We start from the raw sequence: 57393 nt of genomic DNA, 5'->3' as shown, positions 1-57393 counted from the left end.
CGACCTGCGCCTCGGTCCATATTGTCAGGTTCTGACGCGACTTGGCGGGGCGCAGAAACGCCTTGGAGGTATTCCATCGCCACCCCGCGCGCTGGTTGACGTCGAAATAGCCCACCCCGGCATTGTCGCCTGCGTTGAAATCATCGGTCTTTGGAATGCCGTTTTCGACCGCAGCATCGGCAAAACTGTCCAGAACATCCCAGCGCAGACGCTGTTTTTCGACCCGCCATTCACCGCCATGTCCATGCAGGTCGGAAAACCGGCTGTTGTCGCCGGTGTGCGGGTCGGCGCCATCGTCCAGCTTGTAGTGGTTCTCATGAGCCTTAAAGTCGGCCAGCGAGTTTTCCCAACTCCAGGCCTCTTCACCGGTAAGCTTGGCCCAGTTGTCATAGTCGCGGGCTTGGCCCCGCATATAGATCATCCCGTTGATCGAGGAGCACCCGCCGAGCGTCTTCCCGCGCGGGTAAAGCAGGCTGCGTCCGTTCAAACCTTTGGCTGGCTGGGTCTTGTACATCCAGTCTGCGCGCGGGTTGCCAATGCAGTAGAGATAGCCAACCGGGATGTGTATCCACGGATAGGTATCGGGCTTGCCCGCCTCAAGCAGCAATACCCGGTTCTTCGGGTCAGCACTCAGCCTGTTGGCCATCAGGCATCCGGCTGATCCGCCACCAATCACGATATAGTCGAACCTGTTAGCGCCGTCAGACATGTTCGTCTTCCACCTGTTCTGTCGTTTCATTGCCAACTGTGCCGCAGGCGGAGCGATGAACCGTCTTGGTTCGTGGTGACCTAAGGCAAGCCGGTTTTGATGATTTCTGAAGCGCGCTTACAGAAAAAGCTAATGACAATTCGCACAATGCCATATTAGTAAATTTTATATGGACCGGTTTTCGAACATTAACACCATTCTGGCCTTTGTGACGGTGGCTCGTGAAGGCAGCGTTTCACGCGCAGCCGAGGTGTTGAACCTGACCCAACCGGCCATCAGCCATCAGATCAAGCGTCTTGGTGAAGAGACGGGGCTTACGCTGTTCAACCGAACGCCGACCGGGTTGCAGATTACCCATGACGGAGCGGCGGTCCTAGCGAAGGCGCAAAGAGTTCTCGATGCAGTCAGTGACTTCCACCGCAGCGCCCGCCAGCGCGTCGGTCGCCTGAGTGGAAAACTGACAATCGGCACGATCGTCGACCCGGAGTTCATTCGGTTGGGCCGTCTGTTGGCACATCTGCGCGCCGAGCATCCGGGCATCGAAACCGAACTGGTACATGGGGTCAGCGGAGACATCCTGACATGGCTCAGGCGGGGTCGGGTCGATGCGGGGTTCTACCTGTGTGGACCCGATGACCTTTCCAGCATCGAGTTGGACGGAGGCGATCCGGTGCACGCCATAAAGCTGGCCGATTTCACCTATCGCGTGATCGGGCCTGCTGGTTGGCAGAAGCAGGTGGAAAGCTCCGACTGGTCTTCGCTTGCAGCCCTGCCTTGGATTGGCACCCCCGAAGCCTCTGTCCACCATCGCCTTCTGGCCAAGGTTTTCGAAAGTCAGGACAGCCGCCCGAACGTGGTCGCCTTGGTGGATCAAGAAGCTTCGATGCTTGAAATGGTAAGATCCGGCATTGGCCTGAGCCTCTGCCGCGACTCCATCGCGCTCCATCAAAAACAATCCTTCGGACTTGCTGTCTGCAATTCCGTGTCAGTTCCTGCTTGCCTGTGTTTCGTGGCGTTGGAACGGCACAAGGATAGCCCGATGATAGCTGAGACATTCGACCTGCTGCACCGATCCTGGTGATCTGGTTTTCAGAAGCGGCACAATGACTGACGTTGAAGCTGTGGCGGTTATCGAACCGCCCTGATCAGATGAAAGACCTTTTAGTCGCAAAAAAGGTAACACCTCGCCATTTTCGCCTCACGTCTTTCATCCAGCACCTACGCTGACTTTCTGTTCAGACGGCGAAGCCGCCTGTTCTCGGTAGGCTACCGCGTAGCGAACGTGGGAATGGGGCGAGGCAACGCTATTCAACAATGGTGGTGCGGCAAGCAGGCGCAGCTTAGGACAAGGTGCAGTCTATTAGGGTCGCCCGTGGGGGAAGTCAGCGCCTTAAACACAAACGGAAGAACGTGGTACTGTTCCACGCTGGATCAATCCCCCAGCGGCTGCGGGCCTGTTCGTCCATGATAAGCGGTGAGGGATGCCCTGATCCTCCGCAGGTTCTCTTTGGTCTCGTCCGTCATCTCTTGCGCCACGGTCATTGCTAGTGCATCGACGATTGCAAGATGGGCGTATCGGGACGCGGTTGGTTTGTAGATGTCGCTGTCTTCCGGCAGGTCGGTCAGCAGGGCGATCTTTGAGGTATTGGCCAGTCGCGTATTTGGCCGGGTGATGCAGATCGTTGTTGCCCCATAACCGTTGGCGACTTCGGCCGCGGCTACGATTGCGTCCGCTTCGCCGCTGGCTGAGACTAGAAAAAGCACATCCTCGGCCCGCAGAGACGCGGCTCGCATTTGCAGGACATAGCTGTCATTGGTGAAAAAGGACGGGATGCCCAGCCGGAAAAACCGGTTGGACGCTTCCTGCGCAACAAAGGATGACCCGCCGCCGATGCCGGAAAACAGGATCTGGCGCTTGTCCAGACAGGCGTCTCGGGCCGCTTCCAATGCGTTTGTATCGACCTGACGGCGCATGGTCTCCATGGTTGTGAACATGGCACCAAGCACCTGATCTATGGCGGTATCCGCGTCCGATCCTGCGTTGCCGGGATTGCCAAACAGGTATTGCGCGCTGACCGCGATGTTCTGCGCCAGACGCAGTTTGAAGTCCCGAAACCCTTCGCAGCCAAGGCTGCGGCAGAACCGGACGACCGTTGGCTTGCTGACCGCGCATTGCTCGGCCAGATCGCCAATCGCCATGGCGCTGATGTCGTTCAGGTGCTCTTTGACATAGTCCGCGACCTTTTGTTCCTGAACGGCCAGCTTGATCTGACCGCTGTGCAGGGCCGAGATCAAATCCACAGCGCCCGAGCGCCCTTTGTGGGGCGGGAATTCGTTCTGGCCGGAGGGTTGGTCGTCGTTCGGCACGGTTTGGCCTTTCTGCATTTTCATGAAACTTAGTTACACAATTTCTTGTGAGCAAACAAGAAATGCCGGGAAATTGGGGAATGTATAGCAAAATGTCGTAACTCAGTAACATTTTTTCGTTGATTTGACGTCGATTCCCACGCAAACTGAAACTCAGTTACAGATTCGCGATCTTGGGAGGGATGCGAATGTCCAACTGGTTTGCCGACGCAAGCGCGCGGATAAACTCTGTCATCGAGGGGATCGTTGCCGCGCTGATGCTGGCCCTGGTTCTGGATGTCTGGCTGGGTGTCATCGACCGCTATTACTTTCACTGGCAATTGCCGTGGCCCGAGGTGTTGGCGCGGTACCTGATGATCTGGGCGTCGCTGCTGGCGGTGTCCTCGGGGATCGCGCGGCGCGATCACATCGGGCTTACGGCGTTTGTCATGGTGCTGCCGCGCCCGGTTCGACGCCTTTTGTTGATCGTGATGGACATTCTGGCGCTGGCCCTGTTCCTGTATGTCGCCTGGTTCGGCATCAGCTTTGCCCAAAGCGGAGCGCCGAGGCAGGCCATGATCTTCGGCGCAAGCCTTGCCCCGTTCTATGCAGCCATTCCCGTGGCGGCGGCCTTGTCGGCGGTGCAACTGGTGCTGGTCCTGTTTAGGGATCTGGGCGCTCAGATCGACGAACCACCTTTTCCCCATGAGGTGGAGGATATGTCGTGATTGTCGCCGTCACATTCGTCGCCCTCATCCTGTTTGGAATGCCCATCGGGTTCGCTATCGGTCTGGCCGGAGTCGTTGGCCTGATCGATATGGGCGGCACCCAGTTTCTGGCCATCGGGCCAAGCAAGGTCTTCAATGGGCTCAACATCTTTCCCTTTCTCGCCATGCCCTTTTTCATTCTGGCGGGCGAGATCATGAACGACATCGGGATCACCAGCCGCCTTGTAAAGCTGGCGCAGGTTCTGGTGGGTCGGTTTCGCGGCGGGCTGGCGCACACGAACATGCTGGCATCGGTGTTCTTCGCGGGTCTGACAGGCTCGGCCACGGCGGACGCGGCAGCCTTTGGCCGGACGCTGGTGCCTGCCATGGTGAAAGAGGGTTACAGGCGCGACTATGCCTGTGCCGTCACGGCGGCGGGGTCGATCATTGGCCCGACCATTCCGCCCTCGGGGCTGATGGTGGTCTATGGCTCGCTGATGGGTGTGTCGATTGCCGGTCTGTTCGCTGCCGGGGTCTTGCCGGGTCTGGTCATCTGCCTTGTGTGCATGGCCGTCATCGCCATCGGCGGCAAGCGCGAAAACCTGCCCAAAGCCCTGCGCGGTGCCACCCCGCGCGAGGTCTGGGAGACTTTCGTATCTTCGCTGACCGCTCTGGCGATGCCGGTGATCATTCTGGGCGGCATATTGGGCGGTATCGTTACACCAACCGAAGCGGCCTCGATCGCTGTCGCCTATGCGCTGTTCATCGGTATCTTTGTTTACCGGACGCTGACGTTCAAAGGCTTCTACCGGATGCTGGTGCGCACGGCGCGTATCACCGGTGTGATCTTTGTCATTATCGCCTTCGCGGGCATTCTGGGCTGGTGGATGAGCTTTGAGCGCATCCCGCAACTGATCGCCGAAACCGTTCTGGGCCTGTCCGACAACCGGTATGCCGTCATCGCCATCATCATCGGGCTGTTGCTGATCGTCGGCATGGTGATGGATATCACCGCGATCCTGATCATCCTTGCCCCGGTTCTGGTGCCGCTGACACAGCAGGTCGGGCTCGAGCCGATCCATGCCGGGATCATTTTCGTGCTGGCCCTGAATATCTCGCTGATGACGCCACCTGTGGGGGCCTGCCTGTTCGTGTTGTCCTCGGTGACGGGTGAACGGCTGGAACGGATATCGCTGAAACTCTTCCCGTTTCTGATCGCGGAAATTGGCATCCTCTTTGTCTTTGCCTTCTGGGAAGACGCGGCCCTGTGGCTGCCCCGGATGTTGGGCTTTGCCCAGTGACGAACTCATCAAAACCAAACCAACAGGAGAAATAACATGAAAAAACTGCTCACAACCGTCGCGATGACAGCGACCATGATGGCCAGCACGGCGCTGGCCGAAGGTGGTGTCATCAAGTTCGGCCATGACAACAAGACCGACCCGTTTGAAAACCCGGCACATGCCTGTACGGCGGTGTTTTCAAACCTTGTGACCTCGGGCACCAATGGCAGCGTGTCGGTTGAGGTCTTCGGCTCGAACCAGCTGGGATCGGCAGCCGAGCATGTGCAGCAGGTGCGCGACGGGATCATTCAGGCGACGCTGACCTCGACCGGTGCGTTGGCCAGTTACTACCCGCGCATCGATGTGCTGAACCTGCCGTTTGCCTTCAACGGCAATGCCGCGACCTATGAGGTGTTCGATGGCGAATTCGGCGAAGCTCTGGCCGCCGATATAGAGGCCGAACTGGGCGATGTTGTCGTGCTGGGTTTCCCGGATACCGGAGGTTTCTTTGCCGTCACCAACTCGCAACGGCCGATCGCGGACCTGAAGGATTTCGACGGCATCCGTATCCGCACCATGACCCTGCCGTCACACCAGAAGATCGTGCAGGCGCTGGGGGCCGAGGCTTATCCGCTGTCCTGGGGCGAGGTCTATTCCGGGCTTCAGACCGGCGTGATCGACGGACAAATGAACCCGGTTCCGATCATCTCTTTCGCCAACTTCGCCGAGGTGCAGCAATACCTGACACTGACCAACCACCTGTTCTCGCCCTATACTTTCATGATCAACCGCGCGTTCTTTGAAAGCCTGTCCGAGGCTGAACAGGCCACGATCCGCACCGCCGCCGAAAACTGCGTCACCGCCAGCCGTGGCCTGTCGCGCATCATCGAAGCGTCGGACCGCGGGCTTGCGGGGCTGATGGACCAGATTCAGGTGACCGCGCTGAATGACGAACAGCGCGCCGCGATGGCCGCAGCAACGCAGCCCGCGTTCGAGGCGCATGTTCAGGAAAATCTCGACGACAAGGCCAATGAACTGCTGACCAGCTTCAAGGCTGCGGTCGATGGCGCCAACAGCGCCTCGTATCTCGACTGATCCTCCCAGACTGCCGGAGACAACCGGCAGCACCTTATGTCGGGGGCCGCGATACGGCCTCCGACCTCACCAGCGAATTGGAATGAACATGCGCGTCTTTTGTGCGTCCGTTGCGACCGAAACAAATACGTTTTCTCCCCTGCGCACGGATTTCTCGGATTTTGAGCAGAGCTTTTACGCACCACCCGGCCAACACCCCGAGACGCCAACCCTGTGCAGTGCCGTGTTCCCGGCGTTGCGGAAACGGGCGCAATCCGGTGGGCTGGAGCTGATCGAAGGCACCGCCACCTGGGCCGAGCCCGGCGGTTTGCTGAACAAGGAAACATGGCAGCGGCTAAAGCAGGAAGTGCTGGATCAGGTCAAAGCCGCGCTGCCCTTGGACGGGGTCGTTCTGGGGCTGCATGGCGCGATGATCGCCGAAGGGTGTCTGGATTGCGAAGGTGTGCTGATCGAAGCCATTCGGGATATTGTCGGGCCGGATACGGTCATCGGAGCCAGTTTCGACCCGCACAGCCATCTCAGCCGGAAACGGGTCGACAATGCGGATGTCATCACCGTGTTCAAGGAATTTCCCCACACCGATTTTGTCGAAGCGGGCGAAACCTGCGTCGACCTGACCCTGCGCGCGATCAAGAGCGATATCCGGCCCGTCATTTCGGTTTACGATGTCCGGATGCTGGATGTCCTGCCGACCAGTCAGGAACCCATGCGCAGTTTCGTGGACCGGATCAAGCAGATGGAGACCGAAGGCGAGGTTCTGTCGGCCTCGGTCATTCATGGCTTCATGGCCGGGGACTCGCCGGATTTGGGGGCCAAGATCATCGTGCTGACCGACAATGACCCGTCCAAGGCAGATCGCATCGCCCGCAATCTGGGGGCAGAGCTGTTTTCCTTTCGGGGCCAGACCAAGCCAGACTACCTAACCCCTGCCGAGGCCTTGTCCAAAGCGGCACAGGCCCCACGCGGGCCCGTTGTTGTGGCCGATGTCTGGGACAACCCCGGCGGCGGCGTGGCAGGCGATTCAACCCTGATCCTCGAACAGGCCATCGCGCGCAATATGACCTCGATTGCATTTGGCACGATCTGGGACCCGATGGCCGTACGCCTGTGTCACGCTGCCGGGGAAGGCGCGGAATTTGACCTGCGCTTTGGCGGCAAAACCTCCGCTCTAGCGGGCAACCCAATCGACGCCACGGTCAAGGTCCTGCGCAACCAGCGTAACGCAGTGCAAAGCTTTGGCGCATCCGTTGTTCCGATGGGCGATTGTTCAGTCATTCAACTGGGCGGGATTCAGGTGGTTCTGAATTCGAACCGCAGTCAGGCATTTTCGCCCGATCTGTTCACCAATCTGGGTATCGACATCTCGCAAAAGAAGGTGCTGGTGGTGAAATCGACAAACCATTTCCACGGCGCGTTTTCCGACGTCGCAAGTGAAATCATCTATGCCGCCGTCGAAGGCCCCTATCCGAACGATCCGACCAAGACGCCCTACAAAAATCTGACACGCGCGATCTGGCCGATTGTCGAAGACCCCCACAAGGAGGCCGCAGAATGATCTTTCCCGAAATCGACACTCCGGCGGTTCTGATCGATCTGGACATCGCCGAGGCCAATATCGACCGCTTTCAGGCCCATTGCGCGAAATACGGGCTGGCCGTGCGGCCCCATATCAAAACGCATAAGCTTCCCTTGCTGGCCAATCGGCAAATGCAGGCCGGGGCCATTGGCATCACCTGCCAGAAGGTCACCGAGGCCGAAGCGATGATTAGTGAGGGTGGCATTGACGACGTGCTGATCACCTACAACATCCTCGGTGACACGAAACTGTCCCGCCTGCGCGCGCTGGCTGAGAAGACGCGCCTAACCGTTGTGGCCGACAACACGGAAACGGTAGACGGGCTGTCGCGGTTTTTCGCGGATACCTCCAAGCCATTGGGCGTGCTGGTGGAATGCGACACGGGTGCCGCACGCTGCGGCGTGACCTCGCCCGCGCAGGCGTGTGAACTGGCCCGTTACATCGAGAACAAGCCCGGCCTGACGTTCCGAGGTCTCATGACCTATCCGCCGGTTGGGCAGGAAGGCGCGGTTCAGGACTGGCTCAGCACCGCAAAAACCCGGATCGAACAGGCGGGGCTGACGGTCAGCGTGATCTCGAACGGCGGCTCTCCGGGAATGTGGCGGGCGCAGGACGTACCGGTTGCGACCGAATACCGGATCGGCACCTATGTCTACAACGACCGCTCGTTGCAGGCGCGGGGTATTTGTACTTGGGATGAGTGCGCCCTGAGCGTTCTGACCACTGTGATCTCGGTTCCTGCGCCTGACCGCGCCGTGATCGATGCCGGGTCCAAAGTGCTGACATCCGATCTGCTGGGGTTGGAGGGGCACGGATATGTTTTGGGCCGACCAGACATTCTGGTTCAGGGCCTGTCCGAAGAGCACGGCGTTTTGAAAGCCGACAAGATCAACCTCAAGGTTGGCGACCGCCTTTGGATCATCCCGAACCACGCCTGCGTGGTGACCAATATGGTGGATCAGGTCGAATCCGTTCGCGGCAACAGCCACCTTGGTCCTTTGCCGGTCGTCGCACGGGGGAAAGTGCAGTGATGCGTTGGGGACGGCGCGATGAGTGACCTGATCTGTCTGGGCGAGCCCCTGTTTGAACTGAACGCCCAACCGGACGGCACGTTCCAAAGCGGCTTTGGTGGCGATGTCTCGAACGTGGCGGTGGCGGCGGCCCGGCAGGGTACTAAAAGCGCACTGATCTCAAGCGTTGGGGCTGATCACTTTGGCGAGCAACTAAAGGATTTATGGTCACGCGAAGGGGTGGATCATACCCATGTGGCGCAGGTCCCTGATGGTGAGACCGGTATGTACTTTGTCTTCCACGACGAAGGCGGACACTGGTTCGTCTATCGCCGAAAGGGTTCTGCCGCGAGCCGGATGACCCCGCGCGACGTGCCCGAGGAAGCCATCGCAAATGCCGGGATGTTCTATACCTCCGGCATCAGTCTCGGGGTGAGCAACGAGCTGCGCGCGGCAACGCAGCACGCCATCCGCACCGCGCGCGCCGCTGGCGTCCCGGTTGCCATCGATCCCAATCTGCGCACAGCCCTGTGGCCGCTGGAACAGGCGCGCGCGGTCACGCATGACGCAATGCGAAACTGCCGGATCGCGTTACCCGGACTGGACGACGCACGGCAATTGACGGGTCTTCACAGCCCCGCAGACATCATCGGTTTCTACCATGATCTAGGGGCTGAAATCGTGGCCCTCACGCTGGGGTCGGACGGCGTCGCGCTGTCGCAAGGTGACGGCATCCACAGCTTGCCCGGGTTCAAGGTCGATGCCGTAGACGCCACCGGAGCCGGTGACTGTTTCAACGGCATTTTCCTGTCCACCTACCTGCGCACCCAGAACGCGCTGACATCCGCCGAGCTTGCCAACCGCGGCGCCGCACTGTCGACCACGGGCTTTGGCGCCGTCGCCCCCATCCCCTACCCAGATGAGTTAACAGAAGGAATAACCTGAATGTCTGAGAAAACAATCCAACGCCTGGGCGATGACAGAACCGGAGCAGGCGGCCAGCCACTACCCTTTGCGCCCGCAGTCCGGGCCGGGGACTTCGTGTTCATCTCGGGCCAGGTCGCGATGCAGGAAAACGGCGAAATCGAACCCGGCGGCATCGAGGCGCAAACCCGAAGAACCATGGAAAACCTGATCGCCGCTCTGGCACTTGCCGATTGTACGCTGGAGGACATCGCCAAGGTCGGCGTCTGGCTGGACGATCCACGTGACTTCTGGACCTTCAACAAGGTCTACGCGAGCTATTTCCCCAATGGCGGCCCCGCCCGATCCACTGTCCGCTCGCAAATCATGGTCGACGCCAAAGTCGAGATCGACGCGGTTGTTTATAAGCCGGTTGGGTGATCCGTAGACGGGCCAGATTGCAGGAAGCCGACGTTCACAATACCTTCGCTACTTTGGCGTCAAACTTGAAGATGCACTTGCAATCGCAAAAGCGATTAAAATTTCGCCAAACATGGATGAGCATTGGCACAAGAGACTGGGCGCGTCTGAGCGCGCCCAGTTTCGTCAAGTCGCGACGTGCGACACGTCTTTGTCAGGCGAGTATATGTCCAAGATGTTCCAGTGCCCGGTCGTTGGCGTCGGGTTGTTGATCATTGGCACGTCGAGCACGGTTGGCTTGCCGCTGGCGATTGCTGCTTCCAACGCGGGCAACAACTCATCAGCGGCGCTCAGCCTATGCCCTTCCGCACCATAGGCCCTCGCAATCTCGGCATAGCCCGGTCCGTTGGCGGGTGCGGCAGCTGATCCGGGGAAGGTTGTGCCATAGGTCAGACCGTAATGCGCCTTTTGCAGACCTGCGATGGTGCCGAAGGCGTTGTTGTTCATCACCAGCCAGATGATGCCCAGATCAAGCTCAACAGCCGTCGCCAGCATCGAAGGGTTCTGACCAAATCCACCATCGCCAACCAGGCTGATCACCACGCGATCGGGTGCTGCCAGTTTCGCGCCGATCGCGCCCGGGGGGCCAAAGCCCATCGTCGCGAACCCGCCCGGCGTCAGGATCGAACCGGGGCTCAGAATATCGAATTGTTGCCCTACCCCGTTTTTATTCCACCCAACATCCGTGGTGATAATGGCATCCTCGGGCAGGGCCTTGCGCGTATCCGCCAGAATACGTTCGGGCATCATCGGAAAGGCTGTTGAGGTCACCATGTCCAAGTTGCACGCTTTGAACTCCGTTCGGAAGTCAGCGATCTTCTGTTCCAGCGCGGGACGGTTGAAGCCGTCGGGATACATCTCGCGGGCAACGCGGGTCAGAACGCGCAGCGCGGCTTTGGCATCTGCGACGACGCCGATCTCGGTGGGATAGTTGCGGCCGATTTCCTGCGGTTCGATGTCGATATGAATGACCTTTGAGCCGGGAATGTTGAACGTATAACCGGGGTACCAACTGGAACAATCAGCCTCTTTGAACCTTGTTCCTACGGCAAAGATGTAATCCGCATTCAGGCAGGACTGGTTCACCAACTCGGTGCCCCAAAACCCGGTCATACCCAGCACCAGCGGATGGTCGTCCCGCAATGCGCCCTTGCCCATCAGGGAATGCGCGACGGGCAGGCCCATATGTTCAACAAACTCGCGCAACTCCTCGCTAGCCTGTGCCAACAGGATACCGCCGCCGACATAAGCGACCGGGTTTTCGGCCTTCGCCAGTGCTTCGACAGTCTCTCGCGCTGTTTCATCGTCAATCGACGGTTTCTTGAGCGCGCGCGTGTTGTCGCGGATACGGTCGAAACTGTCCGAGGGGATCACCTCGGAGAAGATGTCCATCGGCACATTGACCAGCACCGGCCCGGGCTGGCCGCTTTCAGCCAGATGGAACGCCTTTTCCAAGATTTCGGCCATCAGGTCCGCGCGATCCACCCGCCAGGCACGTTTGACGAAGGGGCGATAGATCTCCCACTGGGCGGCGTCTGCGTGCAGGTTCACCTCCTGATGCGGATGCTTGCCGTAGTAATGCGTGGGAATGTCGCCTGCGATCACAACCATCGGGATACAGTCCAGCGCGGCATTGGCGACCCCGGTGGCACAGTTTGTCAAACCTGGGGAGAGGTGTGACAAAACCACCGAGGCCTTGCCCGTCACGCGGGCATATGCATCCGCCGCGTGGCTGGCGATTTGTTCATGGCGCACCGTGACGAAATCAATCGGGCTTTCGGCCAACGCGGCCAAAACCGCGATGTTCGTGTGGCCACAAAGCCCGAACACATGCTTGACGTCACGGCGTTCGAGGAAATCAACGATATGTTCGGCGACGGTTTTGCCGTCCAGTTTCGCTCCGTCCATCATGCGACCTCCTGCCCGTAGAACTCACCGAACAGGTCCGGCTCCGAGGGGCGATCCTCGGGGATCGGACGGCTGACCCAGGTGTAATTCATCATATGTTTCATGGTGACGTTTTCATTGGTGATGTTGCCGCCCCAGATGCCGCAACCAAGGCTGCTGGTCATGGGCATACCGTTGGTCCATGCACCGGCGTTGGCCTTGGACTGAGGCTGCCGCACCATCATGCGGCTGACCGGAGCCAGACGCGCGAGCCGGTCGATGTGATCGTCATTGTGGCTGTAGATGCCGCAGGAATGGCCCTTGCCCCCGGTGTTGTAGATCTGGCGGACTGTATCCAGCGCATCATCGAACGTGTCGAAATGGTAAAGCGCCATCAGAGTTGTCAGTTTCTCCTTAGAGAACTTGTGCTGCGGCCCGATTTGCCCCTGATTTTCGACCATCAGAAACTTGCGATCTTCGGGGATCGAGAACCCGGCAACTTTGGCCGTTTGCTGCGGCGGACAGGCGATGGTCGGGAACGTGCGGTTGCCCTTTTCGTCCCACATGGCTGCTTCGAGCATGGCCTTCTCTTCGTCCGAACACAGATACCCGCCTTCGGCTTCAAGCGCTTTGACCATATCGTCGTAGACCGAGCGCTGGATGATGATGTTACCGTCGGCTGAACATCCCGAGCCAAAGTCGGACGTCTTTGAAATACGCGTATTCTGCGCGGCGATATCCAGATCGGCTGTCTCATCGATGACGATGGACGAATTGCCCGCGCCAACGCCATAGGCCGGACGTCCGGAACTATACGCCGCTTTGACCATGGGCTTGCCACCTGTCGCCAGCGTCAGGTCGCAAATCTCCATCAGATGTTGCGTCAATGGGATCGACGGTTTGCGAATGGATTGAAACAAATCCTCGGGGGCACCGGCGGCACGGCAAGCAGCACGCATGACTTCGACCATTTCATAGGTGGTGTGGGCGGTTCGCGGGTGCGGGCTGAAGATAACCGCATTCCGGGCGTTGGCGGCGGACACGCCAGTTACCGGCGGTGTCATCGCCGGGTTGGTCATCGGGATCAGGGATGCGATCACACCGGCGGGTTTGGCGTATTTCACCAGCCCTTTTTCTTCGTCGACTTCGACGATCCCGGTCGACGGCGTGCGCAGGACATCGCGCAAAACCATGTGAATCTTGAACCGCTTTGCAGGACGCCCTTCGCGATCTCCGATACCGCTTTCGTCCACGCCTTGCTGGGCCAGACGGGTAAAGGTCTTCTCATTCCCCGCATACCACGCAATGGCCTGAGACAGGCGGTCCAGCCGGTCTTGATCCCAATCCTTGATCTCGGCCATGGCAGCGTGGGCGCGTGCCAGCATATCACCCGCCATGTTGCGGTCGTTTTCAGTGAGCTCTTTGCCCATGGTGATCCTCTTGGTGTTTTAGAATGGCTGCAACGGGCATACGGCGCTGTGACCGCGCCGCACCGAATGTTCGCTTGGCGTGGCTGAGACAGCGACGCGCGTGTTCTTCATATCCCAACTCGGCAACGCGGCTTTGGTTGGGCAGTTCGATGGAATAGTCTACGGGTGGCATCCGTTCGATGATGCCGGTGAAATCGATCCATCCCTCTCCGGGATAAAGCCGCGCATCACGGGCCAGCTGGATCATGCCCTCGCGCGTATCGGCGATGCCGGGCAGGCAGTCTGAGATATGCAGGAAGTGAAACAGGTCTGAGGGGACGTGCAAGAGCTCTCCCAAATCCACACGGCTGAGGTGCAGATAGAGCGTATCGACCAGAATACCGCCGTTCGGTTGGTCCGAAGCGCGGACAATATCCAGCGCCTCATCCAAGGTGCGCAGGCGGGAGAAGCTTGGAAACTCAAGGTCCACTGTTAGCCCGTACGGAGCCGCCAGTTCGCAGGTCTCGGAATAGACGTCGATCAGAAAGTCACGATCATCGCGGGTGTTGGTCCACGCGCTCATGATCATGCGCTTGGCGCCCAGTTCCCCGCCGATCTCCAGAGAAGGCTCAAAACTGCGTGGGTCAACATCTTCGGTGATACGCGCAATCTCGATATCCAGAACCTTTAAGCCAGTGGTCGCAAGCGCTGTTTTGGTGGCCTGCACCTGCGCCTTGTCGATCGGGGATTGAGTGAATTCACCGGGCACATGCATCGGAATGAACCGGGGGCTGACGGCATCGTACCCGGCCCGCGCGGCGATATAGACCAGCTCGGGCGGCGTACAGCCAATCAGCGTCAGATGCGCCAAGGAATAGAGAGAGGGGCTTGCGCCAGCCTCTTCGGGTTTCACCATGAATGACAGCTCCACGTGTCTGCGAATCTAAAATTCATCACACGTAGTAAAAAATATCTGATATTTTTAAAAATATCAACTTTTAATGCTGAGTAGAAAATGAAAACGCCCGGACAACGGCCCGGGCGTGTTTGACCTTAGTGCTGGCAGGGCTTTAGATGGTGACCCAATCGCCTCCGGACTGGTGAGAGCGCACAGAGGCATCAATGAATCGGACACCATCCGCGCCTTGTTCAACACTGGGGTAAGTAAGCCAATTGGCCGGAATCGCGACACCATCCCGGCGCGCGGCCACGGCTATGGCAAATTCCGTATAAAGGTTGGCCCAGGCTTCGATAATCCCTTCGGGGAAGCCACGCGCGGTCCGGACCAGACGTTCCGCACCGGGGCCGATGCCGTGCCCGTGACCTCGACTGAGGATACGGTCCGGCTCACCAAACCGATTGAACTTCAGCCGTTCCGAGTTCTCAAGGTCCCACTCCAAGCCCCCTTCGCTGCCGAAGACCCGCAACCGCAACCCGCCCCGGTTTCCGGGGGCAAGGCGCGTTGCCATCAAGGTTCCCGGAACCTCGTTTTGATAGCGGGTGAACATGAATACCGTGTCTTCCAAAGGCTTGGGCGCGCCGCAGACATGGAACTCGGCCCGCAGATCGGTCATGGGCAGGCCCGAGACAAAACTGGCAAGATGCGCGGCGTGGGTGCCGATATCGCCGACACAGCTGGTCGGACCTGAAATCTTGGGGTCCAGCCGCCATTTGACATGAGGCGCATCGGCCACATCTTCGGGTGTCATCCAGTCTTGCATGAACTCAACATGGATCTGGTTGATCTTGCCGATGCCGCCTTCGGCCACGATTTGTTTGGCCTGCCGGATGACCGGAAAACATGACATCGCATAGCCGACGGCAAAAACCTGCCCCGTGCGCGCGGTGATCTCCTCAAGCCCCTCTGCCTCGGCGACTTCATTGGTCAGGGGCTTGTCGCACAGCACGTCAATACCCACCTCCAGAAAGGCTTTGGCCGCGTCGAAATGAACGTGGTTCGGGGTGGTGATCATCACCGCGTCCACACCATCAGGCCGTGCCGCCTCGGCCTGCGCCATCTCGTCGAACGACGCATAGCACCTGTCTGCTGGCAGGAACCACTCAGCCCCGCGCGCCTTGCTGCGCGCAGCGTCAGAACTGAGCGCACCTGCGGCGACCTCCCACCGGTCAGTCATCCGGGCCGCCGTTGCCTGCGTGACCGAGATACGCCCACCGCCAACAACGCCCAGCCGCAAACGGCGAGACAAGCGGGGGAAAGGACCGTCAAAATTCAGGGTTTCGGGTAGCAGTCGCTCAGCCATTCTGAACCTCCATGTCCGGGGCCCGTGCGCCTTCGGGCAGGATTTCAACCGCCATGAAGATGCTGGGGGTGATCGTCTCGTACTGATGCCAGGGATAGTTGCCTTCGGCGTCATACATCGGCTTGTGCGTCGTGCCGGGGGCCATGAATTCTTCGAGATAAAGGGTTTCAACGTCCCGTTCGCGGCATTGCTGCATTTTGCCAAAGCCTACGATTTGCGTATGCACTTCGCGAAACCCCGGAACCGGGCAGAACGGATGATCCTTATGCAATCCGACATTCAGTGGAACTGAGCCCGAGTGGTACATGGTCAGTCCAACGTTACCCACGAAGACCTTTGGCGACATGTAGTGGCTGACACCGCGCAGACGCTCTTCCTGGCGAACATCAAAGGCTGAAGGCCATGTATCCTTCACCCATGCGAACAGCGCATTGTCATCGGCCTGGTCGTCGAAACCATGAACAATGACCGCACGTTCCACGTTTTGGACGGTGCTGTTCTGCACGATCACCGACGAAAGCGGCGCAACGGTCTGATCCTCGACCGCGAGGTCCCTTCCCCCGAGGTTCAGAACAATGGCACGACCCTCGACAGATACTCTGTCTTCATCAGTGATGTGCTGGACGCGAAAGAATGGCTGTGCAAAGTCGAGTGTCTCAATCGGCATGGACCAGCTCCTTCCTCTCATCGTTCAGGAAATCGAACGGCAGAGGTGCAGGCGCTTCGCATCGGCTTTCTATTGTCTGGTAGGCACCGAATTTCGGTGCCCGTTCAATCGCGTCCATGACCTCGAACACGTGGTAGGCCAGCGCACCACTTGCACGGGGTTGGCGTCCTTCTTGTGCCGCCAGGGCAAGATCCAACAGGCCGAGGCCACGGCTGTCTTCGTTAAACCCGTGTTTGTTGTCGACCACCTGCCAGTCTTCGCGACCGGTTGGACGAGGCTGATGAGACCAGCGCGAGGTCTCCCGCGTTTTCAGCCAGACATCCCCTTGAAAGATATTGGCACCATGAACCGGGTCAGGGTCGGGGATGCTGATGGTCCCGTCTTCACCATAAATCTCGAACCGGGGCGCTTCGCTGTCCCAGATGTCGAAGCTCATGGTCATCGACCCGATTGCGCCGGATGAGAACTGCAGCAGGCTCAGGGAGTGTGTGTCGACCTCGACATCCATCCATTCGCCGTTGCGCGGGCCATTTTCGATCATCCTTTTGTCGAACGTGCGTCGCGCCATTCCTGCGACGCGGTCAACGGGACCAAGGCAACAGATCATGGCAGTCAGGTAGTATGGCCCAAGGTCCAGCAAGGGCCCGCCACCCGCCTTGTAGTAGAAATCCGGGTTGGGATGGTGGCGTTCTGTCCCGTGGGTACCGACATGGGCGAAAACCCCTGTTGGATTCCCAATCGCGCCTTCATCGATCAACCGACGAACGGTCTGCCAACGACCGCCCAGAAACGTGTCGGGCGCGCAGCCGACCAGCAGCCCCTTTTCCGAGGCCATGTGCAGGATCGCCCTTCCATCCGTTCGGTTCATGACCAGTGGCTTCTCGGAATAGACGTGCTTGCCCGCCTCCAGCGCGCGCAGGCTGATTTCGGCATGGGCGGCTGGTATTGTCAGGTTCAGAACGCAGTCAATCGTTGGATCTTCGAACACGTCATCTGGCGTGCAGGCCCTGGAGATGCCGTATTGATCCGCCTTGGCGCGGCTTTCCAAAGGATCGAGGCTGGCGCAGGCCACGACCTCGACGTTCGAAAATTTTGATAGTGTTTTTAGATAGATATCGCTGATACGACCACAGCCGATAAGGCCGACCCGGAAGGATTTCGATGTCTCAATTGTCATCATTCCTGTCTTCGTAGAAGGGTAAGTAATTCGGGGGCATGGGCCCTTTGTTGCGCCCGCCCTGCCCCATCTGTTCCCAGGCGTGGGCGAGTATTCCAACCGAGCGGGACAGGCAGAACAGCCCTCGCGACAGGGGCGCGGGAAAGCCAAGTTCGCAAAAGATCACCGCCGTTGCACCGTCGATATTCATGGCGATGGGCCGACCGCCGCGTTGGCGACCAAGCTCGGCCTGAACCTCTTCTCCGATATCGGCAAAGCGGCCGGATACTGTGCCTTCTGCCGCCGCGTCACGAACAAGCTGCATCAGCCGGGGGGCGCGTGGATCGACGGGTTTGTGAAATCTGTGGCCAAAGCCCGATACGATCTTGCCGTAGGTCTCGCGCCAGCTGTCCAGACCGTCCCGAACCGCGTCATTCAATGCAGCCCCCGCATCCATGCGGGCGGCGATATCATAATACAGCTCGGCGCATTGCTCCCCTGCCCCGCCATGTACATCGCCCAGCATGTTCACCGCAGTCGCCATCGCGTTGTTGAGACCAACCCCGCAGGTCGCAGCCATACGCGCCGCCGCGATCGACGGGGCCTGTGGGCCGTGATCCACGCCTGCGACCAATGCAGCCTCGAACAAACGCGCCTGCGCGTCGCTGGGCAGATCGCCCCGCACCATCAGCCAGATCATCTGCGGGAACGAGACGTTCCCGATCAGGTCCTCGATAGGATAGCCACGAAAAGCGATCTGGCCGGGTTTCATGTCGATGATCGAGGTTCGCCACCAATCGCGGACCGCGCGCTCATCATTTGTCATCTGTGTGGTCATTGCGTCTGCACCTCTTTCACCGCTTGGCTTTTGCTCTGTGCAGCAAGGCGAATGGGCGCGTTGCGCGCGCCATACCCGGCATAGCCCGCGCGGCGTTCAACAATTTCAAAGAAGAAGCCGTTAAAGATGGGGCGGCTGTAGATCTGAAAATATTCGGCACCCGCTGCCCGGTCGTAAAGGATGTTGCCCTGACGCATCTGGGCGATCAGATCGTCATCCAACCCGAAAGTCGCTTGCAGATCGGCGTAGTAGTTTTCCGGAATCGTCAGGCTGGGAAAGCCGGACTTGCGCAATTGCGCCGAGGTTTCAAATATGTCGTCCGACTGAAAGGCGATGTGCTGAACGCCCGCTCCGAAACCGTCTTCCAGGAATGACGCCGCCAAAGTCCGACGACCAACGGCCCCGTTCAGGTTCAGGCGCACTTCGCCCTCGGGGCTTTCGATAGCCTGGCTTTGCACAACACCCGACGGGTCGGCGACGTTCACGATGGGCGACTTTGCCATCTCAAAGGTCGAAATGTAGTAGAGCAGCCAGCTTTGCATCTCATCGTGGCGCATGGTCTGGGCCAGATGGTCGATGCGACGCAGACCGGCGGGTTGGGTCGCCTTTGTTTTCGCAACCGGCTCGAATTCGATATCCCACACCCGATGCAGATCGGATTTCTCATCGATAAAATGAACGACGTTACCACCGACACCCCGAATGGCCGGGATATCCAGCTCTCCGGTTCCTACCGGCTGCGAAAAATCCGGGGCCCCCAGCGCGGTAGCCCGCTGAACCGTCTGATCCGCATCCTTGACGCGCAATCCCATGTCACAGACCGATGGGCCGTGGCCCAGCAAGGCTGAATGGGCGAAACCTTCCTTTTCGGTATTCACCACGATGTTGATCGCGCCTTGCCGCCACAGCTCGACGGATTTGCTGACGTGCTTTCGCTCCATTCGAAAACACATGGCTGACAGCATGTCTGCCAGCTGCGCACCGCTTACCTCGTCGGCTGTGAATTCGACGAACTCAAAGCCTGACGCATAGACACGTTCGGGCAGTTTCGGGATGCCATAATCTGCGCTTGGTTCGGTCCGCGACACCTCATCCAGAAGGTTTACCAGCGACCTGTAGCTGTCTCGGGCCAGTGTGCGACCTCCGGGTTGGGGGGCCGCCTCGTTGACGCGGGCGATGGACCAGGGCCCCTTGTACCCGGCGCGGGACAACACCCGCACAAAGCCCGCAAGGTTCAGCGCCCCAAGCCCCGGCAAAAGCCCAAAGTGCCGTTTGAGCCTGCGAATATCCATCTCAAGCCGGGGCGCGTCGGACAGTTGTACATGGAACAACCGCTCTCCGGGGGTGTCCCTAAGACGGGCTGGTTTGGACCCGTCGGCAAGCGAGAAAAATGAGTTCAGGGCCAACCCGAAATGAGGGCTGTCAATTGCCTCGACAATGCGTAACGCCTGCTCATCCGAGTGAACAAGATCGGACCATGGCAAGCCCATATAGGCCAGACGCAGCCCTATCTGTTTGGCAATTTCGGTCGCCTCGCCAAGGTCCGCGATCACCTGTTCTTCGGTGGCATCAGTGCCCACTTCGAACGCGGACCCCACAAGCAAAAGATCTGTGCCCAACGCATCCATCAGATCGAATTTACGCCTTAGCCGGTCAAAGGCGCGTTCCCGCCCCGGGCCGGTCTGACCTTCGAGGTTATGGAACGGCTGCAGCAGGCAAATCTTCAGACCGAGGTCCGACGCAATATCGCGGATGTGCGAAGGCGGCCCGTCAAACGCGGTCAGGTCAGGTTCGTGCAACTCGACGCCGTCAAACCCAGCCCCGGCGATGGCATGCAGTTTCTCTGCCAGATCGCCGGGTATGGAGGTTGTCGAAACCGACAGGCACATTACCCCTGATACCCGAACAGACGCGGCAACCACAGGACCAGATCAGGCATCAACATCATGATCATCAGCGCGAAGATGAGCACCGCCAGAAAGGCCCAGATTTCCGAGATGATTTCGCGCAGCGGAATGTCCGTCACGGCGTTGATCACGAAAAGCAGAATGCCATAGGGCGGCGTGATCAGACCGATCATCGAGTTCACGACGACCAGCACTCCGAAATGCACCAGATCGATCCCAAGCGCCTCGCAGGTGGGAATAAACAGGGGCACGATCACCAGAATGATCGTTGTTGCGTCCAGCACGCAACCCAGCGCAAGGATCAGCAGGTTAACCAGGATCAGGAACACAATCGGGCTAACATCCGAACCCTCCAGCAGGGCCGAAATCGACTGTGGAATCTGTTCCTGAATGACGATGAAGTTCAGGATGAACGCACCGCCAATGACCACGCCCACAGCGGCGGAAGACCGCGCGCTGTCGACGAACACCTGATAAAGGCCACGGAAGGTCAGTGCGCGGTAGAACAATGCGGCCAGCAGCAGGGCGTAGAAGGCAGCCACGGCGGCGGCCTCGGTCGGCGTGGTGACGCCGCCATAGATACCATAGAGCAGGATCGCGGGCATAAGCAGTGCGGGGAACGCATTGGCAGTTTTTGCGGGCAACTCGCGCAGCGGAACAGGTTCTTCCAGTGCAAAGTTCCGCTTTCCAGCCAGATAGTAGTTCATCGCCATCAGGACGACGCCCATAATCAGGCCTGGCAGAATACCGGCCAAAAACAGCGAGCCAATAGAGGCTTTCGACACCAGCGCGTAAAGGACCATTGGAATCGAGGGCGGAATGATCGGGCCGATCGTCGCCGACGCCGCGGTAATAGCAGCGGCATAACCTCTGCTGTAGCGGCCATCCTTGGTCATCATCTCAATGATGATCTTGCCGATCCCTGCCGCATCCGCAACTGCCGAGCCGGACATGCCCGAAAAGATCAATGACGCCACCACGTTGACATGCCCAAGACCGCCCTTGAACCGCCCGACCGCAGCGACGCAGAAGTTCAGCAGACGGTCCGTGATCGACCCCGCATTCATGATATTGGCGGCGACGATGAACAACGGCACGGCAAGCAGGATCGTGCTTTTGTAGAAGCCTTGCAGGATCTTCTCACCCGCAAGCGCGACGTCCAGACCAGCGACACCCAGATACATCAGTGACGCCAACAGGATGGAATAGCCGATAGGTGTCCCGATGCCTGCCAGAACAAAAAGGGTCAGCAGGCAGGAAAGAAGTTCAAAGCTCATTTGCTTGCGTCCTCGTCGTCTTCCACGTCAACGCGGGGATGATCGTCGACCACGTTAAATCCCACGACCATTTCAAGTTCAGTTTTTGGTGGGCCGTTGCGCATGATGTCGAAGAACAGCCATGCATAGCGTGCGGCTACGACCAGCATGAACACGGCATAGATCGAAAACACCGTGCGCAGCGGTACCTTCTCGCCCGAGAACGGGTTGCGAACCGTCGCGGTCTTGCGGATTTTCATCCAGTCGATGTAGTCCCAGGTCGGCGGAAAGCTGTAGAGCATCCCAATGACGATGGCGGCGGCTGCGAGCATCGCAAAGACCTGACGGACACGTCGGGGCACCGACAGGTAGATGATGTCGAACTTCACATGATCCCGTTCACGTACGATGAAGGCGCAGCTGAAAAAGATCACCCAGACCCAGAGGATGCCGATCAGTTCAAGCGTCCATCCGGCGGGGGTAAAGAAGTACCGCAACAGAATTTGCAGAAGGAAGATCAGGAAGATTGCCGCCAGCATCCCGCCGGCAATCGCTTCGGTCAGTCGGGAGAACCCCTTTATGAAGCCTTTCATGGTGGTTCTCCCTTCCGTGATTGGTCTTAGTTGCCCAGCGCGTTGATCTGTTCCAGAACGCCGTCCGGCCACGACCCCGCAAACTCGCTTTCAAGATACATGGACTGAACCTGATCGCGGAACGCGGCCAGATCGGGCTCATAGACTTCCATGCCCTGCTCTTTCAGGAAGCTGACCAGATCCTCTTCCTTCTGAAGCTGCTTCTGGCGACCCGATTCAGCCGCTGCATCCGCAGCTTCCTGAACCTTGGCCTGTTGTTCCGGCGTCAACCCGTCCCAGACCTCTTTGCCGATGGCGATGTAGTTCAGGTCGACCAAGTGGGACGTCAGGATTATCTGATTGGTCACTTCGTAGAACTTGGCATCCACCACGGTCGGCAGCGGGTTGTCCTGGCCGTCAACAGCGCCGGTGGACAGCGCAGTATAGACCTCGGAGAACGCCATCGGAGTTGGCGCAGCACCCAGCGCCTTGCCAAGGAACTGCCACGCATCAGTACCCGGCATCCGCAAGTTCACGCCTTCCAGATCGGCCGGGGTTGTGACCGTCAACTCATCCTTGGGCTGGCGCAGGTTCACCTGACGACGACCCAGATACATGACCGACAGTAGTTTGACGCCCAACTCGTCTTCAGCCTTTTGCTTGAAGGCATCCATAAGGGGATCGTTGAAGACGGCCACCTGATGCGCCGCGTCCTGATGGACATAGCCGGCGGTAAAGATCGAAAACTCGGGGAAGAACTGTGCCAGTTCCTGCGCCGAGGTGATCGACATCTCCAGATTGCCACGGCTGATGGCGTCCAGCTCGGTGCCTTGCGCGAAGATGGTGCCGTTATAGCTGGGCTCGTAACTTGCGAAATCGGCGACCATGGGCGCAAAAACCTCGACCATGGCGACCGAGCGCTGGTCGGTCTCCGATCCCGACGTTGCCATTCGAAGTTGCACTTTGTCTTCTGCCAGCGCACCACTTGTTGCGCTGAACAGAACACCGGTTGCGACCAGGGCTGATACAGCAGCCCGGCGGGTAAGTTTGGTAATCACTTTGCTCCTCCCTGAGACATCATGATGTTTTTTTGACGATTCCGAGTTTTGACCTATTTTGGACATTTTGCAAGATTTTTTACAAAATATCTGATATTTTAAACTATCGTGACCTGAGCCTTCGGTGACTGCTGATAGCTTTCTATCCTAACGGTTTCCCCCGTCCGGCAGGAATTTTGTATTGCTTCAATGACTTGAAGCGTTCTCAGCCCCTCCCACCCAGAGACAATCGGCTCTGCCTTGTGGCGCGCCACGTCAACAAAATGCCTGAGCTGATTGACCAAAGGGTCCGAAGCCCCCTTTTTCAGAGCCGTTGACGAGATCGGAGTCCACCAATCCCGTTGCCCGCCCGGATAATTCCAAAGCCGAAGGTCAGGGACGGACAAGGATCCATGAGAGCCTCCGATCATATAACTGCTTTCCGTGGTTGATGGGTAAATCGGATATTCCTGGGACGTCATCTCCCAACTCCACGGGGCAACGATGCTGTCGGACACGGTTATTGTCCCGATCGCGCCACCCTCGAATGTCAGCAACGCCCCGGCCACATCTTCGTTGTCATACCCGCGTTGCGACGCGATGGACTGCGCCTGTACGGTCACGACCTCTCCGGCCAGATAGCGCAGAAGATCGACGTCATGGACCAGATTGACCGAGATGGGCCCCGCCCCGGGTTTCTTGCGCCAGGGCGCGGACTCAAAATACGCGTCTGGCTTGTAAAACCAGCAATTCGCATGAACCGCGCGAACATCGCCGATCTTCCCGTCTGCAATCGCTTCCTTGGCGGACTTGATCAAAGGGTTGTACCGTCGATGATGCCCGACCATGAGCGGCACATCTGCCTTCGCGGCCTCTTGTACCAGCTCAAGCGCTGCATTGGCTTCGACAGCAATCGGTTTTTCGACCAGAACAGGGCACCCGTGTCGGACGCATGTCAGCCCCTGCTCAACATGCAACGTCGTCGGGGTCGCAAGCACAGCGCCGTCCGGTGATTGGTGGGCAAACATATCCTCAAAGGTCTTGTAACACGCGACACCATGCTCGGCGGCATAGGCACGGCCCTCGTCGCTGGGATCGACGACCGCCACAAGATCGACATGACGCAACGCCCGGATCGCGTCCGCGTGGCGGCGTCCAACAAGGCCAATGCCAATAATGGCAATGCGAAAGTTCTGAGACACTGTGTTTCCTTCCGGAGGGTTCGGACATCTCCGAAACCTGAATGTTCAACCGAGCAGCGTTGCCCAACTTGACCGCGACCGTATTGGGGTTTTTGCGATTCCGCAATAATGTATGATATTTTTATTTTTACCATACATCAGTTTGGATTGCTGATACCCCTGAAAAATGCTAATTGAGCGAAGAAACCAAGAATATCGGGTGAAACGCATGGCGAAGCAGCCGTCTACGATAGGTGCAAGCACCTATCAGCGCATCAAGCGGGATATCATCTTCGGAGAGCTGCAGCCCGGCTCCAAACTGAAGCTGGACGCCTTGAAGGAACGCTATTCGGCAAGCCTGTCGACTCTTCGGGAAACCCTGAACAGGCTTGCCAGCGACGGATTTGTCGAAGCCCCCGAACAACGGGGTTTCCTGGTCACGCCGGTCTCTCGCGAAGACCTGACCGAGATTTCAGAGCTTCGGGTCCTGTTGGAATGCCACGCTTTGGAGTTGTCCATTGCGAACGGTGATACGGATTGGGAAGGCAACCTTGTTGCCGCTCATCACAAACTGCACCTGATGGAACAGCAGCTACTCAAGGGCGACGAGTCCGAGAAAGAAACCTGGAAACGATATGACTGGGAGTTTCACCAGGCGATGATCGCGGCCTGCAACTCCAGGAACCTACTTTCTCTGCACTCGATCATCTACGACAAGTATTTGCGGTATCAGATGCTTGTGCTGACCTATCGCGGCGAAGAGGCCGTCAAAGAGCACAAGGGCATGTTCGATGCGGCATTGGCCCGAGACGCTGGCACCGCCAAGAAGCTGTTGGAAGATCACATCCGCAACGGTCTCGCACACACGCTGGAGGCTATGTAGGGCGGCATGCGGATAGCGTGCTTCGACCTCTTCAGGTCGATTTGGCGGAGACAGTCTTGAAACTCTACAGCGATATCGAGAAGTTTGTGGACGGCCCAAAGCGGCCGTTCGATCTTGCTCGCTAACGTTGCCCGCGCAATCCGCAACAAGGGCATTCGCTCCGCTTGATCGATTTAGGTTGCGGAAGAGGTCAGGACGGCGAGACGGAACGACCGTTCGTTTGGTGAAAGCGAACGGTCAGGCTGAAGCGAGATGAACACTGCATCGCTAGAGCCCCGTGTCGTAGCTGGTCAGTCGAAAGCTGTTTGGTTTGACCAGTTCGCCCATGGCCGCGAACTCGTCCGCCCAGCTTTGTGCTTGCGCGTTCAGGGTCTCCATATCAGGGCGATTGGTCCAATAGTTTACGCAAAGCCAAATACCGTTTTCACCTTGGCCCACGGTACGGTAGAGGAGCGTGTCGTTCTGGTTCATTTTTTGCGTGATGGTCTCAAAAAACGATCGAACATCCGTGGGATCTGCGCCGTCGGCTTGTTCAAACAACACGATCTCAACATGTTTCGGCACACGCAGATCATCCGCACCTACTTTCTGGGTCTTTCCTCCCTTCAATCGCCTGAGTGGCATCTGCAAAGCTGTCGGACGGTCGTCGGGTTGGGCCAGCGGCATGCCGTCAACAGGCCGCGCGCCAAAGTAGAGATGGCCGGCTGAGACATAGAGCACCTCATATTCTGTGGTAGGCGCATTCGCCGCTATCCCCATGACTGAGCATCCGGTTTCAAACACGTCCTGCTCATTGCCGACGGACCACTCTTCAGGTCCACAAGCGCCCGTCTCGGCTGAGTTCAGAAACCCCGCGAAGCCTTCCAACTGCGGCGTGATGGTCAGATAGTCGTTGACGATCAGATCAACATTAAGTGCGCCCTGCGCCACTTCGGATGCCCCTAGGATGTTGACGTCACCGCCAAACTTCAACTCCAGAAGCGGTGCGGAACAATTGGCATCGGAATAAGTGGTGAAATGCGCATCGATGCGGCCGGGTGCAAACGTGATCGAACGCTTAAGGTACCAAGGTGCGACGCCATCCTGCCCGACCTGTGGGCGCAGTTCGCAAGCAATGCTTTCCCAAGTCCCGTTAAGATCAAACGCTCTATCCTGTGCCAGGGCAGGTGTGGCCAGTACACTGGCAGCAAGGAGGCAAAGTGTTTTCGAGGCCAGTTTCACAGTCTTATCCCCTCTCGGCTCATGATACTGCAACGCTGACAGAGCAGATGGCATGAATCAAATCGATGAATACAATGCTTGCATGAGCAAGATTAATGGAAGCCTCGCAGCCCTCGACTTGAACCTGATCACCGCATTGGATGCGCTTCTGGACCGACGATCCGTTTCGGACGCAGCTTACGCCGTAGGTCGCACACAGTCTGCAATGTCGCACAGCCTTGCGAGATTGCGCGACCATTTTCGCGATCCGATTCTTGTTCGTGACGGATGGGCGATGCGGCTCACTCCATTTGCAGAAAAGTTGCGTCCCCGTGTAACAGCCGCAGCCGAAGCCGCAAAACTGATGTTCACAACCGATTTCGAGTTTGACCCTGTTACGACCACACGCCGCATTCGTGTTGCGACGCCGGACCTTTGCACGTCGCTGTTCACGGATTTCATCGGCGACCTCGCGAACGCGGCTCCGCTCGCTTCCGTTGAATTCATTGAAGGGAACATGGCGCGGCAGGCCGTTTTGAGCTCCAAGGCAGACATTGGTTTGGGCTTTGGCCGCCAAAAATCGGACACGAACCTGGTTCTGCACAGAATTGCGCCACTCAACTGGTGCACGTTCACGCCCGAAACGCATGAGTACAGCCGGAATCCGACAACAGAGGTTTGGAGCGCATCTCGACATGTCCTTGTTGGATTAGGTGGTGCGCAAGAAGGGCCGGTCGAAAAGATGCTTCGAAAACACGGCATCGATCGCCATGTCGTTTGCTACGCATCAAACTTTTCTGCTGCGCTTAACCTCGCTTCGGAGACAGATGCACTCATAACGACATTGCGCGCGCCGTTCGAGAAAACAGCACGGCTTTTGGGGATGTCGGCCCAACCAACTCCGTTTGCGATGCCTCAAGCGACGGCCACGCTGATGTTCCGTGCAGATCACGGGAATCCGTTTTCAATCTGGTTGAAGAAGCTCTGCCTGGGCGCTGTTTAGACGGTGTTCATACACGGCCTACATTTGGTGAATTGGAGTGGGCGCGTCAACGAAGTTAAAGCAACCGTTCTCCAACTGCGAAATGGTGGGTAGGCCTGCTCCAATCGTGCGAATTTCCATTGAGGTCGCTTCGCACAAGGCATTTTAAACTCTCTTTGGATTTTACCTGGGGGCAGTTGATGATCCTCGAACGACGACAGAACCTTCAATCATAAGATCTTCATCAAAAACGTTCTTTCCATCCAGCAGGCGGGTTACCGCTGCGTGGCAAAGTTCCATTGCAGGTTGTGAAACGGTCGTCAGGCGGGGGATTACATGCAGTGCAAGGTCAATGTCGTCAAACCCGACCACTGACAGGTCATCTGGCACTCGTAATCCAAGATCGTTTGCTGTCCGCAGTGCACCAATTGCCATCTGATCATTTCCGGTTGCTATCGCACTTGGTCTGGGCGTTTCAGATTGGGTGAGAACCTGCCGCGCAAGTGCCTCGCCGCTGTCATAGTCAAACGTGCCTTCCAGTACATTAAGTGCCACATCGTCAGCACTCGATGCGAACCGTTCGACGGCTTCGACAAAACCCTGTTTTCTAAGCCTGCCAACTTCGGTGTCTTGTGGACCGGCCAGGTAGGCTATCCGTCTATGGCCAAGATCAAGCAGATACTCGGCCGCTTTTGCGGCCGATGCGGAATGATCGATACTCACAAGTCCCGCGGTGCCGAAGCGACGGTCCAGAGACACGATCGGGATGTCAGAGTTCCCCAGTGTGGCGTTGCTGGAATCGTTTGTTGCGACAATGACAAGCCCGTGCAGCGACTGTTCGAGCAATGCCGAGATCTGACGTGCTTCTGTTTCCGGATCGTCCATGGTTGTTGTCAGCATCACGGTGTAGCCGCGCGCTGACGCCTCTTTTTCGATCCTCATCGCCAGCTTTGCAAAGAACGGATTGGTGATATCCGGAACAACAAGTCCAATCACATTCACCTTCTTCGTGCGCAATGCGCGCGCGGCCTGATTTGGCTTGTAGCCAAGATCCTCGACCGCCTTAAGAACCTTTTCCCGTCGCGCTGGTTTTACCGTGCTGTCATGCGACAGAACTTTCGACACCGTCCCGACCGAGACCCCCGCAAGCCTGGCCACATCTTTTACTGTTGCCATATCCGAACCCGATTTAGCCTGGCCGAGTAGTTTACGGCCACAGTTGGTATTCTCAACCATTTGCCAAACAGTGGGAATATGACCTTTTCCTGAAACTTTCCAGTTGGTGTTTGAAGGGCGCGGATGTTGACGCCCCGCGCTGCGTGGTTGCAAACGCCGCTGCATCCATTGCGGTTACAATGGCCTGATCGATGGTTTCTTGGGCGGCCAATCCGTGTGCAAGGGCACCGTTAAAGCAATCACCCGCTGCAACAGTGTCGATTGCGGGGACATTCGGCGCGGTCATCTGACCGTCCTCGCCATCAATGCACCAGGCAACACCCAGCCTGCCCATTGTAACTATCGCGCCCCGCCGCACCGAAGAACACAGCGCGCGCGCGGCGATGCGTGCCTCATCCAGTGTGGTTGGCAACGTTCCGAGAATGAGGTGCGTTTCATGCGTGTTGGGTGTGATGATGTCGAAGGCATTCAGGATCGATTCACTCCAGAACGGAACGGGCGCGGGCGCGGGATCCATGATGACCAATCCTCCGGCTTCATGCGCAATGCGCGCGGCGGCCAGAGATGCAGAGATCGGAACCTCGTTTTGAAGCAGCACAACAGTACTTTGCCGCAGGGCATCCGCGTGGCGTTCAACCATCTTCGCGTCCATGACAGCATTCGCCCCTTGCGAAAGACGAATGATATTCCCTCCATCGGGTCCAACATCGATAAATGCCATGCCCGAGGATCGATCCGGCAACTCGGCAACCCGCAATTCGACGCCCGCTGCCCGAATGTCGGCAACGGCGTCGTGGCCAAAACTGTCTTTGCCGACGGCGCCGATCATCGTCACCTGACTGCCCAGCCTTGCAGCGGCCACTGCCTGATTGGCACCCTTGCCGCCAAGTGTGATCTGGGTGCTGCCCGCCGCGACCGTCTCGCCCACTCCGGGCCAGCGCTCGAGATACGATGTCAGATCGACATTGATGCTTCCTACAACAGAAATACGGGTCAAAACGCCACCCCGCACACCAGAATGACATTTGCGAAAGGTGTCGTTTCACCTGTGCGAATGATTGCCTTTGCCTGTGATGTTCGCGCCTTGAACTCTGCATGGGGCAGGACGGATTGTCCTACCGCCGCCCCATGATTGGCGGGCCAGACGGTCAGCAGGTCAGTGATCTTGCCGGTGACTATCGTGCTGGCTTCGGTCGTAAGTATCGCGTGTTCCACAATCAACTCACTTCCCAGTGCTGTCAGGACCTGCTGCAGATCGGGCACGCCGGCCGTCACAGCAAGGTCGATTATGGGTACGGCCCTAGGGTGTGGCAGCCCTGCATCTGCCACCACAACTTCATCGAGGTGGCCAAGCTCGGCGACGAGGGCACTCAGGTGCCGGTTCAGGAGGACGCCGCGTTTCACGCCGCCGAATACTTTGCGCGATAATGATCAAGAATGACCGCTACCACGATGACAACACCGGTGATCATCTGCCGCATGAAGTCACTCAGGCCGATCAGGATCAGACCATTGGCCAAAACGCCGATGATGATGGCCCCCAAAAGCGTTCCGATGACTGATCCACGACCACCGCTTAGGCTGGTGCCACCAATGATGACGGCCGCAATTGCGTTCAGTTCGAACCCAATTCCTGCAATCGGAGAGGAGATGTTCAGACGTGCCATATATATGATCGCTGCTATCCCGGCGGTCATGCCACAAATCGAAAAGGCTGCGACCTTATACCAGAACACGGGATGACCGGCCAGGCGCACGGCCTCTTCATTGTTGCCGATCCCATAGATCAGACGCCCGAAAACGGTGCGGTTCAGCACGAACCATGCAACTGCGACCAACCCAAGCGCAACCAGGAAGACCACCGGCACGCCATAGATCAGTTTTGAGCCAAACTCTTCGAAGGCAAACGGAAAAGAGTAGATCGTTTGCGCGTCTGAGATCTGAAGCGCTGCGCCCCGGGCAATGTTCAGCATACCCAAAGTGATGATGAAAGAGGGCAAAGCCCAATAGGCACTGATGGCCCCATTCAAAACCCCACACAAGGTTCCCGCCAGAACACCGGCCAATACGGCCAGAATGATCAGCTCTGTTTCGCCAATTCCGGGCAGTGTGATGGCTTTGCCTGCCACAATGGCGGCGAAGGCCATGACGGACCCGACGGACAGATCGATGCCGCCGATCAGGATCACAAAGGTCATTCCAACGGCCAGGATCAGATTGATCGTAATCTGCGTCAGGATGTTGGTGATGTTATTGGCGGACAGAAAATGTTCGCTGGCAATCGAAAAGAAAACCACGATCACAAGCAGGGCCAATCCGATACCTGCATTGTTGACGATAGATCGTAAAGACACAGCGTTCTCCCTTGATGCAGGCGGAATTGATTCAATCGTGCTCATGCCGTTTTCCTTTCAGTGTCGCTCTGCTGCCCGTAGGCGAGATGCAGAATTCGTTCCTGTGAAAATTCCGTCCGTTCCAGGCTGCCCTGAATGCGGTGATTGGCCATGACGAGAATACGGTCCGCCAGCGTAATCAGTTCGGGCAGTTCCGAAGAGACAACGATCATGGACATACCTTCGGACACCAGATCGCGCAGGATCGAGTAGATTTCTGCCTTGGCACCAACATCGACGCCGCGTGTCGGCTCATCCAGCAATAGAATGTCGGGATTCCGTGCAAGCCATTTTGCCAAAACGACTTTCTGTTGGTTGCCGCCGGACAGGCTGGAGGCCGCATCCGACAGTTTCCCGTATTTTAAATGCAGTCTGGCACCGCTTTGGGTCGCCAGTCGTCTTTCTTCGGCAAAATCCAGAAGCCCGCGCTTTGTTACCGAGGCCAGATCAACCAGCGTCGTGTTTGCCGCTATCGGCATATCGAGGATCAGACCTTCTTCTTTACGGTCTTCCGTCACGAAACAGATCCCGGCCGAGATTCCATCCCTTGGGCCTTTGATGTTCAACGGCGCACCGTCGCGGAACACTTGTCCCGACACAGTTGGATCGGCCCCGAATATGGCCCGCAGAACTTCGGTGCGTCCGGCACCCACCAATCCGGCAATCCCAAGAATCTCGCCCTTGTGCAGATCAAAAGAAACGCCGTCGGGCCCGGGATTGGCCATGGTGCGCAGGTTTCGAACCGAAAGGGCGATGTCACTGCTTTGTTTGACCTCGCGCCCATGCGCGGCATCGACCTCCAACTCGCGCCCGACCATATACCGGACAACGTCTGCTGATGTTACGTCAGTTATGTCTTTGGTCACGACCGTCTGACCATTGCGGAAAACGGTGACACGCTCGCAAATGGCAAAGACCTCTTCCAGATGATGCGATACGAACACGACGGTTACGCCCTTCGCCCTGATCCCGGCCACGATCTCGAACAACCGCTCGGTTTCGCGCTCGGTGAGCGTGGCTGTCGGCTCGTCCAGAATAAGGATGCGGCTTTCGCTTTGCAGGGCGCGGGCGATTTCAACCAACTGCCGATGCGCAATCCCAAGTGTTCTTACGGGGGTCGAAACGTCGATGTCACTTAGCCCGATTGCATCCAGTGCCAGCCGAGCCCGGCGCTTCATTTCGCCCCGGTCCAGAATGCCAAACCGTTTGCGCGGCAGATGTTCGATCGAGATGTTTTCTGCGACGCTGAGATCGTTGAGCAGATTGAACTCCTGATGAACCACCTGAATTCCGGCTGCTTTTGCGTCATGCGGGTTTGACGGCTTATACGGTTGCCCGTCCAGTTCCACCGTGCCTTCGTCAAAGGGGTGGACGCCGGAAAGCACCTTGATGAGGGTCGATTTTCCGGCGCCATTCTCGCCGACAAGTGCGTGGACCTCGCCCGCGATCAGGTCAAAACTTACCCCGTCAAGAGCATGCACGCCGCCAAAGGATTTTCTCAGGTTTTTGACAGTCAGAAGTGAGGTATCAGCGCGCATTGGATCGACCTTGTTCAGCCAGAGTGATGGATGCCCGATTGGAGGGGTAACGGGCATCCGCGAGAGTTCCACCTTATTTGGTAACCAGCTCGATAGGTGTCTTGACCCACCCTTCCAGTTGCGGCCCACCGGCGATGACTTCGAGGGCCAGATCGATCGAGTTCGCGGCCATATCGGCACCAAACTGATCCACCGACGCAAGCAAGCGACCATCCTCGATCATCGGAAGAACCGCCGGGATCGCGTCAAATCCGACCACCAGAATGTCGTCACGCCCCGCAGATTCCAGCGCCTTGACCACACCGATGGCCATCGAGTCATTGGCTGCCATCACGCCCTGAATATCGGGGTTTGCCGTCAGCATGGTCGAAAAAACCTGGTTGGCTTCTTCGGTTTCCCAATGCGCAGTGCGGCTGTCGAGCAGGTCAAGCTTGTATTCCGCAACCGAGTCTTCGAAGCCCATGCGCCGCTGATTGGCATTGTCTGCACCGGGATTGCCTTCGATGATAACGACCTTGCCGCCCTCGCCCAGAGCTTTGCCCAAGGCATCACCCGCCAGTTTCGCCCCGCCGCGATTGTCCGGGCCGACAAAAGCCAGTTCCACGCCCTGCTGTTCTTTCGCGCCTTCGTCCAGTGCGACGTCAAAATTGACCACAATGATCCCCGCTTCCATCGCGCGTTTCAGCGGGCGGACCATCGCCTTGGAATCTGCCGGGGCAACGACGATTGCATCGACGCCCTGCGTGATAAAGTTCTCGACCGCATTGATCTGGGATTCAAAATCCGTCTCGTTCTGCATCCCGACGGCAATCAGTTCATAGTCGCCACGCTCGACAGCGTGCGCCTCTGCCCCAACCAGCATGTTTTGAAAAAACTCATTGGCCAGCGACTTCATGATTAGGCCAACGACCGGTTTATCGTCAGCCGCCGCCATACCTGCGGACAATAGAATTCCGGTCGCTGCCGCAGCAGCGAATTTCATGAGCTTCATAAGAGCCTCCCTAGGTTTTCAGCTTGTTCGGAAAGGCAATCTTTCACGCCGATCCACCGTCTTTATACGAAGCCATCGAATCGCTTTTCTGTCAATATGAAACGTTTCATAATTGAATATTCAGGACCCGCCGAAAACACTTACCGCGCGTTTTGGAAAATTTACCTTATTATTTTCAAATGCTTATCGACTTTTCGCCACGCAGCGGATTTATGGCGACTAAAAACGATGGAACCAGGGACCCACGCTGAAGCGCAACGATGATTTTCGCAGCCGAAAGGCAACGGAAGCGTTTTCCGAACATTTCGTGAAAGCAATGATTCGCCATCGAAACCGTCGCTAAACAAGTGCTGAAACAACTTTGTTTTCTGGCACCCGGAATCGCAGGTTTTGATACCGTTGCCCCGCGGTTGTGAACCGCCAAGCCGATCCAAGCAACGTTGATGATGCCTCGCTTTACAGTACGGGTGTGCACACTGTTTCAGCGCGACGCCCGGCAATTGTTTGAGAACGGAGGATCTCAAATTTCGAGGCCTGCATTTCGCCGGCCTACAGTATTGAAAAAATGTATTCGTTTACATTTTTATGTAATCGTATACATTTTGAACAAAGAATCATCGAAACTGGGAGGAAAAACATGAAAAGGTTTGTCACAGCCAGTGCGATCGCAACTGCGATTTCTTTAGTGCCAATAATGACATACGCACAGTCGGAAGTGGTTGTTTGGGTTGCCGGGGAACCCGGTCAAACAAATGTCTACGATGATCTCGCCGAAGCCTATAATGCGCAGAATTCGGATGTTACGGTGACAATCGTCAAGAACTCTTCCGACCTGTTTAACCCCGCTTTGATCCCCGCCCTTTCGGCTGGCGAAGGGCCTGATCTTTTCTCGTTTGGAACCGGCCCGGGTCAACCGGCGGCCCTTATTGCGGGCGGCCTCGTCGCCGATCTGACAGATGCCTATTTCGCAAATGACTGGAGCAGCACAATCCCCGAAGGCATCGTGGTGCAGACATCAAGCGACGGCAAGCTTTGGGCCTTTGGCAATGAGGTCGAGACGACCGGTATGTTCTACAACAGGGCAATCTTTGACGAACACGGAATTTCCGTGCCCACCACATGGGCTGACATGGAAGCCGCCGTGGCGAAACTGCAAGAGGCGGGCTTTGATACACCCATTGGTCTCGGCGCTGCCGACAAATGGCCCGTGTCGCATTGGCAGTCCATGATGTTTGGTCGCTACGCGGGTCCCGAAGGTATCGAGGACGTTCTATTTGGCGATGGCGCATGGACTGACGAGCCCTTTGTGGCTGCCTCGGCAAAACTGCAAGAGATGGGCAAAGCGGGCTGGTTCGGACCGACACCGGTTGCAATCGGATATGGTGAACTGATGGACCGGTTTTGGGCCGGTGAAGTGCCGATGACCTTCACCGGACCTTGGGTGATCGGGGGCGGAACCGAGGCCGCAGGTGATCGCATCGACGACTTTAGCGTCTTCGCCGTGCCGCCACTTGAAGATGGCCAGAAAATCCACCCCACCAACTCTATCGGCAGTGGCTGGTACATTCGCGAAAGCTCTGACAACAAAGACGCCGCGATTGACTTCATGAACTATATGTTCGCGTCGCAAGAAGGTCGCGTCGCACTGTTGAACGCCGGCACAGTTCCTGTCGGCCCACTTGATCAAGCGCTGAGCGAGGCCCAGATGCCCGCGTTGGCCGTAGACATCTGGAAAGCATCGGACGATCACGCAGCAAACGGATCCGTTCCGGCGTTTCTGGACACCATCACACCGGGAAGCCTGACCACGGTTTCTTATGATGGGCTGCAGGCCCTGCTTCTGGATGTCATGACGCCCGAGGAATTCACTGCGGAAATGCAATCCGCATGGGCCGCCGCGAAGGAAGCCGGTGAAATCATGCTGCCGGGTGGCATCGCCGAACGGTAAGGCCCCAAAGAAATATGCCGGTCCATTGGCGCCGTGCCTGTGGACCAGCGCACTCCCTAAGAACCACTCGCATTAGTCTAAGGTGGAGCCATGTTTCTCGACCCGGATTCCAAATTAGCGCAGCGCCTGAACCCTGTTCTGTTTCTGCTGCCCGCGCTGACGATCTACATCGTCTTTGCGATCTACCCGACCTATTCGGTGCTGGAATATTCCTTTACCGATTGGGACGGAATCAGCCCCGAGCGGAATTTTGTCGGGTTGGAGAACTATCAAAAACTGTTCTCTGACAAGATCTTCTGGGAGGCTTTTCGGAATACATTTGTCTGGTCCGGCGTGATCATCGTTATCAATGTCGGTCTTGGCCTGGTGATTGCCGCTATGCTCGCGCGGGTTTGGAAAGCGCGATTGCTGATCCAAACATGCATCGTCCTTCCGGTCGTGATCTCTCCGATGGCCGTCGCCACGATCTGGCGGTGGATGTATCAGCCGACAGGTGTCATCAATCAGGTGCTTGAGAATATCGGGTTGGGGGCTCTCGCCACCCCCTGGCTGGGCAGCCCCGATGTGGTGTTATACGCGCTGGCCTTGGCACATAGTTGGTCGACAATCGGGTTGAGCGTCATCATCTTCCTTGCCGGGCTTCAGGCCGTTGACGAGGACCTGTACGAGGCCGCGCGGGTCGATGGTGCAAATCCGTTGCAATCCTTCCGCTATGTCACTTTGCCCGCCCTGAGGCCTGTGACGGCTGTGGTCTTCATTCTGACACTTACGCAATCGTTCAAGGTCTTCGACATCGTCTGGGCCACAACTCAGGGCGGCCCGATCCGGTTCAGTGAAATTCTATCGACCTACATGTACAAACGTGGGGCGCTGGAAAACCAGTATGGCTATGGGTCGGCTATTGGCGTCGCGCTGCTGGTGATCGTCAGTATTGCAACGATCATCTACATGCAGATTCAGAACAGAGAGGATCGGTGATGGGACGCTGGATTCTGCTGTTCATTCTCGGCGTCATCGCTGTTGTGATGGTCTCTCCGCTCATTCTGACGGTCTTCACATCGCTCAAGCCCACGACCGAATTGGTGAACCCGCCGTGGTATCCGCCGATCAGCCTGACCTTCGAGCACTACGCGCGCGTTTGGACCGATGGCGGCTTTAGCGTGTATTTCTTCAACACCCTGATCATCTCGGTCGTTGATGCTGTCGTCATGATCTTTATCGCCTCGCTTGCGGCCTATGCCATGGTTTTCATGGAGTTTCGCGGCAAGGTGGTGCTGCAAATCCTGTTCCTGATTGGATTGATGATCCCTGTGACGGCCATTGTTCTGCCGCTGTTTCAAATCGTCCGGTCGTTTGGCCTTCTCAACACCCATCTGGGTGTCATCTTCGCGGACCTTGCCCTGGCCGTGTCGGTTTTCGTCTTCATGTTCTCATCGTTTTTTCAGGGCGTCCCCAAGGCGCTGCACGAAGCGGCCCGGATCGACGGTGCGACCGAGTTTCAGATTTACCGCCGCGTTGTCATGCCGATTGCCACACCCGCTGTGGTCACAACCGCACTGCTTGAGTTTCTCTGGAGCTGGAACGATCTGTTGCTGCGACTGCTTCTGTTGACCCAGGACGAAATGCGCACGCTGTCGGTGGGTCTGTTGAACTTTCAGGGGACCATGACCCGCGACGTGACCGGATTGTCCAGCGGTACCGTGATCATGGCGATCCCGGTCGTTCTTTTGTTCCTGTTCTTCCAACGCCACTTCGTGCGCGGCATGACCGCGGGCGCGGTGAAGTGAGGCGAAACATGTCGAAACCCCTGCTCATCCTGGATCAACACTTTCGCCAGTTGGAAGAATTATTCCGACCGTCTTCCTACACCGCCTTGGGCGAGCTTTGCGACATTCATGGTGGCGTAAACTGGCCGATGCCGCGTAAGGATTTTCTGGCCCATCTGCCAGAGGCAGAATTTGTGGTGGCAGCGAAACCGGAACTGACCCGACCAGAGCTGGATGGCGCCAAAAACCTCCGGGCTGTGATCGAGGTTTCGGGCACCTTTCAAACCGGTCTCGACTATGATGCGTGTTTCGAGCGCGGTATCGAAGTGTTGTCTTGCGCGCCGGGATTTCGACGCTCGGTCGCGGAAATGGCGCTTGGTCTGATGATCGCAGGCAGTCGCGGCATCGTTGATGAGCACGAACGCTTCCGCGCCGGATCCGAAAGGTGGTTCAACGACAATATCGGCACGGATTTCTCGCTTTACGGTCAACGCATTGGGTTTGTCGGATTCGGGTCCATCGCGCAGGAATGCGTACGTCTTCTTGCGCCATTTTCCCCAAAGATCGAAGCCTATGATCCGTGGCTGAAAGCAAGCGGAACAGTGTTTGACGGTGTCGAATTCTGCGATTTGGAGCAAGTGACCACCAACAACCGCCTTGTCGTCATCGCGGCAACGCCCACCGACGAGAATTATCAGCTTGTGTCCCGAACCCTTATCGAAAAGATGAAACCCGGGACGCTGGTTGTTGTGATCAGCCGGTCTCATCTCGTCGACTTCGACGCCCTTGTTGAGGTCGCCAGCGCTGGCCGCATTCGCGTCGCCAGCGACGTGTTCCCACAAGAACCGGTGTCCAAGCGCGCCGCGTTGCGACAGGTCGACAATGTCATCTGGTCGCCGCACCGTGCAGCTGCCGTGGAAGGTGGCCGCCACCCGATTGGAGACATGATCCTGCATGACGTCGAAGCGATTTTGTCAGGGTCCCCTGAACGGCGGCTGCAAGCTGCGTCTTTGGACACCGTAAGAAACATCATCCGTGCGCCACTGGCGGCCGGGTAAGGGAGGAAGAGATGGCTGGAGTTGAACTCAGGAACCTGTCCAAGGCTTATGGTAATGTCGAAGTGCTTCATGACATCAACCTGTCAATTGCAGACGGGGAATTCATCGTCTTTGTCGGCCCTTCAGGATGCGGAAAATCTACGCTGCTCAGGATGATTGCAGGCCTTGAAGAAGTGACCGGAGGCGATCTGATGATTGGCGGCAAACGCGCCAACGATCTGTCGCCGCGCCAACGCGACATTGCCATGGTGTTCCAGTCCTATGCGCTTTACCCCCAAATGACAGTGGCCGAGAATATGGGGTTCTCGCTCAATCTTGAGCGCCGTTCGAAAGATGAAATCCAAAAGAAGGTGCAAGAGGCCGCCGATGCGCTGAAACTTGACCCATTCCTTGACCGTAAACCGGGCCAGCTGTCCGGTGGTCAAAGGCAGCGCGTGGCCATCGGTCGCGCCATTGTCCGCAACCCGCAGGTTTTTCTGCTGGACGAACCGCTTTCGAATCTTGACGCGGCGCTTCGTTCGGAAACTCGGGTGGAAATCAGTGAACTGCATCAACGTATGGCAACAACGATGATCTACGTCACCCATGATCAGGTCGAGGCAATGACCATGGCGGATCGTATCGTGGTCCTGAACGGCGGCTATATCGAACAAGTCGGCAGCCCAATGGACCTGTACAACCACCCCGCCACCGAGTTTGTCGCGGGGTTCATCGGTTCACCCAAGATGAACTTCGTCAAGGGCCGTTATGCTCAGGCCGTAGGTGCCTCGACCTTGGGCATTCGGCCCGAGCATTTTGCCGTCGGTCAGGCTGACGACGCATGGGAAGGCAAAGTGACTCTGGTGGAACGGCTGGGCCACGACACAATTCTATATGTGCGGGTTCCGGATGCAGGTGTTCTGACCGTAAGCCTTGATGGTCAGCAGAACCAAGATGTAGGAGACACCATCCACTTGCGACCCCAACCGGGATTCATCCATAAATTCAATGACCAAGGGCGGCCGATCGCCGCCTGAATCAAGTTGGAAGAAGATATGGGTTCAAAGCGTCCAACCGTCAAAGATGTGGCTCGCGAGGCTGGTGTCTCGATCGCAACCGTCAGTCGAGCCATGTCGCGCCCGGACGATGTGAAAGCCGCAACGCGCGAGCACGTGTTCGAGATCATGAAACGGCTGGGCTATCGGGCCAATCAGGCGGCAGGCGACCTGCGGCGTGGGCGCAGTAAAACCCTGCTCGTTCTGGTCTCTGAGATCACGAATGCCTTTTTCGCCGAATTCTTCAAGGGCATCGAAGAAGAAGCGCGCGCGCATGGTTACGTCCTTCTCATAGGCGACACCTCGGAAGACGCCGAAAGCGAGCGTGCGTTCTCGGACATGCTGTTGATGAACAAGGCTGGCGGGCTGATCCTGAACACAAACGGCTTTCTCGAGGATTTGTTGCCCAGCGACGCCAACGGCGTTTATTCAGGCCCGCCGGTCGTTTCTTGCGGCGGGCACAAGGAAATTGATCTGCCGACAGTGCGAACGGATGACGTCTTGGGCGGGCGTCTGGCCGCCGGGCACCTCATAGAACTAGGGCACCGCGATATCGCTCAGGTGTGTGGACCGCTACACACCAATGGGTTCGAGCGGCGCTATCACGGCTTTAACCAGACGTTGAAAAACGCGGGCATCCCACTGCAAAAGGACCGTGAATTGATGGGTCAGCTCTCGGTCGATTATGGTCTGGAGGCAGCCGAACAACTGCTGGCATCGGGCAATCTGCCGACTGCGGTATTCGTTCACAACGATGAAACAGCCACCGGATTGCTGCACGGGCTGGTGCGCGCCGGAGTGCGGGTGCCGGAAGATATTTCTGTCATCGGCTATGACGACATGCCCTATGCCGCCATTTTCAACCCGGGCCTGTCCAGCATACGCCTACCACGCCGCGACTGGGGACGTCTGGCTTGCCGAAAGCTTGTGTCGATCCTGAACGAAGAAGAAGGGGCCAACCAACCGATCATCATCGCCCCCCAACTAATCCCACGTGCAAGCACCGCCGCGCCGCGAAACAACCGCTAATCGGAGCCTTTCATCATGATCCGCGCCGTCGTATGGGGCGAAAACGTCCACGAACAGACCAATCAGGTAGTCGCCTCGATTTACCCCCGTGGTATGCATGACTGTATCGCCGGCGCGCTCAACCAAGACCCGGAAATCGAAGCGACAACTGCAACCTTGCAGGAACCGGAACATGGTTTGCCCCAAAGCCGACTGGACGGAACTGACGTGCTGCTTTGGTGGGGGCACGCCGCACATGGCGACGTCTCGGACGAGGTTGTGGATCGCATTTCAGATGCCGTTTGGGGAGGGATGGGATTGATCCTGTTACACTCGGCGCATTTTTCCAAAATCTTCAAAAAACTCATGGGCACGCCATGCTCATTAACCTGGCGCGAGGCTGGTGAGCGCGAACGCCTTTGGGTGACAGCCCCCGGACACCCGATCACGACAGGGCTGCCGAACTATTTCGAGCTCGAGCATGAAGAAATGTACGGCGAGCCTTTCAGCGTACCGGACCCGCTTGAAACGGTTTTTGTCAGTTGGTTTAAGGGCGGCGAGGTCTTCCGGTCAGGCCTGACCTACCGCCGCGGGGCCGGTAACATCTTCTATTTCCGGCCAGGGCACGAAACCTATCCCACGTATCATGACGAGACTGTTCGACTGGTTCTCCGCAACGCGGTGAAATGGGCAAAACCATCCACAACACGCATCACCGATGTCCACGCCGCGCCCAATCGAACGGTCGAAAACGCAATTGAACCTATCGCAGAGCGCGGTCCAAAACTGCACTCGGACGGGGAAGATGGGTTTCGCTAAGTGCGTCTTGTCGAGAACTTGACTAAAGCCAAGGTTGATCGCCTTTGCCCAACTACTCCGGATATCACTGTTGATGGCAACCGTACCCGCAAATGCTGAGGATGTGTGGCCGAATAGATCCTTGAGCCAAAGCCTGAACCTCTTTGGTTTGGCGAAAACAAGCCAGAAACACCGTTTCGGCCATTCTGGAACGGACTTCGTAACAGACTCTATCGGGTAACAGGTCAATGTCCGGTAGCGCTTTCATTGCTGCCGAGTCAGAAAAACCTCGGCGACGATCAGGTGCTTTTTCTTGGTCTCCGAATCCATCCGTATTGCCGTTTTACACATCATCGACCAGCGCGGATTTTGTGCAAGCCTGTCCAGATGTTTGAAAATGAAACGCCAATACAGGCCGTCCCAAACCTCTGCCCAAGGGCCTTTGCCCCAATGGCTCATCTTCCGGATATAGTTTGAACCCGAAAAATAGGGTTTGGTGGTCATCAACCCACCATCGGCGTGCTGGCTCATGGCATAGGTGTTTGGAACCATGACCCAGTCATAGCTGTCCACGAACATCTCCATGAACCAGCGATAAACTTCATCAGGGTCGATCTCGCACAGGAACATAAAACCACCCAGAACCATCAGCCGTTCGATGTGATGACAATAGCCAGTCTGCAGAATGCGCCCGATTGTGTCGTCAATCGGGTCGATGCCGGTGGTGCCATTGTAGAAAGAGGCGGGCATCTTGCGGCTGTGGCCCCAATGATTGGTGGTCCGCATCTCGACGCCAAGATGTTCATAGGTGGCGCGCATGAACTCTCGCCAGCCAATGATCTGTCGGATAAACCCCTCGACCGAATTGAGGGGGATATCCCGTGTCTGCGCGTGTTCAAGCGTCGCGTCCAGCACTTGTTTGGGCGTCAGCAGCCCGATGTTCAGCGCGGGTGTCAGAACAGCGTGCCAAAGCCAGCCTTCCCCTTCAACGATGGCATCTTCAAAATCGCCGAACTGACGAAACCGGCGTTCGAGGAATTGTTGCAACCAATCCGCTGCGGCCCCATGCGATGTCGTATAGTAAAGCCTGTCCAGCGACCCAGGCGCGTCCGGAAACTCAGAGATCACGCTATCCTTTGCAGCCTGGTCAACGGCGCCATGCGTGGGCCAATCAATCCACGGCAAACTGCCAAGCAGCGCTTTTGGAACCTTTTTGCGATTATCCCCGTCAAAGCTCCACCGGCCCCCCATTGGTTGATCGCCGTCCATCAAGACATCCAGACGACGACGCTGACTTTTGTAGAACTCGGCCATGAACCAACGTTTTCGGCCTGTGATCCACGCCGCGTTATCTGCACCTGTGTTCAGAAAGCCGGGCGATGGACGTATCTCCAGAGCGATACTCACAATCTCTGCGGCCTTTTCGACTCGATTTCGCGCAATGAAATCCACCAGATCCGCCATCACGACGCGATCAATCCCTGTCCTTGCCAGCCGCTGAAACAGACGTGTGCAAGCATCTGTCCGCATTTCATAAGGGTAAATTTCGGCATTCAAACCTTTGGCGATCAAATCCTGCTGGTAACGCGCCATGCTGGCCCGATGGAGCCAGAGCTTTTGCTTATGCATCCGCGCGGGATATCTCGCGTCGCCAAAGAACAATGGATCCTCGAACAGAACCACCAGCTCCGGGGGCTCTGCAAAACCCGGATGATCGGTAAATAGCTGGTTGGGCAGAAGGATTGTGGCAATGGGCATGGTCGTTCCGGCACGTTCTGTTTAGAAGCGAAATATGACGCGCCGTACCTTTGGCAAATAATTGTTCTTCTTTTGCCCCGGTCGCCGCCGTTTGCGCGCGCCGGAACGATTCATCGCAACAAGTTCAGATTTGCCAGAATGGTTGGGATTTTCTTTTTCAAAGTGAAAAAGCCGGATTTTGCGTGGGGCCAGGCGACACTATCGTACTTGCGCCTCACCCGGTGCAGCGAAACACCAGCCTCGGCCAATTTGGGTTCGGCTCTGTCCAGATGCGTCCTACGGGACCGATGGGTGGATAGGCAGTAGCGACGGTTCACACCCCGATCTGTTGGGCGGCTGCAAGGATCGGTACACTCCAGTCATCGACGGGCTGAGGCCGCATGTCAAAGCTTGCCAGCATGCTGTTCAATGCAGCCCCAGCAAATCCGAGCGTCGCCTTACCCATTGGCTGAGGAGACCTGCCAACATCCCCAATACACCTGCCGGTTCGTGCGACATAAGATGTGCGCCGCATAAACGCACGACCTCGTCAACGCGTGTGTAGAGCTGGTCCAAATTAGTTTCGCAGAGCCACGTTTAAAACTGCAAAACGACGGCCAGTGCAGATCCTTCCTTTCAACCACTCGCCCAACTACCTCTCGGAAAAGGACGTCAAAATGAATATGTTTGCCAAGACACCCTGTTTCTCCTCGGCTTTGCTGACCGGCGCTGCGCTGGCCGATCCGTACATGGAAATGAGTATTCCCCTAGAATGGGCACAAACTGCGGCCACAGTCGCATCTCAAAGCTGCGCAGGTATGGGATTTGCCACCACGGTTACGGTCGCAAACCAACGCGCGTAGCCCCGCGTCCAACTGATACGCGAAGGCGCGTTTCCCCACACCGTTCACACCAACAGCCGCAAAGCAAACACGGCCGCATCACGCCGCGAAGCGTCCTCGGTGATTGAGGCCCAAAATGAGCATGAACCTACGTTAGGTGCTGTCTTCAATTAAATCGGCCTGGTTACCCTCTCAGAGGACATCCCGATCGTTTACGAAGGCGCCGTCATCGGTTGCATCGGAATTGTCGGTTCTCTTGGTGAGGATGCAGATGGCAAGGAATTCGAAGACATCTGCGCCGAAGCAGGTATTGCGGCTATCAGTAAATATCTGAAGCCATAGTCCAGGCCAATTTGAACTGAGGGGCGTCCCTTGTTGCCCCTTCTCCCTACAACTTCTACAAGGTCTACTTTTGAATTAACCAGAGACTTTAGCGTAGTGTGGGAACAGAGCCGAGACGCCAGCTACATTTGACGATACGCTTTTCTCATAGATCAATCGTCACTTCACAAGCCAAGCCGCCTAAACGTTTCGATGCTCCGAGTTCTAGCTTCGCACCATATGCAGCCAACAAATCCACGGAAATAGACAGGCCCAACCCTGTCCCCCTTATAGAAGTGTCCAACCGACTGCCGGAACGCAAGACCTCATCTCGGGCACTTTTCGGAATACCGGGCCCATCGTCCTCGACGCAAAGCTCGATACCGCTGTCCGTGCGTTTCGCGGTGACTTGAAATGTTGACCGGCTCCACTTAAGGGCGTTGTCGAGAAGGTTTCCGATCACTTCCTCGATATCCTGAGGGTCCATTCGGACGCGAAGACCAGCCTCGCAATCCGAAACGAGCGTCTTCCCCTCGCGCTCTGCCATGACCGAGAACAGCCGGGACAGTCGTTCGACCGAATTCGACAGGTCTGTCCTGGAATGCGTCAGCTCTCCGGTGTTTGATGCACGCATGCGCGCGAGTGAACGGCTAAGCTGCGCGTCTATTCGGGTCAGGGCCTCTTCCGCGGGCTCGGTATGTGCTCCGGCGTCTGCTAGTTCGGCCAATTCGTTTCGCAATATGGCCGTTGGTGTTTTAAGCGCATGCGCCAGATCCGCCGCCTGCCTTCGCGAACCGGCGACAATTTCGCGATTTCGATGCAGCAATTTATTGAGATCTTCCACCAAGGGGGAAACCTCATCCGGGTAGTCTTTGGGAACCAGATCATCGCCCTGATCCCAGCGATGGGCCACATCGGCGCGCAATTTCCTGAGCGGGCCGACAATGGCGGACATCAACAAAAGAGAACTGGCCACGCCGATCAAACCGACCAAGCCGAAGACCGGTAACAAGTTTCTTTGTGCGGCGCTGCGTTCGTTGATCAGTTCGCTTCTGCTTTCGGCGACTGTTACGCCCCACTCCGTCCCGTCTTCGAACGTAATCTTCTGGTAGACGCTGCGAATGGCCTCACCATCCGGGCCCATGGTGTTCCAAACGGTTGTTTCGCCACTTGCGCTTGGAGGTTCGGCAATCGTTTCATCGAAGAGCGAGGCAGACGTATAGATGGCCCCGGCACTGTCCGTTACTTGCCAATAGCGTCCCGAGTAAGGCGTGCCATAGGCCGGGTCGAACACCAATTGTCGCAAGGTTTCAGGGTCATCCGTGGTGGCGCTGAGACCAACGACAAGCTGGGTGTGCCGGTCCTGCAACGCTCCGTCGAACTGATCCAAGACGCGCGTATTGATGTAGGAAAACACCACCAAAGTACCAACGCCTACCGACAAAGCGCCCGAGGCGATACCACCGAGCAAGGCCCGTTGACGCAACGAGAGCATCAGGTTGGATCGATCATGTAGCCGCGCCCCCTGACGGTGGTGATCAAATCAGAGCCCAGTTTTTTGCGCAGGCGTGTAACGAATACGGCAATCGTGTTGGAATCTCTGTCGCCGTCATATTCGTAGATATGTTCGGACAACTCAGTGCGTGACACCATACGACCAATGTTATGCGCCAGATAGGTCAGAACTGCGATCTCCTGCGCGGTCAAATCGACAGGAATACCTCTTACACTGACCCGACCGTTTCGTGTATCCAGTGAGACATCCCCCATTTCTATCACGGGGTTCAACTGGCCGCTTTGGCGTCGCAAGATTGCGCGAACCCGCGCGGCCAGCTCGGGCATGTGAAACGGCTTGGTCATATAGTCATCCGCGCCGGCATCCAGGCCGTCGACACGTTCGCTCCAGCCGTCTCGGGCAGTCAGGATCAAAACCGGGGTTTTGACGCCCGCGTTGCGCCATTCACGCAGGACCGAGATACCGTCACGCTCGGGCAGGCCAATATCGAGGATGATCATGTCGTACGGTTCAGTCGACCCCAGATGCAGGGCATCCGTACCATTATTTGCCACGTCGACTACGCGGCCTTCCGCACCCAACAGCTTTTTCACTTGGTCGCAAAGCTGGGGTTCGTCTTCAGCAAGGAGTATTCGCATATCGAGAGACTATAGGTAAAGGGCCGTCAGCTTCACGCTATTTTTTACCGCCGCCTTTTCCACCACCATTGCCGCCGCCATTACCGTTGCCATTTCCGCCGCCGTTGCCGCCCCCGTTTCCGCCGCCATTGCCGCCCCCGTTACCGTTCCCACCGCCGTTGCCGCCACCGTTACCATTGCCACCGCCGTTACCGTTGCCACCACCGTTGCTGTTGCCGCCGGCATTGCTGCGACCTGCGCTGTTTCCACGGGTGGCAGAGGTGCTCTGACCATTATTGCTTTTGGATTTGGTTGAATTGCGTGCGGCCTCGGAAATCTCGCGCCCGATACTTGAACGGTTCGAGACGACTGTGCCGGTTTGGGCATTTACGATCACACTGACGATCTTTCCGCCCGGCTTTTTGACCAGAATACGATAGTAAATCTTGTCCGTTTTGAATGCGCGCGCGTCGACTGGCGTTCCACCGAAGGCTTTTTCCACGCCCTTGATGACACGGTTCAGCCGTATTGCGCTGCCGGACAACGTCGCCATGCGCAGTTCAGACTGTTTGAGTTCACGTGCGTCCGCCGCCGCTTGCCCTCCGGACAAGACGGTCAGCAAAGCCACAACCAGAAATAACACTTTGGCTTGCATTACACCCTCAAACACAGTCGACGAAGACTATAAGGCCGGACATGAACCGATGATGAACAAGCAGTTAGCCCTGCGTTCAAGCGACCTCAAGTTTAATGCAGCCCAACTTTGTTGATTCGACCAGGGATCATGCTGCCCGGATACAACGGCTAAGCTGTGAATGCTGACAGCCGTTGCTGTGAGTTGTGAGGAGATTGAGATGAAAACCACCAATTGCGGACTGCTGAAAGCCTCGACAATCGCAATCGCCTTGTTGGGCTCAACGGCCATTGTCGCCACTGTCGCAACTCCCGATTTTGCCTATGCCAAGTCAGGCAACGGCAATGGCGGCGGCAATGGCAATGGCGGCGGCAACGGTAATGGTGGTGGCAACGGCAACGGCAACGGGGGCGGAAACGGCAACGGCGCGAAGGGCGAAAGCGGAGATCGCAGCTCTGCTGGCAATAGCGGTCGCGGGAAAGGGGCCGACAAAAGCCGCGGCGGCAGCAAGGCCGGGAAATCCGGACAGAGTAAGACAAAGTCTCAGTCTGCTCGGTCCGGTCAGAAGAAAGGCGGAGGGTTCTCTCTGAAGGACTTGTTCAAAGGGAAAAGCAAAGCCCGCAAAACAGAATCCACTCGCAAGGGCGCCACGACAACACGTGGAGCGCAAAAGGCCAAGGCGCAAAAAACGGTTCGCGAGACTGTAATTGTGGAAGAGTCGAAACGCCCCGTTTCCCGAACCAAAGGCAACCGTCTTGCAGCGCTTCTTGGCGCTCATCCCTCGGAATTGGGCGCGCTTAACGCGGCCAATGCAAGCCCAACTGCACTGGCCAATGCCGCACCCAATTCACGGGTTGGCAGAATAGCCAAGTACCGAGACACGGTGCTGGCAGGTGAACCATTGCGTGAGGAACTGGAAGAACAGTTGGAGGTTCTTGCAGGACTGGAACAACCAGACCGGTCAGTTCAAGAAATCGAGGATGATTTGGAAACCGCGCTGGGCGACGTTCAAGCCAACCGAGACAAGGTTGAAGAGCTTGAGCAGGCTTTGGAAGACGCGGGTGGTACAGATCCTGACATCGAAGCACAGCTGGCCGAAGCCCAGGCCGCTTTGGACGACTCGATCGAGGAAGCCCAGGACCTAAATGACGAAAGACAGGCCGCCATTGACTACAACGAAGCTGTCGAAGAGGCAGAGGAACTGGCAGAGCTTGTTGAAGAGCAGGACCTGGCTGAACGTGAAGCCTTGGAAGCAGCCGCCAACAAACCGGTCACCGACGCGGTTGAAGCGCAGGTTAAATCGCTTCTTGGGCTATGAACCGAAGCTGATTGCCCATTGTTGACCTCCACTCTTGGACGTCCCGAAAGCCGGGACGGTCAAGGGCCTTTCGGCACTTTAAGTGTTGGCTTTCGGCAATCGCGACGCGCACAAAGAAAACCCCGCCCCAAGATGGGACGGGATTTAGGTACAATTCCGATATTTAGGACGAAATCGAGAATTGTTCGGGGGTCAGCTGACTCGCCTTCAGACGTTTTGGTGAGCCTCGGATAGCCGCTTGTTTTTGATAATCTCTGTCAGTGCATATTCGACAGGAGGGAAGCGACCATTGCTCGAATTCATCGTGGTTTGCAGACGCTCTTCAACAGATTTACCGGCGGTTCGCATCGCAGCAGCTCTGCTGTCGTCTTCAGTCACAAAGGCAGGCTTGACCATCTTATTCCCCTTGTTTCCACCAAACGAACTAGGTGTCGTTCGATCCAACTCGATTACTATGCCCAAGCTTGGTTGAACGCATTGAGAATACATTGTTCACCTTCGGTTAATGTTGTTTACGAGACAAAAACAAATGAATTGTCTGGCCGCGCGACCCAGCTATTGCCCCTTCCGGTTTGACGATTTGGAAGGTCGTTAGGTGAGAATGTCGTGCGAAACAAACCAACGCGGCAGAGCACAAGTCGCCAGCGACAAGCTATTCTCCGCCTATGGGTTGGTTAAATCCGGGCGGAGATCATAACTGGGATATGACGCCAAAGGAGGCAAAAAATGATGAAAACGGCATTGGGAATCGCGGCGACGTTATTCATCGCTCAGACCGCGCCTGTTTCGAGCGCGAGCTTCGACGCTCATTCTCACAGTCTTAAACATATTATCGATATAAACACGGCACTGCAGCCCGTTCTCGTGAAATCCAAAGCAAGACATTGCCCACCGGGATTGGCCAAGAAAGCGGTTCCATGCGTACCGCCAGGCCAAGTCAAACGATATCGGGTTGGGGATTACATCTACGATGGGTATGTGCGTATCGACAATCCCAGCCGATATGGACTGCGGCGAAACGGCTATTATGTGCGTGCCGGAGACTATGTATATCAGGTGAACCGAGAGACGCACGAGGTGTTGAACCTGATAGGTGCCATAGCTGATATCCTTAACTGACTGTCTTCTTCACTGACTAAGTATGCTCGGTTATCTGCCGTTTCGACGCAAACCGAAAACGGGGCAATAGACTCGAACGGGATACTGGCCCAGCTTTAAGAGTTCTTCGGGGTTCAGGTGATCCAGGGCCCCGCGCTCGGCCAAAATATTGATCAGATCAACGCACCATTCATCGATCTCTACATCATCGCGGTCTGAAAGACGCTTAACCCATTTTCAATGGCCGGTTCTCCAAAGCCCACTCCAAACGGAATTACAAAGATGGTTATTGGAGCCAACCGCAGCGCCCCGCACAGGATTCCCCGCCATGTCTGGACGAACCTAAGGTTTTCATAACATATATTGGGCGCAGCATTTTTCAAACCATGGTAAAGGTAGCGTTCAAAGCGCCATGCCGGTCAACCCTAATAGTGGTTAGAAAGCGCCACGAACTACAGTACACAAACCATCGTTCGACCGATTACAGGCTGGCTGGCATTGGATTCCCTGAACGCGGCAAACTGGGCGAACGACAATCAGGTCCTAAATGATAAAGTTGGAACGACCGCAAATTTAGACAATTTGGCTCAGAAACTCGGGCTGCCCAATGCGCTTCACTCTTCGTCAAACGAGACAATTCGTGCGTTCATATCAAACCTGAGAAGTGCAATTTTGAACCCCGCACAATTTATAGATCTGAACATTGATATACAATTGCAGAGGCTTGAAGCCTTGCCAAACCGGTCTTTATTAAGCCTGCGCCGCTGGCCTTTGATTCGGCTGATCGCAATCTCCGCGTTGTCGATATTGAGCGATAAGCGCGCACTGACTCGCGTGAAGACGTGCCCCGGCTCCGATTGCGGCTGGCTGTTTCTTGACGAAACCACAAACGCCCGGCGCAAGTGGTGCATCATGGAAACCTGAGGAAACAGAGCCAAAGCCTCCCGCAACTACTCCCGCCGGAAGCAAACAAAATAAAGAGCTTAGCTCAAATACCTGCGCGGCGAGCGATGGAGAGAAATGGGCTTAACTGATGTCTGCAGAGCAGAGGCTTGCACAACATGACGGTGCTGCGGTGAAGCAATTGAACCAGCAATAACGCTGGTTTTCTGACACTATGTTAGATAAACAAGCCCACATTCACGAGAAGCGTTGCTATGAAAATCGGTGAGATCGTCGAAAAATCAGGTTTGACGGAGCGAATGCTGCGCCATTACGAGAGTCTTGGGATCATTGCACCAACAAAGTCGGCAAAGGGTACGCGACTATACAGCGATGCCGACTTATCGGTTGCGCGCTTGATTCATCGGTTGCGATTGCTGGATATCGGTTTGGACAACCTCTCGGAAATAGCGCAAGAGCGCCTGAAACATCAGACCGGTGATGAGTCGGCATCATCTGTTGGGGGGTTGTTGGATAACCTTGCCGAGTTGCTTTCTGAGAAAGCGCAACAGGCTTTGGAACTCAGGTCTGAAATTGTCGAAGCATCCAAGACAGTCAGTAAGTGCCAGGGTTGCAAGAACGTTCCGGCTCCGGAGACTTGCCCGGATTGCCCGATGAATGATGTGGTCCATCACAATTCAGTGGCCGCGATGGTCTGGAAGTAGTCAGTAACGATACACCTGACCGATAATACGCCACCTGCATTCAAATTTTGTATTTTCGTGCAAGCCGCAAGACGCGAGTCGTGGTTCTGGAAACTCGATGCCGCCCCTGGAGGCCGCTTGGACCGCAGACCATGACGCCATTTCGGTCTCAAGACCCTCTGGTGTAAGCCACTTTGTGAGGTGGAACTGTGGGATCTCAATGCGCAGCCCCGGGAACCTGAAACCTTTATATCCGCTGACAACCCACTTTCGCTCCGTCTCCCAAAATGGGGAAATCGCTTCAAAGACGGGCGCATAGGCCTGAGTTACCTGATTTGGCAACTCTGCCACTCCCCATGAAAAGACAGCGAAAATCCCGCCGGGCCGCAAGACCCTTCTTACCTCATGAGTATGTTTTTGAAGATCAAAGTAGTGAGCCGCTTGCATAGAAAATAGAAGGTCTACGCTGCTTGCCGAGTACGGTAACGCCTCTGCACGGCACTTTTGCACGGGGACGTATTGCAACGACTTGCATGGCGGCGCGGAATCGGTCGCGATGACCCGGCTAAACATTGGCTGCAAGTATGCGGAAAACTCGGCTCGACCGGCTCCACATTCCACACATAAGTCTCGTTTGAAGGGCAAAGCAGCAAGCCACCGCAAGAAATCTGCGGGGCCTGGCTGCGTTGTGTGATCCATATCCTAGTTGATCATTGCGAGGAACTTTTGATGTTCGCCCTCATGCATCGTATGACTCTGATCAGGCTTAGGAAACTGCCCGTTCGTTGCGGCAGCGAAGTAGGCTCCGTAGGCACGTTGCATCTCGCCCCATACATCGCCGAAAACCTCTCGCTTTGGCGGGATAGGAAAGACCGAGCACCCGATGATATCGCTCGATACATGGAAAATCCCGTGCGCGTGAGGGCCAGATCCCAGGCTGGCCACGGCCACAGGTAGGTTTTCATAGCACCACTTCGTAAGCTCAACAGATGTATGCTCGAAGAGCGCCGCGAAAATACCAGCATCAATCGAAGCCTTCACCAATTCGACAATCTGGGCGGCTTCTTCGGCCGTTCGTCCTGCGGGAGAATGACCAGAGTTCATGACAGCACGTTCACCTTGAACACCAAAATGACCAACAACAGGTATCCCAGCATCTACGATTGCTCGGATGTGATCTACAGTTCCAAGAGAGGGTTCGATGTGGACCCCGTCAGCACCAAGTTTCACGACTTTTGCTGCGTTGCGCACTGACTCTTCAATCGAGATACAGGCCGTTGTGTTCGGCATGTTGCAAATGATGAACGGGGACGACGCGCCTCTGAGAACACCTTCCAGCATGTAGAGTTGTTCTTCGAAGTCGACCGTTGCCATGGACGGATGGCCCATAAGTCCCATGGGTCCTGGACTGCCGCAGCACAGAAGGTCCATTCCGAGCTCTTCTGCCATGACTGCACTTGGCGTGTCATGGCACTCCATGCCGACAATACGCTCGCCTTTTTGTACTTTTTCGGCGAGGTGCTTCAGTCGTGTCTTTCTGCGCATTGTCTTGGTTCCTCCCACTGCGTCTTAATTTTTGGTGAGAGTATTATCTGACATTAATGTCAGATTCGCAATCCTAATGGGAATATTAGGCCTATAACGCGAAACCTGAACTTCATAATCCAATCATGGCCGTATGGATTGCGCTCTCGCGTCTCCAATTCGAAGAGCGCACGGCGACACTAACCCCGACTGGCTCATGAGGCAGAGCGCAACGAAGCTCAGCTTCTATAATCTGCTGGCCGCACCACTATTGTCGAATAGCATTGCCTCGCCCCCATCCGCGTTCGGCACGTGGCAGATCAGCAGGAACACGCGCCTTCGGCGTCTGATATGCAAATCAGCCCTGATTTTACCAAAAGGAAATCAGGATCAATGAATTCGGTCTGGAAGCTGGATAAAGGAAGTGAGACGAAAATGGCAAGGTTCTGTCGCTGGTGGCAGAACTATGTGTCGCCAGACAAAGCTGTGGAACGTCACTGTTTTCTGACTCAATCGACTTCCAAAACCTCAACAAATGGGTAAACTGCGTCATCCAATTCTGACCCAAACGTCAAGCAATTCTGACCTAACATAGACAACGGCCATTCACTAGCGCTGCGGCTAAGGTCCGCGTTGAGCCAATAGGAGATCTCTCAGATTTTCGCTGCGCGCGCCGCACGAAAATCGCTGCAGATGCTCGGTTTAGGACGCCGCGTGGTGGAAGAGATCGCTGCCATTCGTTCATGGCGCAGCGAAAATCTCGACGGCAATTCTCACATGCGTGACAAAGCCACCTGTCGTCAGGAAGGCACCAATGGTTGCTGTCAGTCTCAGTGAACAAAGCAGAGCGTGTCGAAGTCTTTTCTCCATGAGGCCACCTCCTGACCCGTATCGTCGCCGTTAAGGCCACGCTTTATCAGCCCGGCAAGCTGACTTGCATCGCTCGTCGTCATACCCCAACGGACCAGTTCTGGCGTGCCAATGCGCAACCCGTTCATATCGCCGTCAACCGCAGCCACAGGCAGTCCGATGCCGCAGGCAAGGAACCCATTCGGGCGCAGCTTCTTCGACGCCGCCTGACCGCCACCAAAGGGTTCGGCCAATACGGCGAACTGGTGGGAGTTCGTAAATCCATCGGCCCCTGCGAAGACCGGAACCCCCTCAGAGTCCAATGCCGCAGCCAAGGCTTGTGACATTGCGATCATCTCTTTGGCATATGCTTCCCCGAAGTCGCGCCAATCCAGCATGGTCACCGCCAGAGCGGCCGTCTTCGCAGCATCGAAGTTGGCAGTCATCCCGGGGAACGCGATGGCATCCAGCGCCTTTGCAATCTCGGCATCGTTGGTGACGATCAGTCCGCCAGCCGGCCCCCCAAGGCTTTTGTAAGTGCTCATCGTCATGAAATGCGCGCCTTCCTTCAGCGGGTTCGACCATGCCCGCCCGGCGATGATCCCGCATTGATGGGCCGCGTCGAACATGACCTTGGCATCGACCTCGTCCGCAATTGTACGGATGTCGGCCACTGGGTGCTCAAACAGGTTCAGACTGCCGCCGATGGTGATCAGCTTGGGTCGTTCGGCCCGGGCCAATACTCGAAGCTGATCCAGATCGACCGTGTAGCCATCTGCGTTTACCGGAGCCTCGACCGTGCGCAGGCCGTAAAGCCCAGCACAGCCCGCAATATGGTGCGTCACATGCCCGCCTATCGACGCAGGCGGCGCAATAATCGTGTCACCCGGTTTGCACGTCGCCATGAATCCGTAAAGGTTCGCGATCGCGCCAGAGGGCACGCGGATTTCAGAAAATCTGGCGTCGAACACCTCTGCGGACAGCTGGGCGGCGATGACCTCGATCTCTTCGATCGCTTCCAATCCCATTTCATACTTGTCACCGGGATAGCCCAAGGACGGACGCGAACCGATACCTGACGACAAGAGCGCCTCTGCCCTGGGGTTCATGACATTGGTTGCCGGGTTCAGGTTGAAGCATTCTTCCTCGTGGATCACACGGTTCCGTTCTGCGAGGTCCTGAACCCGGGCCAGAAGATCGGCCGAGGTATTGGACGCAGTCTGGTTGGCAATATCCTGAACCAGAGTTTCGCTCGTTCCGGGAACCCAGTTTCGCTGTGCAAGTATCATCCACCATCCTCCTGTTTGCGCCAATCTGGCGCCCAAAGCGTGACAGCGCAAAGCAGATTTGCTATTTCTTGGCGTAGAAAAACTAAGGTTAAAAATGAGTGTCGCCCCCAAACGTCCGAAAGGACCACCACTGAACGCCATGCGGGCTTTTGAAGCCGCTGCGCGGCACGTCAGTTTTGTCGCGGCTGCGGATGAGCTTTGCGTCACGCCCGGTGCGATCTCTCAGCATATCAAGACTCTTGAAGATTGGGCAGGCACGTCACTCTTTCGCCGAAACGCTCAAGGAGTTGTGCTAACGAAGGCCGGAGCATCGCTGGTCTCGAGGTTCACATCAGCCTTTGACGCTTTGGCGGATGCAACGCGCGCCTTGCGAAACCTTGGACCGGACGTGGATTTTCACATCGCAGCCCTTCCCTCTGTCGCTCAGCTTTGGTTGCCGAAAAGACTGAGTAAGATCAGAGCACACTTCCCCATGATCAACTTCTCGGTCACGGCCATGGAAGCCCCACCGAGCCTGTCGAGAGAACTGTTCGATCTGGCGATCTTCTTCGATGTGCCGGATGGATCCCCCGATCAGGTCGCGATTTGTGCCGATGAGATTGTTCCCGTGTGCGCACCAGCGATTCTGGAACGGGGCGCAGAGTTCGAGACAGCGGTGCTTCTGCACGACCAGACATGGGCAGATGACTGGGCCGTTTGGTCAAAGGCAACAGCCACGCCCACAAGCGATCCGACGCGCGGTCCGAGGTTTTCCCTTTATAGCCTTGCGGTAGAAGAGGCCAAAGCCGGTGCCGGCGTCTTGATCGGGCATCTTTGCCTGATTGAAGACGCCCTGGCGAACGGAGCGCTGAAACCTGCCAGCGAACGCACCTGCAATACCGGGCGTCATCTGTGCGCTCAACTACCTGATGTTGGCAAGCGGAGGCCCGAAACCGATCAAGTCGTTTCGCTGCTCTGCTAGAATTTTCAAAAACCCGCCATTCGAACGTTGTGTGGCATTCGGGAATAAGGGATCAGACCGGCCCAATGCCGCCACGGCATTTCCCAACGAACAAGCAACCGGACAACGGCCGTTCTAAACGCCAGTTAGAGTCAGGTGTCAGCGCGATGCTGATGTCTGGGCTTGGAGGGAGGATTGGAGGACATAATATGCCAAGAGGCCAACTTCCCGCAGTCACCCCGAAACGCAGAGCCTGGAACAGGGCCCGGACCGTCGGCCAGAAAATGTCGCTGCTGCCGAAACAGGTCTGGGCGAGCCACTTGCGGCTCGAACCGGCGCGTAATCTGCGCGACTTTGCGCTGTCCAACGTGGCCATCGACAGCAAGCTTCGCGGATGCGATTTGGTGAAACTGTGCGTCAGCGATTTGGTCAGAGATGACGGCGTTCGCGAGAGTGTGTCTGTGACCCAGAGCAAACCCGGCGACCCGTTCAGTTTGAACTCTCGGTAAACACTAGGGATACCATTGACGCATGGGTCAAATCGCCGGGCATGATTGATTACCGTTTCGATTTCCCAGCCGGTTTCACGACCGCCGCCATTTCTCAATCCGCCAATATGACTGACTTTCGCGGGATATGTGCGCATGACCAAAGCTCAACGACCGCCAAAGCCAAAACCCATGCCGCACACCCCGGAGCCGGACCGCTACGAGCGGATGGTGTATCGGCGATGTGGGCGGTCCGGTATTAAACTCCCTGTTGTCAGCTTGGGGCTGTGGCACAATTTCGGTGCAGACTCACCGCACGAAAACAAGCGCGCCATGTGTCGTACAGCGTTCGACCATGGGATCACTCACTTTGATCTGGCGAACAACTACGGTCCACTTCCCGGTTCAGCCGAAGAGGCATTTGGCGAGATCCTCAAAACGGATTTCGCAAGTTACAGGGATGAGCTGATCATTTCCTCCAAAGCAGGCTACGACATGTGGCCGGGACCCTACGAGGAATGGCGGTCACGCAAGTATGTAATCGCGTCCTGTGACCAATCACTCGCACGCATGGGGCTTGATTACGTCGACATCTTTTTTCCCACCGCTTCGACCCTGACACCCCGCTCGAAGAGACGATGGGCGCGTTGGATCGTATCGTACGGTCTGGTCGTGCGCTCTACGCCGGTATCTCGAGCTACAACTCCCAACGCACGCGCGAGGCGGTGAAGATTCTCAACGATCTTGGGACACCTTGTCTGATTCACCAGCCTTCTTACAATCTGCTCAACCGTTGGGTGGAGCGGGACGGTTTGCTCGATACGCTGGATGATCTTGGGGTAGGATCGATTGCATTCACGCCACTGGCACAAGGCATTCTGACGTCAAAATATCTGCGCCATGTTCCGAATGGCAGCCGTGCCACGCAAGGAAAGTCGTTGCTCGATGGCATGATCAACGAGCGGTCCCTGGCAAGTGTCCGTGCTCTGAACGACATGGCCGAAGCAAGTGGTCAGACTCTGGCGCAAATGGCTCTGGCCTGGGTGCTTCGGGGCGGACGGGTGACGACCGCTCTGATTGGTGCGTCCCGGCCGGAACAAATCGTCGACTGCGCAGGCGTTGTTGATAATCTCGACTTCAGTTCTGACGAGTTGAAAAAGATCGATGAAATCAGTTCGGAAGAAGATATCAATTTATGGGCAAGGTCGTCAGAAACAGAATGACCAATCTTATTATTGCTAAAACCCGAGAACATTTGGAACTTGAGGTCATTGGCGGCTGCAGCTTCTGCAGCTCGGCTAAGTAACTATCAAGACCAACCGGCCCATTCCGGACGTTGTCCGCAACTCGAAGTTCTGCGGCGCAGAGATCTTCAAGATAATTTTTGGTCCAATTGCATGTTCTTTCTGCTCACACAGGCGCGACGGGCTGTTAACGGACTGCGGACACTTCTCTTTTCCGTTGCGCGTCCCGGACCAGCGCCGCAAGCCGATAGAAGCCGTGTGCCATTTTTGTGTAGGGCGTCAGCAGGAAGAAGGTCAGGACCGATCCGAGGTGGATGGCCAGCAGTGCGGGCATC

General features: G+C 56.8%; 53 protein-coding genes and 1 pseudogene (1 of these 54 only partly in view). 25 read left to right on the top strand and 29 right to left on the bottom strand.

The window, feature by feature from the left end; all coding sequences use genetic code 11:
• Positions 1–709 carry the 5' end (the start) of a GMC family oxidoreductase gene (locus ACR0MO_RS14410; protein WP_480891975.1) on the bottom strand. 959 nt of this gene lie to the left of the window's left edge, so the window shows 709 of its 1668 coding nt (coding positions 1–709); it begins with the start codon at positions 707–709; its stop codon lies beyond the left edge, outside the window.
• A 169-nt stretch (positions 710–878) separates the two neighbouring features.
• Between ACR0MO_RS14410 and ACR0MO_RS14405 the strand changes: the two genes are divergently transcribed.
• Positions 879–1790, top strand: a complete 912-nt coding sequence (locus tag ACR0MO_RS14405) for a LysR family transcriptional regulator (protein ID WP_170452961.1) — start codon at positions 879–881, stop codon at positions 1788–1790.
• Between the two features lie 350 nt (positions 1791–2140).
• Here ACR0MO_RS14405 and ACR0MO_RS14400 read toward each other — a convergent pair whose 3' ends face one another.
• Entirely contained in the window at positions 2141–3094 is a 954-nt protein-coding gene (locus ACR0MO_RS14400; protein WP_170453151.1) for a MurR/RpiR family transcriptional regulator, read from the bottom strand.
• 170 nt (positions 3095–3264) lie between these two features.
• Between ACR0MO_RS14400 and ACR0MO_RS14395 the strand changes: the two genes are divergently transcribed.
• The 7 genes from ACR0MO_RS14395 (at position 3265) to ACR0MO_RS14365 (ending at position 10070) form a co-directional block, all read left to right on the top strand.
• On the top strand, positions 3265–3783 hold the full coding sequence (locus ACR0MO_RS14395; protein ID WP_170521491.1) for a TRAP transporter small permease: 519 nt from the start codon (positions 3265–3267) through the stop codon (positions 3781–3783).
• Positions 3780–5063 carry a TRAP transporter large permease gene (locus ACR0MO_RS14390; protein ID WP_170452965.1) on the top strand — a complete coding sequence of 428 codons (1284 nt, stop codon included), beginning with the start codon at positions 3780–3782 and terminating at the stop codon, positions 5061–5063. The genes ACR0MO_RS14395 and ACR0MO_RS14390 overlap by 4 nt, the downstream gene beginning before the upstream one ends.
• 36 nt (positions 5064–5099) lie before the next feature.
• The gene (locus tag ACR0MO_RS14385) at positions 5100–6140 is read left to right on the top strand and encodes a TRAP transporter substrate-binding protein (protein ID WP_170452967.1); all 1041 of its coding nucleotides are present in this window, start codon (positions 5100–5102) and stop codon (positions 6138–6140) included.
• An 88-nt stretch (positions 6141–6228) separates the two neighbouring features.
• Positions 6229–7695 (top strand): M81 family metallopeptidase, encoded by a 1467-nt coding sequence (locus ACR0MO_RS14380; RefSeq protein WP_170452969.1) that lies wholly within the window; start codon positions 6229–6231, stop codon positions 7693–7695.
• The gene (locus ACR0MO_RS14375; protein ID WP_480780114.1) at positions 7692–8747 is read left to right on the top strand and encodes a D-TA family PLP-dependent enzyme; all 1056 of its coding nucleotides are present in this window, start codon (positions 7692–7694) and stop codon (positions 8745–8747) included. The genes ACR0MO_RS14380 and ACR0MO_RS14375 overlap by 4 nt, the downstream gene beginning before the upstream one ends.
• A gap of 18 nt (positions 8748–8765) precedes the next feature.
• A complete protein-coding gene (locus tag ACR0MO_RS14370; RefSeq protein ID WP_480780113.1) occupies positions 8766–9671 on the top strand; it encodes a sugar kinase in 906 nt (301 codons plus the stop codon).
• Positions 9672–10070, top strand: coding sequence for a RidA family protein (locus ACR0MO_RS14365; protein WP_170452974.1), 399 nt, complete (start codon positions 9672–9674; stop codon positions 10068–10070). It begins immediately after the preceding gene.
• A 165-nt stretch (positions 10071–10235) separates the two neighbouring features.
• Here ACR0MO_RS14365 and ACR0MO_RS14360 read toward each other — a convergent pair whose 3' ends face one another.
• The 12 genes from ACR0MO_RS14360 to ACR0MO_RS14305 form a co-directional block, all read right to left on the bottom strand.
• Positions 10236–12020, bottom strand: a complete 1785-nt coding sequence (locus ACR0MO_RS14360) for a thiamine pyrophosphate-binding protein (protein WP_480891969.1) — start codon at positions 12018–12020, stop codon at positions 10236–10238.
• Positions 12017–13426, bottom strand: coding sequence for an aldehyde dehydrogenase family protein (locus tag ACR0MO_RS14355; protein ID WP_480891967.1), 1410 nt, complete (start codon positions 13424–13426; stop codon positions 12017–12019). Before ACR0MO_RS14355 ends, ACR0MO_RS14360 begins: the two co-directional genes overlap by 4 nt.
• On the bottom strand, positions 13407–14321 hold the full coding sequence (locus ACR0MO_RS14350) for a sugar phosphate isomerase/epimerase family protein (RefSeq protein ID WP_480891964.1): 915 nt from the start codon (positions 14319–14321) through the stop codon (positions 13407–13409). Before ACR0MO_RS14350 ends, ACR0MO_RS14355 begins: the two co-directional genes overlap by 20 nt.
• Before the next feature lie 154 nt (positions 14322–14475).
• Positions 14476–15666, bottom strand: a complete 1191-nt coding sequence (locus ACR0MO_RS14345) for a Gfo/Idh/MocA family protein (protein ID WP_170622707.1) — start codon at positions 15664–15666, stop codon at positions 14476–14478.
• Entirely contained in the window at positions 15659–16333 is a 675-nt protein-coding gene (locus tag ACR0MO_RS14340; protein ID WP_480891962.1) for a hypothetical protein, read from the bottom strand. Before ACR0MO_RS14340 ends, ACR0MO_RS14345 begins: the two co-directional genes overlap by 8 nt.
• The gene (locus ACR0MO_RS14335; protein WP_480891959.1) at positions 16323–17510 is read right to left on the bottom strand and encodes a Gfo/Idh/MocA family protein; all 1188 of its coding nucleotides are present in this window, start codon (positions 17508–17510) and stop codon (positions 16323–16325) included. The genes ACR0MO_RS14340 and ACR0MO_RS14335 overlap by 11 nt, the downstream gene beginning before the upstream one ends.
• Positions 17500–18315, bottom strand: coding sequence for a citryl-CoA lyase (locus ACR0MO_RS14330; RefSeq protein WP_170623144.1), 816 nt, complete (start codon positions 18313–18315; stop codon positions 17500–17502). Before ACR0MO_RS14330 ends, ACR0MO_RS14335 begins: the two co-directional genes overlap by 11 nt.
• Before the next feature lie 8 nt (positions 18316–18323).
• On the bottom strand, positions 18324–20216 hold the full coding sequence (locus ACR0MO_RS14325; RefSeq protein ID WP_480891956.1) for a bifunctional sugar phosphate isomerase/epimerase/4-hydroxyphenylpyruvate dioxygenase family protein: 1893 nt from the start codon (positions 20214–20216) through the stop codon (positions 18324–18326).
• Positions 20216–21511: a TRAP transporter large permease gene (locus ACR0MO_RS14320; RefSeq protein ID WP_008755425.1), complete on the bottom strand. Its 1296-nt coding sequence runs from the start codon at positions 21509–21511 to the stop codon at positions 20216–20218. The genes ACR0MO_RS14325 and ACR0MO_RS14320 overlap by 1 nt, the downstream gene beginning before the upstream one ends.
• Positions 21508–22083, bottom strand: coding sequence for a TRAP transporter small permease (locus ACR0MO_RS14315; protein ID WP_480891953.1), 576 nt, complete (start codon positions 22081–22083; stop codon positions 21508–21510). Before ACR0MO_RS14315 ends, ACR0MO_RS14320 begins: the two co-directional genes overlap by 4 nt.
• Before the next feature lie 26 nt (positions 22084–22109).
• Positions 22110–23120 (bottom strand): TRAP transporter substrate-binding protein DctP, encoded by a 1011-nt coding sequence (dctP, locus tag ACR0MO_RS14310; RefSeq protein ID WP_170622702.1) that lies wholly within the window; start codon positions 23118–23120, stop codon positions 22110–22112.
• Positions 23121–23218: 98 nt separating this feature from the next.
• Complete coding sequence (locus tag ACR0MO_RS14305; protein ID WP_480891950.1) at positions 23219–24301, bottom strand: Gfo/Idh/MocA family protein; 1083 nt, start codon at positions 24299–24301, stop codon at positions 23219–23221.
• Between the two features lie 208 nt (positions 24302–24509).
• On the opposite strand from ACR0MO_RS14305, the gene ACR0MO_RS14300 reads away from it, so the two are divergent.
• Positions 24510–25163, top strand: coding sequence for a GntR family transcriptional regulator (locus ACR0MO_RS14300; RefSeq protein WP_170622700.1), 654 nt, complete (start codon positions 24510–24512; stop codon positions 25161–25163).
• 267 nt (positions 25164–25430) lie between these two features.
• Here ACR0MO_RS14300 and ACR0MO_RS14295 read toward each other — a convergent pair whose 3' ends face one another.
• Positions 25431–26384, bottom strand: a complete 954-nt coding sequence (locus ACR0MO_RS14295) for a hypothetical protein (protein ID WP_170456548.1) — start codon at positions 26382–26384, stop codon at positions 25431–25433.
• Between the two features lie 52 nt (positions 26385–26436).
• Here ACR0MO_RS14295 and ACR0MO_RS14290 point away from each other — a divergent pair, with 52 nt between their 5' ends.
• Complete coding sequence (locus tag ACR0MO_RS14290; RefSeq protein ID WP_480891947.1) at positions 26437–27366, top strand: LysR family transcriptional regulator; 930 nt, start codon at positions 26437–26439, stop codon at positions 27364–27366.
• A 162-nt stretch (positions 27367–27528) separates the two neighbouring features.
• On the opposite strand, the gene ACR0MO_RS14285 is transcribed toward ACR0MO_RS14290, so the two are convergent.
• The 6 genes from ACR0MO_RS14285 to ACR0MO_RS14260 are packed head-to-tail and all read right to left on the bottom strand — an operon-like array spanning position 27529 to position 33443.
• Positions 27529–28521, bottom strand: a complete 993-nt coding sequence (locus tag ACR0MO_RS14285; protein ID WP_170521965.1) for a LacI family DNA-binding transcriptional regulator — start codon at positions 28519–28521, stop codon at positions 27529–27531.
• Positions 28522–28573: 52 nt separating this feature from the next.
• Complete coding sequence (locus tag ACR0MO_RS14280) at positions 28574–29518, bottom strand: ribokinase (protein ID WP_480891944.1); 945 nt, start codon at positions 29516–29518, stop codon at positions 28574–28576.
• The gene (rbsD, locus tag ACR0MO_RS14275) at positions 29515–29925 is read right to left on the bottom strand and encodes a D-ribose pyranase (protein WP_170456563.1); all 411 of its coding nucleotides are present in this window, start codon (positions 29923–29925) and stop codon (positions 29515–29517) included. The genes ACR0MO_RS14280 and rbsD overlap by 4 nt, the downstream gene beginning before the upstream one ends.
• Positions 29922–30875 carry an ABC transporter permease gene (locus ACR0MO_RS14270; protein WP_480626431.1) on the bottom strand — a complete coding sequence of 318 codons (954 nt, stop codon included), beginning with the start codon at positions 30873–30875 and terminating at the stop codon, positions 29922–29924. Before ACR0MO_RS14270 ends, rbsD begins: the two co-directional genes overlap by 4 nt.
• 41 nt (positions 30876–30916) lie before the next feature.
• On the bottom strand, positions 30917–32509 hold the full coding sequence (locus ACR0MO_RS14265) for a sugar ABC transporter ATP-binding protein (protein ID WP_480891941.1): 1593 nt from the start codon (positions 32507–32509) through the stop codon (positions 30917–30919).
• A gap of 16 nt (positions 32510–32525) precedes the next feature.
• Positions 32526–33443, bottom strand: coding sequence for a substrate-binding domain-containing protein (locus ACR0MO_RS14260; protein ID WP_480626433.1), 918 nt, complete (start codon positions 33441–33443; stop codon positions 32526–32528).
• A gap of 694 nt (positions 33444–34137) precedes the next feature.
• On the opposite strand from ACR0MO_RS14260, the gene ACR0MO_RS14255 reads away from it, so the two are divergent.
• From ACR0MO_RS14255 to ACR0MO_RS14225, 7 genes are all read left to right on the top strand, one after another.
• Positions 34138–35391: an extracellular solute-binding protein gene (locus tag ACR0MO_RS14255; protein ID WP_170521445.1), complete on the top strand. Its 1254-nt coding sequence runs from the start codon at positions 34138–34140 to the stop codon at positions 35389–35391.
• A 90-nt stretch (positions 35392–35481) separates the two neighbouring features.
• Positions 35482–36369 carry a carbohydrate ABC transporter permease gene (locus tag ACR0MO_RS14250; RefSeq protein ID WP_480891938.1) on the top strand — a complete coding sequence of 296 codons (888 nt, stop codon included), beginning with the start codon at positions 35482–35484 and terminating at the stop codon, positions 36367–36369.
• Positions 36369–37178 carry a carbohydrate ABC transporter permease gene (locus ACR0MO_RS14245; protein ID WP_480891935.1) on the top strand — a complete coding sequence of 270 codons (810 nt, stop codon included), beginning with the start codon at positions 36369–36371 and terminating at the stop codon, positions 37176–37178. The genes ACR0MO_RS14250 and ACR0MO_RS14245 overlap by 1 nt, the downstream gene beginning before the upstream one ends.
• A gap of 8 nt (positions 37179–37186) precedes the next feature.
• Positions 37187–38215, top strand: coding sequence for an NAD(P)-dependent oxidoreductase (locus ACR0MO_RS14240; protein ID WP_480883242.1), 1029 nt, complete (start codon positions 37187–37189; stop codon positions 38213–38215).
• Between the two features lie 11 nt (positions 38216–38226).
• Positions 38227–39231 (top strand): ABC transporter ATP-binding protein, encoded by a 1005-nt coding sequence (locus ACR0MO_RS14235; protein WP_480582939.1) that lies wholly within the window; start codon positions 38227–38229, stop codon positions 39229–39231.
• An 18-nt stretch (positions 39232–39249) separates the two neighbouring features.
• Positions 39250–40278: a LacI family DNA-binding transcriptional regulator gene (locus ACR0MO_RS14230; protein WP_480891931.1), complete on the top strand. Its 1029-nt coding sequence runs from the start codon at positions 39250–39252 to the stop codon at positions 40276–40278.
• 15 nt (positions 40279–40293) lie between these two features.
• Positions 40294–41076 carry a ThuA domain-containing protein gene (locus tag ACR0MO_RS14225; protein ID WP_480891928.1) on the top strand — a complete coding sequence of 261 codons (783 nt, stop codon included), beginning with the start codon at positions 40294–40296 and terminating at the stop codon, positions 41074–41076.
• 243 nt (positions 41077–41319) lie between these two features.
• On the opposite strand, the gene ACR0MO_RS14220 is transcribed toward ACR0MO_RS14225, so the two are convergent.
• Complete coding sequence (locus ACR0MO_RS14220; protein ID WP_480891925.1) at positions 41320–42813, bottom strand: cryptochrome/photolyase family protein; 1494 nt, start codon at positions 42811–42813, stop codon at positions 41320–41322.
• A gap of 656 nt (positions 42814–43469) precedes the next feature.
• Here ACR0MO_RS14220 and ACR0MO_RS14215 point away from each other — a divergent pair.
• Complete coding sequence (locus ACR0MO_RS14215) at positions 43470–43655, top strand: hypothetical protein (protein ID WP_170456580.1); 186 nt, start codon at positions 43470–43472, stop codon at positions 43653–43655.
• Positions 43656–44121: 466 nt separating this feature from the next.
• Here ACR0MO_RS14215 and ACR0MO_RS14210 read toward each other — a convergent pair whose 3' ends face one another.
• The 3 genes from ACR0MO_RS14210 to ACR0MO_RS14200 form a co-directional block, all read right to left on the bottom strand.
• Complete coding sequence (locus ACR0MO_RS14210; protein WP_480892142.1) at positions 44122–45375, bottom strand: sensor histidine kinase; 1254 nt, start codon at positions 45373–45375, stop codon at positions 44122–44124.
• Between the two features lie 74 nt (positions 45376–45449).
• The gene (locus ACR0MO_RS14205) at positions 45450–46109 is read right to left on the bottom strand and encodes a response regulator transcription factor (protein ID WP_170456584.1); all 660 of its coding nucleotides are present in this window, start codon (positions 46107–46109) and stop codon (positions 45450–45452) included.
• A 37-nt stretch (positions 46110–46146) separates the two neighbouring features.
• Positions 46147–46743, bottom strand: a complete 597-nt coding sequence (locus ACR0MO_RS14200) for a PepSY domain-containing protein (RefSeq protein WP_480891922.1) — start codon at positions 46741–46743, stop codon at positions 46147–46149.
• Positions 46744–46942: 199 nt separating this feature from the next.
• Between ACR0MO_RS14200 and ACR0MO_RS14195 the strand changes: the two genes are divergently transcribed.
• A complete protein-coding gene (locus ACR0MO_RS14195; protein ID WP_480891919.1) occupies positions 46943–48040 on the top strand; it encodes a hypothetical protein in 1098 nt (365 codons plus the stop codon).
• A 207-nt stretch (positions 48041–48247) separates the two neighbouring features.
• Here the strand turns inward: ACR0MO_RS14195 and ACR0MO_RS14190 are convergent, their stop codons facing one another.
• Positions 48248–48436 carry a hypothetical protein gene (locus ACR0MO_RS14190; RefSeq protein ID WP_480891917.1) on the bottom strand — a complete coding sequence of 63 codons (189 nt, stop codon included), beginning with the start codon at positions 48434–48436 and terminating at the stop codon, positions 48248–48250.
• 330 nt (positions 48437–48766) lie between these two features.
• Here ACR0MO_RS14190 and ACR0MO_RS14185 point away from each other — a divergent pair, with 330 nt between their 5' ends.
• The 3 genes from ACR0MO_RS14185 to ACR0MO_RS14175 all read left to right on the top strand — a co-directional run bounded on the left by ACR0MO_RS14185 (position 48767) and on the right by ACR0MO_RS14175 (position 50745).
• Positions 48767–49159 carry a hypothetical protein gene (locus tag ACR0MO_RS14185; protein WP_480891914.1) on the top strand — a complete coding sequence of 131 codons (393 nt, stop codon included), beginning with the start codon at positions 48767–48769 and terminating at the stop codon, positions 49157–49159.
• Between the two features lie 477 nt (positions 49160–49636).
• On the top strand, positions 49637–50062 hold the full coding sequence (locus tag ACR0MO_RS14180) for a CGNR zinc finger domain-containing protein (RefSeq protein ID WP_480891911.1): 426 nt from the start codon (positions 49637–49639) through the stop codon (positions 50060–50062).
• A 233-nt stretch (positions 50063–50295) separates the two neighbouring features.
• Positions 50296–50745 carry a MerR family transcriptional regulator gene (locus ACR0MO_RS14175; protein WP_480891908.1) on the top strand — a complete coding sequence of 150 codons (450 nt, stop codon included), beginning with the start codon at positions 50296–50298 and terminating at the stop codon, positions 50743–50745.
• Here ACR0MO_RS14175 and ACR0MO_RS14170 read toward each other — a convergent pair whose 3' ends face one another.
• The 3 genes from ACR0MO_RS14170 to ACR0MO_RS14160 all read right to left on the bottom strand — a co-directional run bounded on the left by ACR0MO_RS14170 (position 50746) and on the right by ACR0MO_RS14160 (position 54386).
• Positions 50746–51423, bottom strand: a complete 678-nt coding sequence (locus tag ACR0MO_RS14170; protein ID WP_480891905.1) for a class I SAM-dependent methyltransferase — start codon at positions 51421–51423, stop codon at positions 50746–50748.
• A 3-nt stretch (positions 51424–51426) separates the two neighbouring features.
• Positions 51427–52269 (bottom strand): 3-methyl-2-oxobutanoate hydroxymethyltransferase, encoded by an 843-nt coding sequence (locus ACR0MO_RS14165; protein ID WP_170456597.1) that lies wholly within the window; start codon positions 52267–52269, stop codon positions 51427–51429.
• 809 nt (positions 52270–53078) lie between these two features.
• Positions 53079–54386, bottom strand: a complete 1308-nt coding sequence (locus tag ACR0MO_RS14160; protein ID WP_480891902.1) for an aminotransferase class I/II-fold pyridoxal phosphate-dependent enzyme — start codon at positions 54384–54386, stop codon at positions 53079–53081.
• Positions 54387–54480: 94 nt separating this feature from the next.
• Here ACR0MO_RS14160 and ACR0MO_RS14155 point away from each other — a divergent pair, with 94 nt between their 5' ends.
• From ACR0MO_RS14155 to mgrA, 3 genes and pseudogenes are all read left to right on the top strand, one after another.
• Positions 54481–55347 carry a LysR family transcriptional regulator gene (locus ACR0MO_RS14155; protein WP_170622687.1) on the top strand — a complete coding sequence of 289 codons (867 nt, stop codon included), beginning with the start codon at positions 54481–54483 and terminating at the stop codon, positions 55345–55347.
• 188 nt (positions 55348–55535) lie between these two features.
• Complete coding sequence (locus ACR0MO_RS14150; protein ID WP_480891899.1) at positions 55536–55835, top strand: site-specific integrase; 300 nt, start codon at positions 55536–55538, stop codon at positions 55833–55835.
• A 171-nt stretch (positions 55836–56006) separates the two neighbouring features.
• Positions 56007–57037, top strand: a pseudogene (gene mgrA / locus ACR0MO_RS14145) (L-glyceraldehyde 3-phosphate reductase).
• Positions 57038–57393: the final 356 nt, after the last annotated feature.

This window comes from Ruegeria sp. K5 (genome assembly GCF_056531805.1).
Note: the sequence above shows the minus strand (reverse complement) of the source record. Positions and strands in the feature narration are given on the sequence as shown.

Excerpts from the sequence above, each read along its gene's own strand:
- ACR0MO_RS14340 (WP_480891962.1), bottom strand. The coding sequence starts at position 16,333 with ATGCCGATTGAGACACTCGACTTTGCACAGCCATTCTTTCGCGTCCAG.
- ACR0MO_RS14360 (WP_480891969.1), bottom strand. The coding sequence starts at position 12,020 with ATGATGGACGGAGCGAAACTGGACGGCAAAACCGTCGCCGAACATATC.
- ACR0MO_RS14350 (WP_480891964.1), bottom strand. The coding sequence starts at position 14,321 with ATGGTGAAACCCGAAGAGGCTGGCGCAAGCCCCTCTCTCTATTCCTTG.
- ACR0MO_RS14220 (WP_480891925.1), bottom strand. The coding sequence starts at position 42,813 with ATGCCCATTGCCACAATCCTTCTGCCCAACCAGCTATTTACCGATCAT.
- ACR0MO_RS14290 (WP_480891947.1), top strand. The coding sequence starts at position 26,437 with ATGAATCAAATCGATGAATACAATGCTTGCATGAGCAAGATTAATGGA.
- ACR0MO_RS14175 (WP_480891908.1), top strand. The coding sequence starts at position 50,296 with ATGAAAATCGGTGAGATCGTCGAAAAATCAGGTTTGACGGAGCGAATG.
- ACR0MO_RS14330 (WP_170623144.1), bottom strand. The coding sequence starts at position 18,315 with ATGACAAATGATGAGCGCGCGGTCCGCGATTGGTGGCGAACCTCGATC.
- ACR0MO_RS14185 (WP_480891914.1), top strand. The coding sequence starts at position 48,767 with ATGATGAAAACGGCATTGGGAATCGCGGCGACGTTATTCATCGCTCAG.
- ACR0MO_RS14320 (WP_008755425.1), bottom strand. The coding sequence starts at position 21,511 with ATGAGCTTTGAACTTCTTTCCTGCCTGCTGACCCTTTTTGTTCTGGCA.
- ACR0MO_RS14250 (WP_480891938.1), top strand. The coding sequence starts at position 35,482 with ATGTTTCTCGACCCGGATTCCAAATTAGCGCAGCGCCTGAACCCTGTT.
- ACR0MO_RS14335 (WP_480891959.1), bottom strand. The coding sequence starts at position 17,510 with ATGACAATTGAGACATCGAAATCCTTCCGGGTCGGCCTTATCGGCTGT.
- ACR0MO_RS14375 (WP_480780114.1), top strand. The coding sequence starts at position 7,692 with ATGATCTTTCCCGAAATCGACACTCCGGCGGTTCTGATCGATCTGGAC.
- ACR0MO_RS14240 (WP_480883242.1), top strand. The coding sequence starts at position 37,187 with ATGTCGAAACCCCTGCTCATCCTGGATCAACACTTTCGCCAGTTGGAA.
- ACR0MO_RS14395 (WP_170521491.1), top strand. The coding sequence starts at position 3,265 with ATGTCCAACTGGTTTGCCGACGCAAGCGCGCGGATAAACTCTGTCATC.
- ACR0MO_RS14235 (WP_480582939.1), top strand. The coding sequence starts at position 38,227 with ATGGCTGGAGTTGAACTCAGGAACCTGTCCAAGGCTTATGGTAATGTC.
- ACR0MO_RS14325 (WP_480891956.1), bottom strand. The coding sequence starts at position 20,216 with ATGTGCCTGTCGGTTTCGACAACCTCCATACCCGGCGATCTGGCAGAG.
- ACR0MO_RS14245 (WP_480891935.1), top strand. The coding sequence starts at position 36,369 with ATGGGACGCTGGATTCTGCTGTTCATTCTCGGCGTCATCGCTGTTGTG.
- ACR0MO_RS14405 (WP_170452961.1), top strand. The coding sequence starts at position 879 with ATGGACCGGTTTTCGAACATTAACACCATTCTGGCCTTTGTGACGGTG.
- ACR0MO_RS14150 (WP_480891899.1), top strand. The coding sequence starts at position 55,536 with ATGCCAAGAGGCCAACTTCCCGCAGTCACCCCGAAACGCAGAGCCTGG.
- ACR0MO_RS14265 (WP_480891941.1), bottom strand. The coding sequence starts at position 32,509 with ATGCCCGTTACCCCTCCAATCGGGCATCCATCACTCTGGCTGAACAAG.
- ACR0MO_RS14190 (WP_480891917.1), bottom strand. The coding sequence starts at position 48,436 with ATGGTCAAGCCTGCCTTTGTGACTGAAGACGACAGCAGAGCTGCTGCG.
- ACR0MO_RS14225 (WP_480891928.1), top strand. The coding sequence starts at position 40,294 with ATGATCCGCGCCGTCGTATGGGGCGAAAACGTCCACGAACAGACCAAT.
- ACR0MO_RS14255 (WP_170521445.1), top strand. The coding sequence starts at position 34,138 with ATGACATACGCACAGTCGGAAGTGGTTGTTTGGGTTGCCGGGGAACCC.
- ACR0MO_RS14215 (WP_170456580.1), top strand. The coding sequence starts at position 43,470 with ATGAATATGTTTGCCAAGACACCCTGTTTCTCCTCGGCTTTGCTGACC.
- ACR0MO_RS14285 (WP_170521965.1), bottom strand. The coding sequence starts at position 28,521 with ATGGCAACAGTAAAAGATGTGGCCAGGCTTGCGGGGGTCTCGGTCGGG.
- ACR0MO_RS14165 (WP_170456597.1), bottom strand. The coding sequence starts at position 52,269 with ATGCGCAGAAAGACACGACTGAAGCACCTCGCCGAAAAAGTACAAAAA.
- ACR0MO_RS14200 (WP_480891922.1), bottom strand. The coding sequence starts at position 46,743 with ATGCAAGCCAAAGTGTTATTTCTGGTTGTGGCTTTGCTGACCGTCTTG.
- ACR0MO_RS14155 (WP_170622687.1), top strand. The coding sequence starts at position 54,481 with ATGAGTGTCGCCCCCAAACGTCCGAAAGGACCACCACTGAACGCCATG.
- ACR0MO_RS14260 (WP_480626433.1), bottom strand. The coding sequence starts at position 33,443 with ATGAAGCTCATGAAATTCGCTGCTGCGGCAGCGACCGGAATTCTATTG.
- ACR0MO_RS14385 (WP_170452967.1), top strand. The coding sequence starts at position 5,100 with ATGAAAAAACTGCTCACAACCGTCGCGATGACAGCGACCATGATGGCC.
- ACR0MO_RS14160 (WP_480891902.1), bottom strand. The coding sequence starts at position 54,386 with ATGATACTTGCACAGCGAAACTGGGTTCCCGGAACGAGCGAAACTCTG.
- ACR0MO_RS14195 (WP_480891919.1), top strand. The coding sequence starts at position 46,943 with ATGAAAACCACCAATTGCGGACTGCTGAAAGCCTCGACAATCGCAATC.
- ACR0MO_RS14300 (WP_170622700.1), top strand. The coding sequence starts at position 24,510 with ATGGCGAAGCAGCCGTCTACGATAGGTGCAAGCACCTATCAGCGCATC.
- ACR0MO_RS14355 (WP_480891967.1), bottom strand. The coding sequence starts at position 13,426 with ATGGGCAAAGAGCTCACTGAAAACGACCGCAACATGGCGGGTGATATG.
- ACR0MO_RS14400 (WP_170453151.1), bottom strand. The coding sequence starts at position 3,094 with ATGCAGAAAGGCCAAACCGTGCCGAACGACGACCAACCCTCCGGCCAG.
- ACR0MO_RS14370 (WP_480780113.1), top strand. The coding sequence starts at position 8,766 with ATGAGTGACCTGATCTGTCTGGGCGAGCCCCTGTTTGAACTGAACGCC.
- ACR0MO_RS14345 (WP_170622707.1), bottom strand. The coding sequence starts at position 15,666 with ATGGCTGAGCGACTGCTACCCGAAACCCTGAATTTTGACGGTCCTTTC.
- ACR0MO_RS14380 (WP_170452969.1), top strand. The coding sequence starts at position 6,229 with ATGCGCGTCTTTTGTGCGTCCGTTGCGACCGAAACAAATACGTTTTCT.
- ACR0MO_RS14315 (WP_480891953.1), bottom strand. The coding sequence starts at position 22,083 with ATGAAAGGCTTCATAAAGGGGTTCTCCCGACTGACCGAAGCGATTGCC.
- ACR0MO_RS14365 (WP_170452974.1), top strand. The coding sequence starts at position 9,672 with ATGTCTGAGAAAACAATCCAACGCCTGGGCGATGACAGAACCGGAGCA.
- ACR0MO_RS14205 (WP_170456584.1), bottom strand. The coding sequence starts at position 46,109 with ATGCGAATACTCCTTGCTGAAGACGAACCCCAGCTTTGCGACCAAGTG.
- ACR0MO_RS14230 (WP_480891931.1), top strand. The coding sequence starts at position 39,250 with ATGGGTTCAAAGCGTCCAACCGTCAAAGATGTGGCTCGCGAGGCTGGT.
- ACR0MO_RS14170 (WP_480891905.1), bottom strand. The coding sequence starts at position 51,423 with ATGGATCACACAACGCAGCCAGGCCCCGCAGATTTCTTGCGGTGGCTT.